Origin of the sequence: Pantoea sp. Ft-CA_14, from assembly GCF_024520875.1 — a bacterium.
GTDB lineage: Bacteria > Pseudomonadota > Gammaproteobacteria > Enterobacterales > Enterobacteriaceae > Pantoea > Pantoea agglomerans.
The window spans coordinates 173,015-214,580 of sequence record NZ_JALNPM010000008.1 but is presented as its reverse complement, the minus strand read 5'-3'; the positions used below and the strand labels follow the sequence as shown (position 1 = coordinate 214,580).

The following is a 41,566-nucleotide window of genomic DNA, read 5'->3' as shown; positions in this document are numbered from 1 at the left end:
GTGGTGGGTGATGACGGGTTCGAACCGCCGACCCCCTCCTTGTAAGGGAGATGCTCTACCAACTGAGCTAATCACCCCCGCTGTGTGGAGTCGCATTATAGGGATAGTTGATTTTGAGTCAACGCTTTTTAAAACATAAATGTGCGTTCGGTTTATTTTTAAACACCCTGTCGCGCTTTTAGCCAATGTGCTGGTTTTACTGGCAGAAAAGCCCCTTTTCCCGGGCGGCAACCGGCGGGCATGCATTGAGGATTCACCGTCAGATGCTAGAATGTGCCCACTGTTTTTTCGCGTCTAACCTGTTTTTTGTCATCCAGACAGAGAACCCGCGCATCTAAGGCAATACTCAATGAAAATCAAAACACGCTTCGCGCCCAGCCCGACTGGCTATCTGCATGTAGGTGGCGCCCGTACCGCACTTTACTCCTGGCTCTTTGCCCGTCACAACCAGGGCGAGTTCGTGCTGCGCATTGAAGATACCGATCTGGAGCGCTCCACGCCGGAAGCTATCGAAGCCATCATGGATGGCATGAACTGGCTGAGCCTCGACTGGAATGAAGGCCCTTACTACCAGACAAAACGTTTTGATCGTTACAACGCGGTCATTGATGAAATGCTGGAAGCGGGTACCGCCTATAAATGCTACTGCTCTAAAGAACGTCTGGAAGCGCTGCGTGAAGAGCAGATGGCCAACAACGAAAAGCCGCGTTACGACGGCCGCTGCCGTGACAGCCATGAACATCATGCAGATGATGAGCCGTGCGTTGTGCGTTTCCGCAATCCGCAGGAAGGTTCGGTCATCTTTGACGACCAGATCCGTGGCCCGATTGAGTTCAGCAACCAGGAGCTGGATGATCTGATCATCCGCCGCACCGATGGTTCGCCAACCTACAACTTCTGCGTCGTCGTGGATGACTGGGATATGGGCATCACCCATGTGATTCGCGGTGAAGACCACATTAACAACACGCCACGTCAGATCAACATCCTCAAAGCAATTGGCGCGCAGGTTCCGGTGTATGCCCACGTCTCAATGATCCTGGGCGATGACGGCAAAAAGCTCTCCAAGCGTCATGGCGCGGTAGGGGTGATGCAGTATCGTGATGATGGCTACCTGCCAGAAGCGCTGCTCAACTACCTGGTTCGTCTGGGCTGGTCACATGGCGATCAGGAAATCTTCAGCGTGGCCGAAATGGCTGAGCTCTTTACCCTGGATGCGGTCAGTAAGTCTGCCAGTGCGTTCAACACTGAGAAACTGCAGTGGCTGAACCATCACTACATCAATACGCTGCCGCCAGAATATGTGGCGACACATCTGCAGTGGCATATTGAAGAGCAGAAAATTGATACCCGCACGGGCCCGGAACTGGCGAAGCTGGTTGGTCTGTTAGGCGAGCGCTGCAAAACGCTGAAAGAGATGGCTGCATCCTGCCGCTACTTCTATGAAGACTTTGCAGAATTTGATGCCGATGCCGCGAAGAAACATCTTCGTCCGGTAGCTCGTCAGCCGCTGGAAGTGGTACGCGATAAGCTGGCCGCGATCGAAGAGTGGACGGCTGAAAACGTACATCAGGCTATTCAGAGCACCGCAGATGAGCTGGAAGTCGGGATGGGGAAAGTGGGCATGCCGCTGCGCGTGGCCGTAACCGGTGCCGGTCAGTCACCCGGACTGGATGTCACCGTGGAAGCGATAGGCCGCAGCCGCAGCGTTGCACGTATTGAGCAGGCGCTGGCCTTTATCAGTGAGCGGGAAGCGCAGGCTTAATAAACAGAACCGGAAGCTTCGCGCTTCCGGTTTTTACTCTTCAGTAATATCCAGACGCTGCAACATGCCTTTAATTCCTATCCGTAATATCAGCGCTGACAGCTGCTCCTGTTCAGCCTGACTCATTTGTGGAACCGCATTCACCAACAGTGCCGTCAGTGAATCTGCCGGAACCCTATACATTGCGGCGGGTTCGTGCAGGCTACGCGTCGAATGGATAAATTTTTCTACGCGATCATCGACATGAATCAATCGCGCCTTGCCGCCCTGAATACCGGGTCTGGGCAGGGTGGTCCAGTTTTCGCGCTTAATCCATTTGTTCACTGTCTGTCGGCTCAGGCCCGTCTCTGAGGCGAGTTCTTCGGGTGTTAACCATTCCTTTTTCATCATACCTTCCCTGATAAATACACCTTACTCTTCGCTGATTCCCAGTCGCTGCAAAACGCCCTTGATACCTTCGCGTAAGATTAGTGCAGTGAATTGATCCTGCTCGTCCTGAGTCATTTGCTGGACGGAACTTATTAATAACGCAGGTAATGAATTAGACGGAGTGCCATAAGTTGCCGTCGGCTCGTTAAGGTTACGGGTCGACTGAATAAAACTTTTCACGCGCTCATCAATGTGAATCAATCGGGCTTTACCGCCTTGCACACCGGGCTTCGGCGTGGTCGTCCAGTTTTCCCGCTTGATCCATTTATTCACCGTTTGCCGACTGTAACCCGTCTCTGCAGCCAGCTCTTCGGGGGTAAGCCATTCCTTTTTCACGATGCAGTCCCTGATTAATACATTAGCAGGACATATTACAGCAAAACGTAACGGGTGAAAGTAACTGAAGCTGAAATTGCCTTTTGTCTCTCGACAAAAGGCAAAACATCATTACTGAGGATTACTGGCGGGTTCAGCGGCAGGGCGGAATGCAAGGAAATAGGCCAGACCAACGAACACGGCACCACCCACGGCATTGCCTGAGAAGACGGCAATAAAATTAGGGAAGTACTCTGCCCAGCTCATCTGACCGGCAAAAATGGCGGCCGGAATAATAAACATGTTAGCGACAACGTGCTGGAAGCCAATGGCCACAAATGCCATCACCGGGAACCACATGCCGAAGATCTTGCCGACCACATCTTTACTGGCAAAGGCCAGCCATACCGCCAGGCAAACCAGCCAGTTACAGCCGATACCGGAAATAAAGGCGTGCAGGAAATCAGCGTGGACTTTTGCAGAAGCGATAGCAACGGTCTTCTTCAGGTAATCGCCCTCGGTCATACCCAGCATGTGACCAAAGAACCAGGCGACAGCCACGCTGCCGAGAAAGTTAGCCAGGGTAACCCAGAACCAGTTGCGCGCCACGCTCATAAAGCTGATGCGACGGGCGAACCAGGCCACCGGTAAGGTCATCATATTACCGGTCAGCAGTTCACCACCCGCCAGCACGGTCATGATGATCCCCACCGGGAAGACCGCGGCACCTAACAGGCCACCAAAAGAGCCCCATTCAGCGGGAAGGGTGTTGATCACGTGAAGATCCAGCAGGAAGCCGGTCGCAATAAATGCGCCCGCCATAAAGCCGAGAATCAGAAGGATGCTGACAGGTGCACGGCTTTTAGCCACGCCTGACTGGATCGCCAGTTGTGCGATTTCTTTAGGTGTATGCAGCGACATAGTATCTCAGTAGTTTTTTTATGATTAATGGGACGATAACGCCTGGTGGACGCGTGGTGCGCGGGAGAGGGTCCCGGGTACCACTAAATTAGCGGGCTAAGTTTTGCATGCGAAAAAGCCGAAGACAAGAAAATTCCTATAACATATTTAACCGTGAATTAACCTGACGGCAGACTGAATAACAGTTAAAAAACGGTCCTGTGTGAACAGACACGATTTTCCCCTGCAGCATGCTGCTGAAACTTCGCAGGTTGCCGCCTTTTTCAGCGATCAAACAGAGAATGTCATTTTGCCGTTGACACCCCGGAGGGGGTTTCATATTATGCCGTCCGTCGCTTAACGCGACAGTTTTTCGGTTCGGGGCTATAGCTCAGCTGGGAGAGCGCCTGCATGGCATGCAGGAGGTCAGCGGTTCGATCCCGCTTAGCTCCACCAAACTTCTTCCCAAAAGTTTGGCACTGAAAAACGATTCCAGATGTGGGGGTATAGCTCAGCTGGGAGAGCGCTTGCATGGCATGCAAGAGGTCAGCGGTTCGATCCCGCTTATCTCCACCATTTTCTGACACGCCGTTGTCAAAATCCTTTCTGATTAATCTCTTATTCGCCAGTTGCTGCGGATCCCAACGCTATTGCTTTGCCATTCACGCTGCTGCGCACGCTTAATTGCGTTATTAACCGGCATAACCTGTCATGACATCCGATGCTGTTTGCAGGACGTTGTGTCGCCTCTCGTGCACGATCTGAATGCAGATGTGACATGTGCAATGAAAGAGTTAACGCGGGAAAGGGGAATCAGCGGGAAGCAGAGCAAGGATAGAGCAGAAAGAGAAGGGCGAGACCTGCTCGCCCTTTGATGCTTAGAGTAGTGCGCAGAACCGTGCTTAGAACGCCAGAACCAGACCGGCGATAGCAGCGGAAAGCACGCTGACCAGCGTAGAGCCGTACAGCAGCTTCAGACCAAAGCGGGAAACCACGTTGCCCTGTTCTTCGTTCAGACCTTTAATCGCACCGGCCACGATGCCGATAGAAGAGAAGTTGGCGAACGAAACCAGGAACACAGAAAGAATACCTTCTGAATGTGGCGACAGCTGACCCGCGATTTTCTGCAGATCCATCATGGCAACAAACTCATTCGACACCAGCTTGGTCGCCATAATACTGCCGACCTGCAACGCTTCGCCAGCAGGCACGCCCATCACCCAGGCAAACGGATAGAAGACAAAGCCGAGAACGCCCTGGAAGGAGATGCCGAAGATCAGATCAAACAGCGCATTCAGACCTGAAATCAGCGCGATAAAACCAATCAGCATGGCGGCAACGATAATCGCGACGCGGAAACCGGCCAGGATATACTCGCCCAGCATCTCAAAGAAGCTCTGGCCTTTGTGCAGATCCTGCAACTGCAGATCTTCTTCGTTCTCAACGCGATAAGGGTTGATCAGCGACAGCACGATAAAGGTGCTGAACATGTTGAGCACCAGCGCGGCGACCACATACTTCGGCTGCAGCATGGTCATGTAGGCGCCGACAATCGACATCGATACGGTCGACATCGCGGTCGCGGCCATGGTGTACATGCGGCGCTGTGACATTTGGCCCAGGATATCTTTATAGGCGATGAAGTTTTCTGATTGTCCCAGTATCAGAGAACTCACGGCGTTGAAAGATTCCAGTTTTCCCATGCCATTCACTTTCGACAGTACGGTACCAATACCGCGAATCACCCATGGCAGGATACGGAAATGCTGCAGAATACCGATCAGCGCAGAGATAAAGACGATAGGGCACAATACGTTAAGGAAGAAGAAGGCCAGGCCTTTGTCGCTCATGTTGCCGAAGACGAAGTTGGTACCCTCAGCGGCATACTTCAGCAGATGGTCAAAGAAGCCCGCGAATCCTTTGACGAAACCGAGTCCCGCTTCTGAGTTCAAGAAGAACCAGGCGAGCACAATTTCAATCACCAGTAGCTGTATAATGTAGCGAATGCGAATGCTTTTACGATCGTGACTGACCAGCAAGGCGAGTATCCCGACCACCACCAGTGCTAAAAGAAATTGCAAAATATGGGACATGGTTGCTCCAAATTTGAGGAGGGTTGTATTTTGTTGCGTATTCTATGTAACGCGTTACTTAAAAACGAGATCTGAACCACAATATAAGTATTCGCTATCGTTATATTTTCCAGAAAAGTTCCAGAGATCACGTCCTGTTTACAAATACTTCACTTCAGATAACCACATAATTATTGTCTGAATTTTACACCGGGCGTAAAGTGACACTATTGCTCACATTTTTAGCAATCACATCCTTTACTGTAATGTATAGCAATGGCTATACTTTATAGCAGCATCTATTACACCGATAACAATAAACGAATTTCACTTGCACCTGCTAACCCCTAAGCTGCCGGGGCAGGCAAATGTTCAGACAGGGTACCGGATATGTTTGAAAGTCGTACCGCCGAGCGCGCCGCTCGCGGAGTCAGAAAAGTCAAACTCGCACTACTGGGGCCCGCTTTTATCGCCGCTATCGGCTATATCGATCCGGGCAACTTTGCGACCAACATTCAGGCGGGCGCTGCTTACGGCTACAAATTGCTGTGGGTGGTGGTATGGGCCAACATCATGGCCATGCTGATTCAGCTGATGTCAGCCAAGCTGGGTATCGCTACCGGCAAAAACCTCGCTGAACACATCCGCGATCGTTTTCCCCGGCCTGCCGTCTGGTTTTACTGGGTGCAGGCGGAAATTATCGCCATGGCCACTGACCTGGCGGAATTTATCGGTGCCGCGCTGGGGTTCAAACTGCTGCTCGGCATTTCTTTGATGCAGGGCGCGGTGCTGACAGGCATCGCCACGTTCCTGATATTGATGTTACAGAGCCGTGGGCAAAAGCCGCTGGAGCTGGTGATTGGCGGACTGCTGCTGTTTGTGGCGGCGGCCTATATCGTCGAACTCTTCTTCTCTCAGCCCAGTGTCAAAGAGCTGGTGATCGGTATGGCGCTGCCCGCGTTACCAACGTCGGATGCCGTATTCCTGGCGGCGGGTGTGCTGGGTGCGACCATTATGCCGCACGTGATTTACCTGCACTCCGCGCTGACGCAGGGCAAAAGTGAGGACAGCAAAGGTCAGCGGTACTCCTCAACTAAACTGGATGTGGCGATTGCCATGACCATCGCCGGATTTGTTAACCTGGCGATGATGGCGACCGCCGCAGCGGCGTTTCACTTCAGCGGGCACAGTAAAATCGCTGAACTCGATCAGGCCTATCTGACGCTGCAACCGCTGTTAGGTCAGGCAGCGGCGACGGTGTTTGGTCTGAGCCTGGTGGCCGCCGGATTATCTTCAACGGTGGTCGGTACGCTGGCGGGGCAGGTGGTGATGCAGGGCTTTATCCACTTCCATATTCCCCTGTGGGTGCGCCGAACCGTCACCATGCTGCCCTCCTTTATTGTCATCTGGGCAGGCTGGGACCCGACAAGGGTGCTGGTGATGAGTCAGGTGCTGCTGAGTTTTGGTATTGCGCTGGCGTTGATTCCGCTGCTCTCCTTTACCGGCAACCGCGAGCTGATGGGCGAAGATATGGTTAACTCGCGTCTGATGCAGAATACCGGGCGACTGATCGTGCTGCTGGTGATTACGCTGAATCTTTACCTGCTGGTGGGTGAAGCGCTGGGGCTGTAGCGGTTATGGTAAACAAGAAAACGCCCGGCTATGCCGGGCATTTTCTTGTTGGCAACGTCTGGCCAGGTTCGCAGTGATACCGAGCCAGCGCAGGAAACACGGTCAGATCGGAAAGACGCAAAATCCGTCATCCATGACATGCTCGGCCCGCGCGATTACGCACCTCATCCTTGAGGTGCGCCCGTAGCCGGGCCAACGCGTTGCGTTGTTCAAAAACGCTCCCGGCGTTTTTGTCCATGGCGCGGGACGCTTTCCTCTTCTGACCGTGTTCCCTGCGCGTTGAGTTTATGCGTTGCGGCCAGAATCACACTGATTGAAGTCTTTGTGTTGTCTGAAACGCCCGGTTCTGCCGGGCGTTTTTATTAATGGCGATCGTGTCCGTGATGGTCAGGCCCACGACGGTCATGATGATCCCAGCCACGATCACGATCGCGGCGATACTGATGTTCCCAGCGACGCTCACGGTCGCGCTCATGCCAGCGGCGTTCGCGCTCCCACTGCTGCTGACGACGCCACTCTTCGTGTCGCCACCAGCGGCGTTCGTTGTAAGAATAGCGGTCGTTCCACCAGCGCGGTTCACGCCAGCGGCCACCATCCCAGTAATAGCCACGGCGATCGCGATCGCCAAGATTCAGGGTGACGCCGGGGGCCAGAGTAATAGAGGCACTGGAGGCCTGGGCTGTGTGGTGTGCCAGCGGCGACAACAGGGCCAGCAGGGCAGCAAAAATAAGGGCTCTTTTCATTTTCTTCTCCTCATCAACAGTCTGACGCTGTTGCGGCGCAGCGATTATGCCTGCGTATTGCTGTTGTTACCGCATCATTGTGTCGGAAGATTGTGAGGAAATTGGGGAGAGAAAGGGGTTTGAGACTATTCTGGCGCAGAAAACGCCCGGCGTCAGCCGGGCGCTAAAATCGTTACAGCAGCGCCGCGTCAATCGCAGCTAACTCGCTGTCGCTGAACTGACGGCGAGCGAGCATCGCCACCGCGTCATCGATCTGGGCTGTTTTGCTGGCTCCGATCAGTACTGAAGTCACACGCTCATCGCGCAGCACCCACGCCAGCGCCATCTGCGCCAGCTTCTGTTCGCGCTGCTGCGCAATAGCATTAAGCTTGCGGACCTTCTCCATCTTCTCATCCGTCAGCTGGTTCTCATTCAGGAACTTGCTGCCGCTGGCCGCGCGCGAATCTTCCGGAATGCCCTGCAGATAGCGATCGGTGAGCACGCCGCCTGCCAGCGGAGAGAAGGCGATACAGCCGACGCCCGCATCGCCCAGCGTCTGAATCAATCCTTGCTCAGGTGTGCGTTCAAACATCGAATAGCGCGGCTGGTGAATCAGACAAGGGGTGCCGAGATCGCGCAGGATAGCTATCGCTTCGGCGGCGAGATCGGCCGGATAGTTTGAAAGGGCAGCGTAAAGCGCTTTGCCCTGGCGCACCACATGATCCAGCGCGCGCATCGTCTCTTCCAGCGGGGTTTCCGGATCGGGACGGTGATGATAGAAAATATCCACATACTCCAGCCCCATTCGCTTCAGGCTCTGATCCAGACTGGCGACCAGATATTTACGCGAACCCCAATCCCCATAAGGCCCCTGCCACATGGTATAGCCCGCTTTAGTGGAGATGATCAGCTCATCACGATGGGCACGAAAATCTTCCCGCAGAATACGCCCGAAGTTCTCTTCGGCTGAGCCAGGGGGGGGGCCGTAATTGTTGGCTAAGTCGAAGTGCGTGATGCCAAGGTCAAACGCATGACGCAGCAGCTCACGGCTGTTATCGACCCGGGTACTGTCACCAAAGTTATGCCACAGTCCCAGCGAAATGGCGGGCAGTTTAATGCCGCTGCGGCCGCTGCGGCGATATTCCATCTGTTGATAGCGATCGGGGTGAGGGAAAAGGGACATTCAGCGCTCCTGGGTAAAAACGGGGATATGTGCCAAAAGTCTATCAGTGTATACGGTTACACTTAGTGACAGCGCGCTGCAATTCGCATTTTTACAGAATATTCCGCCAGCGTAACGTCGCCTTTCCAGCCATTGCGGCTGGCTAAAATAGCGGCACGCCTCGCTAATTTCATCCTCTGTCAGATACTTAACCCGACTCTTCCCTGAAAGGAATGCGCGATGTCCACGTTCACTGTTGGAGATTACCTGCTGACCCGTCTGCAGGAGATTGGTGTAAAGCATCTGTTTGGCGTGCCGGGCGACTATAACCTGCAATTTCTTGACCACGTCATCGCCCATCCGGCCATCAGCTGGGTAGGCTGCGCTAATGAGCTTAACGCAGCCTATGCGGCAGACGGTTATGCACGCTGCAACGGCGCAGGAGCGCTATTGACCACGTTTGGTGTGGGCGAGCTCAGCGCGATTAATGGCATTGCAGGCAGTTATGCCGAGTATCTGCCGGTGATCCATATCGTTGGCGCGCCTGCGACGCAGGCCCAGTTGCAGGGGGATTGTGTTCATCATTCGCTGGGCGATGGCGATTTCCAGCATTTTATTCGCATGGCCGCAGAAGTCAGTGCGGCAACGGCACAGCTTACCGCCGACAACGCCACGGCTGAGATTGATCGGGTGATCGTCTGTGCGCTGCAGGCCCGCCGTCCCGGCTATTTATCGCTGGCCGTCGACGTGGCGGCCATGGAGGTGCAGCCACCCGCGCAGCCCCTGAACAGTCATCAATCCTCTTCGCCCGCTGCGCGTCGCGCTTTCAGCGACGCGGCGGAACGTTTGCTGGCACCGGCGCAGCGGGTTTCACTGCTGGCCGATTTTCTTGCGCTGCGCTGGCAGCAGCAGTCCGCACTGGCCGCGCTGCGTGAACAGTGTGCGATTCCCTGTGCCAGCCTGCTGATGGGCAAGGGGGTTCTGGATGAACAGCAGCCGGGTTACGTCGGTACCTATGCCGGTGAGGCCAGCGCAGGTCAGGTGTGCGAACAGATCGAGCAGGTGGATGTGGCGATCTGCGTCGGGGTGCGATTTACCGACACCATTACTGCAGGCTTCACGCAGCAGTTTAACCCTGAGCGACTGATTGATCTGCAGCCCTCCAGCGCCAGCGTGGGCGGTGAAAATTTTGCGCCGCTATCGATGGCGGATGCGCTGAGCGAACTGCTGCCGCTGTTTAAACGCTATGGCCAGCAGTGGCAACCCGCCGCCGCACCGCCCGCCGCGCAATCTGCAGAACCGGCGGCGGTGATCAGCCAGCAGGCGTTCTGGCAGGCGATGCAGGCATTCCTGCAACCCGGCGACCTTATTCTGGCCGAGCAGGGGACAGCCGCCTTTGGGGCCGCCGCATTAAGATTGCCCTCGCAGGCGCAGCTGGTGGTTCAGCCATTATGGGGATCAATCGGCTATACTCTTCCGGCAGCGTTTGGCGCGCAGACTGCCGATCCTGATCGCCGGGTTATCCTGATCATCGGAGACGGTTCGGCGCAGCTGACAATTCAGGAACTGGGTTCGATGCTGCGCGACCAGCAGCGGCTGGTGATCTTTTTGCTGAATAATGAAGGCTATACCGTCGAACGGGCGATTCATGGCGCAACACAACGTTACAATGATATTGCCCAGTGGAACTGGACGGCCTTACCGCACGCCCTTAGCCTGCAGGGCCAGGCGCAGAGCTGGCGTATCAGTGAAACGGTGCAGTTAGAGGAAGTGATGGCGCGACTCTCAGAGCCGAAGTGGCTCTCTCTGGTTGAAGTCGTCATGCAGAAAGAGGATTTGCCGCCACTGCTACGAAAAGTCACCGCCTGCCTGAATCAACGCAACGGCGGCTAAGATTCAGATAGTTGCCGCTGTGCAGGGTGGACTATCGCGGTTAGGCTGTAGCACACCTGAGTAAGACGCTCACCAATCGCACCGGTGAGCGTTGTTGTTTTATGGGCAGAATTTTATAGTGTCCTCCAACTCTTAAGACCCCAAGCGGAGCAACAGAAGAATGACAACCTATGCCTTGGTCGGCGATGTCGGCGGTACTAACGCACGCCTCGCCCTGTGTGAGGTGGAAAGCGGCAGCATCACCCAGGCCAAAACATTCTCAACATCAGAATACGACAGCCTCGAAGCCGTCATCCGCCACTATCTTGATGAACAACAGCAGGACGTTAAAGATGGCTGTATTGCCATTGCCTGCCCGATTACCGATGACTGGGTTGAAATGACCAACCATGACTGGGCGTTTTCCACGCGCAAGCTCAAAGAGAACATCGGTTTTGAACACCTGGAAATCATTAACGACTTCACTGCGGTATCCATGGCGATCCCGATGCTGACCGCCGAAAACGTGATTCAGTTTGGCGGTACAGAGCCAGTCAAAGATAAGCCTATCGCGATTTATGGTGCCGGCACCGGATTAGGCGTCAGCCATCTGGTGCATGTGGACAAGCGCTGGGTCAGCCTGCCAGGTGAGGGCGGTCATGTCGACTTCGCTGCCAACAGCGAAGAAGAAGATCAGATCCTGGAAGTGCTGCGTGAAGAACTGGGCCATGTTTCAGCGGAACGTGTGCTGTCAGGTGCCGGTCTGGTTAACCTCTATCGTGCGATTGTTAAAGTGGATAATCGCGTGCCGGAAAACCTGAAGCCGAAAGATGTCAGCCAGCGTGCGCTGGATGACAGCTGCACCGACTGCCGTCGCGCGCTGTCAATGTTCTGCGTCATCATGGGCCGTTTCGGCGGCAACCTGGCGCTGAATCTTGGCACCTTTGGTGGTGTCTATATTGCCGGTGGCATCGTGCCACGCTTCCTGGAGTTCTTTAAGTCGTCGGGTTTCCGTGCGGCGTTTGAAGATAAAGGCCGCTTCCGCGACTATGTTGCCAGCATCCCGGTTTATATGATTACGCACGACCAGCCTGGCCTGCTGGGCGCGGGCGCGCATCTGCGCCAGACGCTGGGTCGCGAAATCTGATTCTGCTTTACCTCGCGCGCACTGCCATTCTGCGCGCGAGCGATTTTCCCGATCGGCCTGCTTCAGCGGGGCAGGATCGGGAAATCCCCCCGGACTTTTTGCTGCTCTCCTGCTTCGCCACCCCCCTTTCTGAACAGGCCTTTAGCCCTCCTGCGCTACAGGCGCATCAGCTGTCGAAACTGCTTCACCTTACTGCGGCTGACCGGCACCTGAAACTCCAGATCGCGCAGCTTCAGCAGATAGGTATTGTTAAACCACGGCTCGATTTCACGAATCTTGCTGAGGCTGACGCAGTAAGAGCGGTGGCAGCGGAAAAATTGCTGTTCCGGCAGGCGTGAACAGAACTCGGTAATATTCATCGACATCACGTAGGATTCGCGCCGGGTATAAACAAACGTCAGCTTCTCATGCGCCTCAACGTAGTAAATATCATTCACGTCAGTGACGATAATGCGCTCATCTTTGATCAGGTTGACCGTCTGCGGCGCGGGCGTGGCGCTGAGATGGCTGACCGCCTGCTGCGCCTGCGCTGTGGCTTCGAGCTTGTTCAGCATGGTAACAATCCGCGACTCCTGATAGGGCTTGAGAATGTAGTCAAACGCCTCCAGCTCAAACGCTTCTACCGCATGCTCTTTCCACGCGGTAATAAAGACAATCAGTGGCTTGTGGGCAAACTGATGGATATTCTGTGCCAGCAGCATGCCATCCAGTGAGGGGATGTTGATATCGAGGAAAATCACATCAACCCGATGCTGTTGCAGGTACTTCAGCACGTCCAGACCATCGTCAAAACAGGCTTCGATCTCGATTTTGCTGTGATGCTGAATCATCCAGCTCAGCTCCTGCTGCGCCAGGAATTCATCTTCCACAATAATGGCTTTCATAACAGATTCTCCGCCAGGCGCTGGCCATTCTTACTCAGCGTAAAGGAAATCTCGGTGCCCGGCTGATGCCGCACGATATTCAATCCCTGACCCGACAAAAGTTTTACCCGATGATGCACATTGAGCAGGCCGATTTTATTACCGGGCATCTCGTTGCGCGCCACCCGTGCTATCACTTCGTCACTGATGCCCTGGCCGGTGTCCCGCACCGAGATCCGCACCTGATCGCCCAGATCCCGGACGCTCAGCGTCACCACGCCTTTGCCTTTACAGGGCTGGATGCCATGGACAATGGCATTCTCCACCAGAGGCTGGATCAGCAGACTCGGCAGCAGAAAATGGAGATCCTCATCGACGTCATAGATCATCGTCAGCTTATCGCCAAACCGGGCCTGCTCGATGGCGATGTAATCTTTCACCTGCCACAGCTCTTTACGGATGTCGATTAGCTCATCGTCGTTCAGTTCCAGGTTGTAGCGCAGATAGCGTGACAGATTTATCACCAGCTGACGGGCGGTATCGGGATTGAGCCGGATAGAAGAGGAGATAGCATTCAGGGCGTTGAACAGGAAATGAGGATTTATTTTACTTTGCAGCGCACGTAGTTCCGCTTTATTCGCCATCTCGCGCAGCTGCTCGGCACGCGACACTTCAAGCTGGGTTGATATGATTTGTGACAGGCCAATCGCCATCTCCTTCAGCGAGCCGGTAATACGGTGTGCGCGGCGATAGTAGATTTTCAGCGTGCCGGTGACTTTGCCTTTCTCCCACAGCGGGATCACGATCATGGAGTGAATATCTTTGGTGCGATGCGCTTCATCGTTGTTCTTAATGATAATTTTACCGCTGGCGATCGACTGCGCCGTGGTGGGGCTGATGCCATCATCCCCATGTTTATAATTATGTTCGCCATAGCCGACGTAGGCCAGAATCTGTTTTTTATCGGTCATCGCCACCGCATCGGCTTTGATCTCCCGTCGGATAATGTCACAGATGTTGCGCAGCGAGTCGCTGTTCACCTGACGGAACAGCGGCAGGGTTTTATTGGCGATCTCCAGCGCCAGCTTGGCCTGGCGGGCGGCAATCGCCTCTTTTTCCCCCTCGACGCTCTGCACCAGCAGCACAATAATGCCGATACTGGAGGCACCGAGGATCATCGGCAGAGCAATTTCTGACACAATCGCCAGCCCGAGTGAGGTGGGGCGCGCCCACACAACAATCAACAACATCGTCAGGGCTTCACAGAGCATGCCGCCGACGATACCGGCACGCCAGCGGTGCTCTTTCAGTACCCGGCGATTAATACCGCCCGCGACGATACCGGCAATGATGCTGGTAATCAGGCAGGGCACGGAGGTTACGCCGTGAATATCGATCAGAAAACGGTGCAGACCGGCAATAACCCCGGTGGCGATCCCGACCCAGGGACCAAACAGAATGCCACCCGCCATCACGGCGATGACCCGCACATTCAGCAGTGAACCATCGACATCGACACCCGACCAGGTACTGAACAGCGCAAACAGGGAAAAGATGGCAGTAACGGCTACTTTCTCCGCACGGGTGTGTTCATCTTTTTGCAGCAGCTGACGAAACGGGCGGGTGCGTGTCAGAAAGAACAGGCAGATCAGCATCAGGGCGGCGCGGTCAAATACTGCCAGTAACATCGTGAAGTGGGAGGACACAGGCGACTCGTCGGCAATGGAAAGTGCCTCTATGATAAAAAATGTGATCGCGAACCGCTAGCGTCCCGATCAATCACGGCGGGAGTTAGTGTTTCAGATCAATTTTTACGGCATATGGGCAAAAAGAGGAAAGGTTGAGTGCATTAAAGGGGAACAGTTTTTTCGCCCTGCAGAGGCTGGTCGCTAAGGTGCCGTTTTGCTATGTTGCGCGATGAGGTGCGCCAGTGACCGCTGGAAAACCGCGCCCATCGGGAGCAGCAGATGCAACTTGTCACCGCCAGATTAACCCTGAGTAAATTACAGCCAGAAGACTGGCAACTGTTTCGTGCCGTCCATGAAGATCGCAACACCATGACCTGGGTGAGCGAAATCCCCGATGAAGCGGATATCCGCCAGCGCTTCACCGAGCGTCTGGCCCCCTGGCAGGCGAGCAGTTTTCATATGCTCTGCCTGGTTGCGCGACGTCGTGACAACGGTGAGCCGATTGGCCTGTTTGGCTGCAGCCCCGAATGGGAGCCATACCGTCAGGCGGAGGTGGGCTATATGCTGCTGCATCGCCACTGCGGTCAGGGATATGGCAGCGAAGCCCTGGCGGCGCTGTGTCAGTTTTTGCTTGAAGCCGATTTCCACAAACTCAAAGCGATGGTGATTGAAGGGAACTGGGCGTCACGCCGTATTCTGGAGAAAAACGGCTTTCAGCTGGAGGGCACGCTACGGGATAATTATCTGCTGAACGGCTGCTGGGTGAACGATTGGCTGCTGGGGCGGCTGAATCCGCAAAAATAAAAATATTTTCCGCCACCCTCGACAAAATGATCCTCGCCACGTTATGTTCGTAACGGGTCACCACAGTGACCCGCGTCGCTCGGACGGTCCGGGCGCTTACGTAATCCAGAGGACATCATGGCTGATAACAGCACACCCCGTCGTTTCTCGCGTATCGAACGTTTACCCCCTTACGTTTTCAACATCACCGCTGAACTGAAGATGGCTGCGCGTCGGCGCGGCGAAGATATCATCGACTTTTCAATGGGCAACCCGGATGGTCCGACTCCGCCACACATCGTCGAAAAGTTATGCCAGGTGGCGCAGCGTGACGATACCCACGGTTATTCCACTTCTCGCGGTATTCCGCGTCTGCGCCGGGCAATCTCGCGCTGGTACGCCGATCGCTATCAGGTTGAGATCGATCCTGAATCAGAGGCGATTGTCACCATCGGTTCCAAAGAGGGGCTGGCGCACCTGATGCTGGCGACGCTGGATCACGGTGATACCGTGCTGGTGCCCAATCCCAGCTATCCGATCCATATCTACGGTGCGGTGATTGCCGGGGCGCAGGTACGCTCGGTGCCGCTGGTGGCGGGTGTCGACTTCTTCAATGAGCTGGAACGCGCCATTCGCGAGAGCTATCCCAAGCCAAAAATGATGATCCTTGGCTTCCCGTCCAACCCCACCGCACAGTGTGTGGAGCTCGACTTTTTCGAACGGGTGATTGCGCTGGCGAAGCAGTACAACGTGCTGGTGATCCACGATCTGGCCTATGCCGATATCGTCTACGATGGCTGGAAAGCACCATCGATTATGCAGGTGCCGGGCGCGCGTGATGTCGCCGTCGAATTCTTTACCCTGTCAAAAAGCTACAACATGGCGGGCTGGCGTATCGGTTTCATGGTGGGCAACAAAGAGCTGGTCGCCGCGCTGGCGCGAATCAAAAGTTATCATGACTACGGCACTTTTACGCCACTGCAGGTGGCGGCGATTGCGGCGCTGGAAGGGGATCAACAGTGCGTGCGCAACATCGCAGAGCAGTACAAACGCCGCCGTGATGTGCTGGTCAAAGGATTGCATGAAGCGGGCTGGATGGTGGATAACCCGAAAGCCTCAATGTACGTCTGGGCAAAAATACCGGACCATTACGCACATCTGGGGTCGCTGGAGTTTGCCAAGAAACTGCTGCAGGAGGCGAAAGTCTGTGTCTCGCCCGGTATCGGGTTTGGCGACTATGGCGACACGCACGTGCGTTTTGCGCTGATAGAGAATAGCGATCGTATTCGTCAGGCGGTACGGGGAATTAAAGCGATGTTTCGTGCCGATGGCATATTGCCAGGCAGCATAAAAATGGAAGAAGAACGCTGACAGCCAGCAGGGGCGACTCAGGGGTCGCCCCGTGGCGGCACTGTCACGCCATTACTTCAGCAGCAGAACAAAGGTTCCGAACCAAAGTAACGCGAAAAAAGATATTCCCATCAAGGCATATTTCACAAAGCAACTCCTCTGAGCGGTTACGATGATGGCGATCCCAAACCAGTGCAACGCGAACAGATGTGGAAAAGAGATCGCCATTTACAGTCATGGTCTGCTCTCTTCCGGGTTGATCTGAATAACTCAGAACAGGATCGAGCGCTAATTTACGCGTAATCCTCCCCAAATGAAATAGGTCCGTTCTGAGATATTGCTCACAATTTTACGGCACTTCGATTTCAGGGATCGCCGACATGCCTACACGTAACTGAGCCAGATGCTGTTGGTCGCCATCCAGCACAATTTTCACCGGCAGACGTTGAACGACTTTAGTGTAGTTGCCGGTGGCGTTATCGGGAGAGATCGCCGAAAAAGTTGCGCCGGTGGCCGGTGCGATGCTGTCCACATGACCGGTAAAGGTCTCGCCCGGCAGGGCGTCCACCCGGATCCGCACCCGCTGGCCGGGACGCACATCGCTTAACTGCGTCTCAAGATAGTTAGCGGTTATGTAGGTTTGCTGCAGTGGCACCACCGCCAGCAGACGGGTGCCGGCTGATACGTACGCGCCGGTCCGCACCGAGCGCTGACCTACCATGCCGTCAACGGGCGCAGTAATGCGGGTGTAGGAGAGATTCAGCCTGGCCTGATCGACGCTGGCCTTCGCCGCTGCAACGTCCGCTTCTGCTGAACGCACCGCCGCCTGTAGCACTCCCACCTGTTTTACTGCCGACGCCAGCGCGGCCTGACTCTGATGCACGGCTGCCAGCGCCGAGCGCTGGTTTGAGCTGGCTTTCTGCTGATCGTCGGCTGCCACGGTACCGCTTTTATAGAGGCGGTTATAACGATCGGCGCTCTGACCGGCATACTGCGCAGAGGCTTCGCTGGCCGCGACGCTGGCTTTCTGCTGATCAATCACCGACTGCTGCTGCTCCAGCTGTGCCTGACTGCTCAGCAGTTTCGCCTGGCTCACCTGCAGGTCAGCCTCCGCACTCTCCAGCGCCACACGATAGTCACGATCGTCCAGCGTCGCCAGCAGCTGACCCGCTTTGACCTGCTGATTATCCTGCACCTGCACGTGGCTGATGTAGCCCGAGACTTTCGGTGCCACCAGGGTGTAGTCCGCATTGACGTACGCGTCGTTGGTGCGGTGATCGTTGCCGGTCATCAGTGACCAGACCACAAAAGCGATGGCCAGTAACACCAGCAGCAACAGACTCAGCAGCAGGGTTCTTTTCATTTCGAAAGCACGCATATTCAGTTATTCCGGGAAGGGTTTTGAATCAAAGTTTGAGGCGGCCACACCCGTTTTGGCAGGATGGCGGTAAGCAATAACAGGCAGGCGGCAAAGCCGGTCAGCATCAGCCAGCTGTCGCTCAGACCAAGGATCGTGGCCTGATGCCTGACCAGGGTGGCGAATCCGCTGAGATTATCGGCGGCGCTGATGCTGCCATCCGGCAACAGCGGCAAGCTGCTGCTGGCCTGACTGGCCGTCGGCGCTGTCATCAGCCAGCTGCGACTGGCCGCCTGATTAATCAGCACACTGGAGTGAAACTGCTCACGATGCGAAAGGAAAACCTCAACCAGCGTAGAGGCAGCGATGCTGGAAAAGCCGCGCACCGTATTAAACATCGCCGAGGCAAACGGGCCTTCTGGCGGGGCCACAACGCTGGTGGCGCTCATCAGTATCGGCAAAATGATCATCGGTTGTCCGAACGCCTGCAGGATCTGCAGCAGCCAGAAATTCTGTCTTGCCCAGTCACTGGTGATCTGTGTGCCCAGCAGACAGGAGGTCACCAGCAAGCCGACGCCCGCCGTCAGCATCCAGCGGCAGTCGATCCAGCGGATATTCAGCAGGGCTGCAATCAGCGGTGCGATCAGCAGTTGCGGCAGACCCACCGCCAGCGCCAGCGGGGCAAACTCAAGGGTGCGAAAGCCGCTGACCTGAGCAAAATAGGCCGAAGGCAGCGCGGAGCCAGAAAGCCCAAGGATGAGCACGCAGGCCAGGCCCAGCAAGCCATGCGCCAGATTTGGCCGTCGGAGCATCTGCAATTTAAACAGCGGCAGCGGGTGAAACCACTCATTAATCAGGAAAACCAGCAGCAGCGGCAGCGCGGTGAGCAACATACCGGTAATCAGTGGCGAGTTCAGCCAGTCGAGGCGCTCACCCTGGGTCAGCACCAGAATCAGCAGCGCAACACCACTGCAGCCGGTCACCATGCCGAACAGATCGATCTGCTGAAAGCGTTCCGGTCGCAGCGGATCCTGGGGCAATCCCCATCCTGTCAGCAGCATAGCGATCAGCATCAACGGCACGACCTGCCAGAACACCATCATCCAGCTGACGTGATCGGTCCACAACGAGGCCAGCGAGGCCGCCATATTGGGACCAAACGTTGCGGTCAGGGCATAGCCCGCCAGGCCAAAAAGTTTAAAGGGCGGCGGCAGAAAGCGCAGGGCGACCGTCATCAGCATTGGCGGTAAGGCGCCGCCAAACAGGCCCTGCAATACGCGCAGGCTGATAAATAGCGTCGGATCCCGCACCAGCGGCAGCAGAATGCCAGTCAGCATAAATCCCGCCGACACGCCTAACGTAAAACGCCGCAGCGACAGGGTGACGGCAAACCAGGGCGCAATCATCATGGCGGCCACTTCTGCCGCCTGATAGCCAGAGATAATCCAGCTACCCTGATCGTAACTGATGCCGATCGCGGCACGGATATCGGCCAGCGCGATATCACTGACGCGATCGTTCAGCCCGGAGGTCAGGGCGGCGATGAGCACGCCGACTAATCCCAGTGCCAGTTGCAGTGTAAAAGGATGAGGGGCCGGCGCGGCGGCAGGCTTAGCGTTCATTGCAGGCGATCTCGTTATTATGATGCAGTGTACTGCGATGTGATACAGGTCGTAATATTACATCCCGGTATACTGTATTGCAATGTGGTACAGGCTGTAAAAAGTGCGGCATTCGCGCTACAGTAAGGCAGCTCAAACAGGACGACGCTATGGCACATCAACCCTCCAGCCGCGAGGATGAAAAAACGGGCGGTATACAGGTCATCGCCCGTGCGGCAAAAATTCTTAATGCGCTTGGCGAACAGCCCGGCGGCATGAGCCTCGGTGAGATCGCTCAGGCGGTCGAACTGCCGCGCTCAACGGTGCAGCGTATTGTTGCCGCGCTCGACAGTGCAGAGCTGGTGCGCAGCAGCGGGGCGGGCGGACTGCGTCTGGGGCCAGCGCTGTTAAAACTGATCTCCAGCGTACATACCGATGTGGTTGATCTGGTCAGTCCGCTGCTGGAAAAACTCTCTTCCGACACCAATGAAACCGTCTCGCTGGCGCGCGCCAGCGGCAGTCAGCTGGCGATTATTCACCACGTGGTGGCGTCGCGTGAGCTTCGGGTGGTTCCGCATATGGGACTGAATCTGCCGCTCTACAGCACCTCCGGTGGACGGGCGTTGCTGGCGCTGGAGTGTGAAAAAGATGTACGGACGATCGTTGGCGACGCCTGGCAGGAGTTAACCGATATGACGGTGAAAACGCTGCCTCAGTTGCTGCAACTTATCAGGGAAGTGCGCGAAACCGGTATCGCCGTGGATCGCGGTGAAACGCTGGAAGGTATCTCTACCATGGCGTTTGCGCTGGATACGCTGTTTGGTCGCTTTTCTGTCTCTTTGCTGGTGCCTTCTGCACGTTTTCTGCGACACGAAGCCCGTTTTCGTGACGAGATGCTGAAGTGTAAAGAGGCACTGGTGCGTGAAATCGGCAAAGTCGCCGCGATAGAAGGATAAGCATTCGATGAAAACCCTGCTGATGGCCATTGATCACTCTCCGGTAGCGGAAAAAGTGGTCGCCTTAACCATTGAAGAAGCGCTGGCGCATCGCGCCGATGTGGTCGTGCTGTGCTGCGTCGATCCCGCTTACTCCTCCTGTAATCAGCCAATGGAAATCGATGCGGGTGAAGATCCGGCCGATTTTGTGGCTGCGCAGGATGAGCAGAATACGGCAGAAATGGTGGTGCGCCATGCACTGGCTCCGTTACTGCGCGCGGGCATTAATGCGCGAGGCATGATTCTGGCGGGTGACGCGGCAGATACTATCGTTGCCCAGTCGCAACAGCTTAAGGCCAGCATGATTATCATGGGACGTCGCCATCTCTCCTCTTTGAATCGGCTGTTAAAAGGCTCAGTCAGCGCATCGGTTATTGAGCGCGCTCACTGTCCTGTGCTGATCGATGTGCGTAAGGATTAATCCCGCCGCATGAATGCTCTGCTTTTTATTACGCTGGCCGCGTTTGCGTTGCTGGCGCTGATTGTTATTGTGCTGATCAAAACCACCCGGCTGCGTTTGTGGCAGGGGCTGATCATCTTTCTGCTGCCCCTGATACTGGCGAATCTGCTCTGGTTCAGCTGGGTTGCGCCGCATCAGTTGCAGGCCAGTCAGCGTGAGCAGGCGGTAAATCAACTGGCAAAGATGCCCGGTTATCGGGTGCTGCAGACTCAGGAACCGGCGTTATGGCTGTTGCTGACCCAGGAGCTGACCCGGCGCATCCGGGCGGGGGAGCCAGCTGAGAAGGCGACGGGCGAGCTACGTGGCTGGCTGATTGAGGTGATTAATCAGCGGCTGATGCGCGGAACTGACGCGGCGGTGGTCAACTATATCAGCGTCTCAGTTGAAGAGATGCGGGCGCTGAACCAAATCGATCCGGGCCTCTGCTTCCGTTATCTCTATCCGCAGGTGAGTGGCGGCATCAATCTGCTGACCACGCTGCCGCCGTCACTGAATCGCAAAGAGGCGGATGCCATGGAGCAGCTGCTGCTGAACAGTCCACTTCCCGAGCAACCGCTGGATAAGACGCAGGCGCAGGATGATCTGCAAAAAATTGTCGCCCGGCTCTATCAGCAGTGGGGGGATAAGCTGCAGCAGCTGAATATGCCTGCCGACACGGCGGTTGATCGCTCATCGCTGTGTGCCATGTCGATTGATCTCTACAGCGCGATTCTGGCATTACCTGACAAGCGCGCCGCTAACCTGTTACGTAGAATGATTGCATTAACTGGCCAGTAAGCGGCAGCGGAGCAGCGGAATGGCGGGCGAAAAAAAGCCCGCTAAGCGCGGGCAGGGAAGAGAGGAACAGATTTTTATTTTTGGCATTTCCTGGTGTGGTGCAGTCTTCGTTTTGTCTGAATGCATCTTGTCATGCCGTTCATGATAGTGATAGCCGTTTAATCGTATTACATTAATCGGTAAAAGCTTCTCAAGTTTTGAACTTTCGCGCATTAATCCTATGGATGCGCGGCATGCTGCGTCATAAACTGCGCGGCAACGTGAGGATAACTAAATGAAAAAACTAATAACCGGCGCACTGGCGCTGATTTTGTTGAGTGGATGTACTGCCAGCAAACCCGGGGCATTTGAACGTGTAGATGAAGATCCAGGCTCAAATACCGTGCAGTACCGTTTTGACCCGGTAAAGGTCAATCGTGATGCAATGAATATTGATCTGGCGAATTACTGCAGTAATAAAGGCTTTGATAAAGTCGAGGCGTTACCTGCGCAGGAGAGTCATATTCCGGGACTGCAGAAAGCGTGGTTCCAGTGTAATTATGCTGTGAAAAGCTAAATAAAACGGGCGGGATAATTATCCCGCCCTTAAAGTTTAATGCTTTTATTTTATGCTGTGTGACATCTTTGCCCGTTAGCGGCGATGGTGACCGCCATGATACCCACCGTGATAACCTCCATAGTAGCCTCCATGATATCCGCCGCCACCCCCGCGGTGCCAGCCATTGTCGTGTCTGGGGCTGATGATACAACCACTTAATAAGGTCATCAGCGCAACCACCGAAGCGACTTTAATTAATCTCTTCATCGGAAGCTTCTCCTCTTTTCCAATGACTATGACACTACGCTGGAAAAGTGGAGTGAAGATGCAGGCTTTGTAGAGTTATTTAAGAAGGTATGACGGAATATTTCAGAGTGCTGCGTTTTGCAGCGGAGAATAATAAAGAAATAAGAATGAACTGAATAGTAAATACTATCAAAGAGAATAGTCTCAAAATCAAGCGAAAATAATTCTCATTTGAAAGTTTTTACAACTACATTATTAGCATGTCAGTTCAATGGGAGAGAAACATGGCGCATGACGTTAAAAATATTCTGGCTTTACAGGCTGAACTGGGCGAATGCCCGCTCTGGTCCGTCAAGGAACAGGTGCTGTACTGTGTCGATATTCTGGCACCCGCCATTCACCGTTTTAATCCGGTCAGCGGTGAACTGCAAACTTTCCCGCAGGCGGAAGAGGTGGGATGCATCGGTCTGCGTGAGCAGGGCGGTCTGATAGCTGCATTGCGTGGCGGTGTCTGGCTGCTGGATGCGCAGGGTAAGCCAGAGAAAAAGATCGCAGAAAATCCCGGTGAGGCTGCGCAAAGCCGATTTAATGATGGCCGCGTTGATCCCTGGGGGAATTTCTGGTGCGGCAGCCTGTGGGAACCGCAGGACAAAAATGGCGGGCTGCTGTGCCGCGTGACGCCTGACCTGAAGCTGGAGGTCAAAGCGCGTGACATTAAAATTTCCAACGGGCTGGCCTTCTCTCCCGACCGGCGCTGGATGTATCACAGTGACACGCCGAATGAAGCGCTCTATCGCTATCCATTAAATGCGCAGGGCGAACCGGGCGAACGCACTCTGTTCCGCCGTTTCGACGCGAAAGGTGGATTGCCGGATGGTGCCGCAGTGGATAGCGAAGGATTTTACTGGTCCGCACAGTTTGATGGCGGACGCGTAGTACGCATCGATCCCCGGAGCAGCGAAATCGTCGATGAGATCCTGCTGCCGGTGAAGTGGCCAACCATGGTGGCCTTTGGTGGCGCCGATCTTAAAACGCTGTTTATTACCAGTTCACGGGAAGATCGCACCGAAGAGGAGCTGGCGCGCTATCCGCAGTCAGGCAATATCTTTGCGGTGGACGTCTCGGTGGCGGGCATGGCAGAGCCGCGATTCCGCGGCTAAACGTGAACGGGCCGCTCTGGCGCGGCCCGTCGTGATGGTTAATGACGTTGCAATACAGGTGTTGCTGTAACAGAACTCTGTGGTAAGCGGATGGTGAGTGACAGGAACAGGGAGATGACCAGCAGTGTCATAATCAGGCTGAAGGTGACGGTGAACCCGCCAAACAGCGAGGCGACCAGTGAGCCCAGCACGCTTCCGATACCAAATCCGAGATAGAGCAGACCATAGTTTTTTGTCAGGTTGTTGAGGCCGAAAAAGTCACTGACCAGCGACGGGAATACCGTGATGGTACCGCCAAAGCTGAAGGCTACACAGGCGAGTGACAGGAAGAAGGTGATCTCATTCATTCTGGTAAACAGCAGCACGCTCATCCCGATCAGCGACACGATTTGCGCCAGTGAAATAACCCGGATGCGCATCATTTTGTCAGACAGTATGCCCAGCACCAGACGGCCACTCAGGTTGGCAATCGCAATCACCGTTACCGCACTGGCAGCGGTCTGCGTAGTCAGATGCACCAGCCCTTCGCCGATATCTTTGGCAACGCCTATCACATAGAGACCGCTCATGCAGGCTGTCAGGAACATCAGCGCCAGCATCCAGTACTGAGGCAGACGCACCGACTGTGCCAGTGTGTAATCCCGCGCATGTTGCTGACCATTCGTGCTGCTCCCGGTATCCTGAAGGGGGGCATCACGCATCAGCAGTGCACCGAGGATAATCATCGACATCGCGAGCACGCCCCAGATCATAAAGGTCTGCTCCAGACCCACCGTTGCCAGCAACGCCCCGCAGATAAATTTGAATCCCAGACTGCCAAGACCGTAAGCGCCAATCGCACAGGCAGAGATCATCCCTTTGCGCTCCGGAAACCACTTCACGCAGTTTGAGAGCGTCATCAGGTAACCTGCGCCATCGGCCAGGCCCACCAGCAGTCCGGCGCTGAAATAGAGCATCATCAGGTTATTAGCATGCGCGGTAAGCCAGAAACCCAGCGCCATCAGCACACCCGCCCCGATAGTGACGCGGCGTACGCCAAAACGTTCCTGTAATTTACCGGCCAGCGAGGAGGCAATAGCCAGCCCCAGGCTCAGCAGACCAAATGAAAAAGCGACCTGACTGACCGTCGCATCCAGCTTCTGTGACAGCTGGCCGTTAAACAAACTCCACGTGTAGACTGACCCCAGCGCGAACTGAGTGATTACCGTTCCGAACAATGTAAGCCAGCGAGCACGCTGGTAAGAAGCCTGTTGAGTCTGGTTCATAATTTTTCTCTCCCATCCGGGAATCTGGAAACTGCGGTCAGAATAAAGCAGTGATTCGCGCGCGTGAGCAGTAAAGGCATGAACGGAACGGATCGGGGAATGAAATGCCATTCAGGCGGTATGAATGGCATCGGGAGGGGTTGGCAACGTCGCGTCAAAAGTAAGCAAAACGGCAGCTTAATGATTAAGCGTAATTAGCCGTAAGATAATGTTTCAATCAGATGATTCTGTGAGCAGGTTTACAGATTATTTGCCAGGCTAACAGTTCACTTATCAGGAGGAAATATGAAAGACCGGACATATGAATCCAGCACCAGTGAGGATGAAGTTTGCTGCATCATCGGTCAGGCGGTGATTGAACTCAGTACAGAACAACAGCCTGTGACCAAATCGACGCTGGCATTAAAACTGCTGTCGATGGCCGATCGTGATAGTGACGATGAGCGTGTTCTGCTCTACTGGATTGCGCGTAAAGCGATCAATAAACCACAGAAACTCCTTCAGCAGCAGTGGGCATAACGCCCATCCGGACGCGGGCCTCAGCCCGCCTCCGCGTCAGATGATTATCCGGCGAAGACTTGCCGGCCAACGGGCAAACATCACGATATTGCCCAGTAAAATCATGACAAGGCCAGGGATGGCGCTGGCATGCCACTCATATCCTTCATAACGGGTAGAGAGTGCCAGCGCCACCAGCGGAAACAGCACCGTTGTATAGGCAGCCCGACTGGGTCCGATACGTCCCACCAGCGTAAAATAGGCTCCGAATCCCATCACCGATCCCACGATAGCCAGATAGATCAATGCCCCAAACCACTGAGTGTTCCATGTCGGCTGCAGCGAAACACCCTGCAGCAGCGAGACCAGTGCCATGATCAGCGCACCGTATAACATGCCGTAACTGTTGGTTGTCAACACGTCACGTTGCAGACGCTGATGCCGCTGACTGATCATATTGCCGAATGAAAATCCCAGGGTGCCCAGCGCACTTAACCCAATGCCCCACATCAAGCCGGCCGAGGCCTGAGTGCTGCGCAGATCGTGCCAGAACAACGCAACAATACCCGCCATGCCGAGCACTATCGCCGGAATCAGACGTGCGGAAGGGCGCTGACGGAAAAATATCCAGCTGTTAATGGCGTTATACATCACAGCCATAGAGAAAATGACCGACTCCAGTCCGCTGCTGATATAGCCAGAGGCGTAATAGAAGCAGACAAAGTTAAAGCCAAAAACGCAACAGCCCTGCAGTAAACAGAAAAGGTGATCCTGCAGCGTCAGCCTGTGCAGACGCTTTATCAGCTTTAGCAGCAATAACATGACCAGTGAGGCCAGCAAAAAACGCCAGAAGACAGCGACGGTTACGGCGCTGATGCCTGCAGACTGTTGCGCATAAATCGCAATCCAGGTCGTGCCCCAGATCAGCACGACTGAGAGATACAAAAACAGGTTCATTGCCAGATTCTCCACCGCAAAACGCCGAGTCTGCACCCGCAACGCTCCCTGATCTTGCAGCGGATTGCGCAGGGTTTGCAAAATCTTGCGCATTTTTACTCTCTGTCCCGATGTGCTCTGTTTTCTGTCCCGCACAATCCGTAAACTGGCACTCTGTTTATCTGAACTGATACCCGATGAGTCGCTTCCAGACCTTTGACATGCTGCAACGCCACAAAGCACAACTGCGCGATCAGGTGCAACTTAACAGCGGCATTCAGCTGGCAGCCTGGTTTAATAGTGGCGATCGCGTGACAAACCTCAGCGACCATCACACGCTAAGCCTTTACGTGGAGGGCGGCTACGATACCTGGCATAAAACCCCGCATGGCTGGCGTAACGGTGGCGCACCGGACCGCTTCTGTCTGATGCCGGCAGGCACGGAATCAACCTGGGATCTGCGTGCCGATCTCGCCTTTGTTCATCTCTATTGCAGCGAGAACCAGCTGCGGCAACTGGCCGAACGGGTCTGGGACCGCAGTCCGGCGCAGTTAAACCTGCATGAGAAAATCTTTTCTGTTGATGACCGCATTACCCAGCTCTATCGACACTTTCTGCTGAGCAGCGACTGGCAACAGCCCGCCAGCCAGCTGACGCTGAGCAGCGCATCAACACTCTTGCTGACCCATCTGCTGCAGCACTACAGCGAAGTTAAGTGGCAACTGCCCCAGGTACGGGGTGGACTGGCTCCAGTGGTATTACGGCGGGTTCTGGAATTTATTGAAACCCATCTCGATCAGCCTTTAACCCTGGCTGTGCTGGCGCAGGAAGCGGCATTGAGTGAGTTTCACTTTGCCCGCATGTTCCGTCACACCACTGGCGAGGCACCACACCAGTTCGTGATGCGCCGTCGTATGGATCGTGCAAGGATATTGCTTGAACGGCCCGAGCTGACGCTGACCGATATTGCCCTTCAGTGTGGTTACCACTCTTCAGCCCACTTCAGCCATCGTTTCCGGCAGGTTTATGGCATGACGCCCTCAGCGTGTCGTCGGGAAAGTCGATGAACTTCTTAGCGGCAACAGGCACATTAGCAGCGTATAACAGTGCCACAAATCATTAACATAACTTATCATGCAAACTAACCTGTTTGGTCTGATTCTCGTTTTTACTTTCTGCCGCTATCCTGTAAAAAAAGCATGAACCGCACTTTTTAGCATTGGGTAATTTTTCTGTTCAATCCCGCAATGAACTATTCACTGAAACATTTTTTAGTCCCAGCCATCATGCGCCCCACAGCCGCAATCTTAAGAAAAATCTTATATATCAGATCAGTATCAGATTTTTGCTGGCAAGTTTATCCTGTTACATATGGTTACATATTATCATTTCCTTTGGTTGACCCACTATTTCTAAACTCGCGCCATGGGTGTTTATCTGAAAAATAAATTCAGGATTTACGCTCTTTCATCACGTCATATCGCCAGTAAATGGAATGAACTCGCTTCTGACCGCAGGTCCTGCTTTTCATTGAATGTTTAATAGCAGGAATGTTTTATGGCAGGGTAAGCCATTCTTAATATTTGACACTGGCTGTGGCGGTTTCTATCACTCCATAGAACAGGGACAGCCATGTCTAACTCTTCCTTTCAGTCCGAAATACCCAAGGCACGTATCAATTTAAAACTTGATTTGCATACGGGCGGGGCGAGCAAGAAAACCGAACTCCCCCTGAAATTACTGGTGGCGGGCGACTTCAGTAATGGTCAGGAGTCCGCGCCACTCTCTGAACGCAAAAAAGTTAATCTGAACAAAAATAACTTTGACTCAGTACTTTCCGAATATTCCCCAAAAGTAAATCTCACCGTTAAAAACACGCTTGCCGGTGACGGTAGCGAAGACAATATCAATCTGACATTCCAGAGCATGAAGGATTTCACCCCTGAGCAGGTTTCCCGGCAGATCCCTCAGCTGAAGGCGATGCTTTCCATGCGTAATCTGCTTCGCGATTTAAAAGCTAACCTGCTGGACAATCAGGCTTTCCGGAAAGAGCTTGAAAAAATTCTGCTCGACCCGGCATTAAGCGCAGAACTCAGATCTGAGTTGTCTGCTCTGGCCCCTAAACAGCCATAACGGTCAGGATGTTTTAACGGATTAATAAGGAAGATGTTGATGTCTGTAAAAAATGAGAATGCCGCGGGTGGCGAGAGTGTGGTGCTGGAACGTCCGGCCGCTGGTGGGGTTTATGCGTCTCTGTTTAAAAAAATCAATCTGAACCCGGTCTCCGAACTCAGTGCACTGGATATCTGGCAGGATGCGCAGGCGATGTCGGATGCGACTGCGGATGAACGTTTAACGGCCGGGATGCAGGTGTTCCTGGAGTGCCTGACAAAAGCGGGCTCAAAAGTTGAAAAACTCGACAAAAACCTGATTGACCATCATATCGCTGAGCTGGACTACCAGATTAGTCGTCAGCTTGATGCTGTCATGCACCATGAGGACTTCCAGGCGGTAGAAAGTCTGTGGCGCGGCGTGAAATCGCTTGTCGACAAAACCGATTTCCGTCAGAACGTGAAGGTTGAACTGCTGGATATGTCCAAAGAAGACCTGCGACAGGACTTCGAAGACTGCCCGGAAATTATCCAGAGCGGACTGTATAAGCATACCTATATTGATGAGTATGACACCCCCGGTGGAGAGCCGATTGCCGCGCTGATTTCCGCCTACGAGTTTGATGCTTCCGCTCAGGATGTAACGCTTCTGCGCAACATCTCTAAAGTCTCTGCTGCTGCGCATATGCCGTTTATCGGCTCCGCTGGCCCTAAATTTTTCCTCAAGGATTCGATGGAGGAAGTGGCGGCTATAAAAGATATCGGTAACTACTTTGACCGTGCCGAGTACATCAAGTGGAAATCGTTTCGTGAGACGGATGATTCCCGCTATATCGGTCTGGTGATGCCGCGTGTGCTGGGCCGCCTGCCGTATGGCCCGGATACCGTACCCGTGCGCAGCTTCAACTATGTTGAAGAAGTGAAAGGCCCGGATCACGACAAATACCTCTGGGCCAACGCATCCTTCGCCTTTGCATCCAATATGGTGCGCAGCTTTATCAATAACGGCTGGTGTGTGCAAATCCGTGGCCCGCAGGCCGGTGGTGCCGTTCAGGATCTGCCTATCCACCTGTATGACCTCGGCACCGGCAATCAGGTGAAAATTCCCTCTGAAGTGATGATCCCGGAAACCCGCGAATTTGAGTTCGCCAATCTCGGCTTTATTCCGCTCTCCTACTACAAGAACCGCGACTACGCGTGCTTCTTCTCGGCGAACTCGACCCAGAAACCAGCCCTGTATGACACCGCGGATGCGACAGCCAACAGCCGCATCAATGCGCGTCTGCCGTACATCTTCCTGCTGTCGCGTATTGCCCACTACCTGAAGCTTATTCAGCGTGAAAACATCGGTACCACTAAGGACCGTCGTCTGTTGGAGCTTGAGCTGAACACCTGGGTTCGTAGTCTGGTGACTGAAATGACCGATCCGGGCGACGAGCTGCAGGCTTCTCACCCGCTGCGCGACGCGAAAGTGACGGTGGAGGATATTGAGGATAACCCGGGTTTCTTCCGTGTGAAGCTCTATGCCGTGCCGCACTTCCAGGTGGAAGGGATGGACGTCAATCTGTCGCTGGTTTCCCAGATGCCGAAAGCGAAATCCTGAGGCGAGGGAGAGCAGGGATGAAAATTTACCGCCCACTTTGGGAAGATGGGGCCGCTCTGGCCCCGCAACAGTTCCAGCAGCAGGCCCGTTGGAATGAACGTGTTGCAGACATGGTCGCCCGGATGGGTATTTCTCATCCCTGGGGCGTGGTTGCGGCAGAATTTGATGATGCAGTGCTTGCGCTCTCGCGCCTGAATGCAACACGTCTGGTGGTGCGCTTTCAGGACGGGACCCTTGTTGATACCGACCTGGCAGACACGCTTCCTCCGGTCTGTGATTTGTCTGTTGCCGCCGGCAGTGAGGCTGTTGACGTGGTTGTCGCGCTGCCACTGCTGAGTGCCGGCGGTGGCAACCTCGATAACGGTCAGGACAGTGAGCGGCCGCGCCGCTGGAAAGCGGAGCGTGTCGTCGTGCAGGAACTGGCCGGCCATGAAAGCGGGGAACTCGCGATCCTCCGTCATGCGCTGACCCTGCGTCTGTCCAGCCAGGAAAACACGGCATACCTGACCTGTCCGGTAGCCCGTCTGGTGCGTAATGCGCAGGGGCAGTGGAGCCGGGACCCGGCTTTTATCCCGCCGATGATGTCCGTTGCGGCCAGTCCGTGGCTTACTACCGAACTGAATGACCTGCTGGTGCGCCTGCAGGCACGCAGGAAGCGTTTGATGGCCATGCGCCGTGAAAGCAATGAGCGGATGGCCGACTTTGCGGTCGCCGATGTCTCCCTGTTCTGGCTGCTCAATGCCCTGAACAGCGCTGAACCCGTACTGACGGAATTGTTGCAGACCCCGTCTCGTCACCCGGAACTGCTGTACCGCGAACTGACCCGCCTGGCCGGCAGCCTGCTGACTTTCTCACTTGAGCACGACGCCGGGGATATTCCTGCTTATCAGCACGATGCACCGGAACGGGTATTTCCGCCGCTGCTGGCACTGCTCGACAAGCTTCTGGAAGCGAGCCTGCCGTCGCGGGTGGTGAGTATCCACCTGGAGCATCAGGATCAGATCTGGAAAGGTGCCCTGCACGATGCGCGCCTGCGCGAAGGGGCAGACTTCTATCTCTCCGTTCGATCCTCCATGCCGAATCATGAACTACAGACGAAATTCCCGCAGCTGTGTAAAGCGGGCAGCTTTGACGATGTGTCGGATGTGGTTAATGTGGCCCTGAGCGGGATGGTTATCAAGCCGCTGGCCCATGTTCCGGCCGCTATCCCTTTACGTCTTGAGAACCAGTATTTCTCGCTGGATCTGAGTACGGAGGCGGCACGGGCAATGCTTGAGATGGGCAGCTGCACCTTCTACACCCCACGCTCACTGGGGGATGTAAATCTGGAACTCTTTGCGGTCCTGCGCTCATGAATAAATCCGAACTCAGCCAGATAGAACGTATTTTCTACCCGGGCTGGCTGATGGCCAGCCAGCTGCGGGGCGGTCAGGAAGTCCGGGACGGGGAAGGGCTTTATCGCCGTGCCTGCCGTCTGGTGCAGGAGGCGAAAACGGCGCTCACGGAGGCAGGTTACAGCGACATCAGCCGTGACCATATGGTGTATGCCCTGTGTGCATTGCTTGATGAGAGTGTGATGAATCGCGGAACCACTGATGATGGTTACCTGACGTGGCGTCGTGATCCGCTGCAGGCCCACTTCTTTGGTACCCTCAATGCCGGTGAGGAGCTGTGGGAACGGATCCGCAACCTGCTGAAAGAAACCGCCCCTGACGCCGCCGTTCTGACCTGCATGTACCGCACTTTGCAGCTGGGCTTTGTCGGTCAGTATCGCGCCCAGGATGATGAGCGTCGGGAAGATATCGTTCGTGCGCTCGCGGAACGGGTGCCGGCCTTCACGCTGACACAGGACGCCCCCATTGTTGCCCGGGTATCACGCCTGCGAAGCGGTCGTCGCTGGTACTGGATGACCTTGGTTGTGGCCGCTGTCGCCCTGGTGGCGCTGTGGTTCTTCCTTTCGTCTTCGCTTACCGAGCTGGTGAGCCAGACTGTCAGGCCGGGGTAAGCGATGCGGGATGCGTACCGAAGTCTGTTAACTGCCCTGGGTGCCGTACTGGCGCTGTGGCTCATTCTGGGATTCTGGCCACTGTCCACGGGCAGCCGCGCGGCGCTCAGTCTGCTGGTTGTTCTGGTGTCCGGGGTGATGTTCTGGCGTCAGCGTCGGGCCTCCGGGGCGCGGGCGACCGCTGTCCGGGAGATTGTGGATGAAAACCTGCCGCCGGAAGATTTTCAGGGGGCGGTGATCCTCGTCTGCGGCGACAACACCCCGCTGTTTGTGTCCGGTTTCCGTCACCGGGAAACCCGGCAGGGCTGGTATCTGTGGGTGAAGGATGCAGAACAGCTGCCACTCCTGGCACAGCACCTGAGCCTGGTGCGCCCGGCCCTGGCGTCGCAAATTTCCGTCATGCTGGCGGTGGTACCTGAACAGCACACCTCCGGTGATGATTTTACCCAGAATCTTCGGGGCTGGCAGCGGGCTGTCGTCCAGTGCCGTGAGGCATTTGGCACGATCCCCCCGCTGTGGACCGTGACCTGGGTATCGCCCCCAGTGGTCTGCGCGGAGGCCGAACCCGTCTGGTTTACCACAGTAAGCCAGCGAAGCGGTATTCAGGTGTATCAGCCCGGTCAGGGCAATGTGTCATTGACGGAGTGGACCCGGGAGAGTGGATCTGACGGGAGACTTTCTCGTCTGAGTCAGGGTCTGTGGCTGGACAGCCTGCTTGCCTGGCAGAACAGCGCGGTGAATGACCTGCTGTCGGTACGCCAGGGCGAGCTGCCGGTGATGAAGCCTTGCGTACAGGGCATGTGCATGGTGCCGGTGAGCGGTATCGCGGGGAATCTCTGGCAACAGCACATTACTTCCGTGACGGCGCTGCCACCGGATGCCGTTGTGACGACAGAGCCACTGCCGCTGCCTGAGCTGCTGCTGCCAGCGTTACCGCGCCGACGCGGTGTCAGTCGCAGAATGGTGTTCTGGCGCTATGTCGGATTACTGGGCGGGATTTTCCTGGCCCTTGCCATGCTGGCGTCCTGGATGAACAACCAGCGTCTCATTCGTAATGTGGGCGATCACCTTGCGTTATATCACCAACTGGCGGATAAGCCTGCTGCCCCGAAACTGCGTGCGCAGCAGCGCCTGCGAGCCGATGGCGCATTGCTGGACGACTGGCAGCGTCGCGGGGAGCCACTGCGTTATCGCCTGGGGCTGTATCAGGGGCTGCGCCTGGTGCCGCCTGTTGAGGCTGCCATCAGTGACTGGGCCCCGCCGCCACCGCCTCCACCGGTTATCAAGAAAATCATTCAGGGTCCGAAAACCATTCGTCTTGACAGCATGTCGCTGTTCGATTCCGGCAAATCCGTGCTGAAGGCTGGCTCCACCAAAATGCTGGTCAACTCCCTGGTCGGTATCAAGGCGAAGCCAGGCTGGCTGATTGTGGTGAGTGGGCATACCGATAACACCGGTAATGCACAACTGAACCAGACGCTCTCTCAGAAACGTGCCGAAGCGGTACGCGACTGGATGCGTGATACCGGTGATGTACCGGAAAGCTGTTTTGCGGTGCAGGGCTATGGCGCAAGCCGTCCTGTCGCAACCAATGACACTACGGAGGGCCGTGCGCTCAACCGCCGTGTCGAAATCAGTCTGGTACCGCAGGCGAATGCCTGCCAGATACCGGGCCAACCCTCAGCGTCATCGCAGGATGATGGCGCATCACAACACAATGGAGAGTAATTCCATGGCAATTCCTGTTTATCTTTGGCTGAAAGACGACGGCGGCGCGGACATTAAAGGGTCTGTGGACGTTCAGGATCGTGAAGGCAGCATCGAAGTGGTGGCTCAGGAGCATAACCTGTACATCCCGACTGACAACAACACCGGCAAGCTGACCGGTACCCGTATCCACACCCCGTTCCTGTTCACCAAGGAAATCGACTCGTCCAGCCCGTACCTGTACAAGGCTGTGACCACTGGTCAGACCCTCAAGTCTGCGGAATTCAGGTGGTACAAAATCAACGACGCGGGCCAGGAAGTGGAGTACTTCAACACCAAACTGGAAAACGTGAAAGTGGTGAAAGTGAATCCTGAAATGTATGACATCAAGGATCCTTCCAAAGAGAAGCACAACCACCTTGAGCGCATTGAACTGCGTTACGAAAAAATCACCTGGACCTACAAAGACGGCAACATCATTCATTCCGATTCCTGGAACGAACGCGCCACCGCCTGATTACGCGTCATATTTCGCGCCACAGGTGCGTTGGCTGCGTTCGCTCGCTCCGGTCACATAGTTATCTATGTTCCCGGAGACTTACGAACTTGCCGCCTTCCTGCGACACGAACTCTTAAGCGTAATCCTCGTTTTTAAGCGGAGGGGGATGACCTTTCCGCTGTTTTGCTGAACGTCTGCAGCTCGCGGGCTTTCAGCAAAGAAAATCACAAACTGCCAGCCTGACCGTATGCGCTTTGGCCCCCTTAACGGGAACAGCGATGGGCGGTAGCGTGTCCAGGAACCGACAAAGAGAGAGATTCATGGAAAATCCAGCCATCCTGTTGCGACGTCTGAACCCTTACTGTGCCCGTGCGATGGAAGGTGCGGCTTCGCTCTGCCAGACCCGTGCCCATGCGGAAATTTTGCCGGAGCACTGGCTGCTGAAGCTGCTCGAACAGGGGGAAGGTGACCTGACGGTGCTGGCCCGCCGCTATGAGTGGGATATGGACCAGCTTTGGCAGGATTTGCTTGCCTGGCTGGATAAACAACCGCGTTCAGTACGTCAACGTCCACAGTTGTCTGATGCCATTCAGACGCTGATGCAAGAAGCCTGGCTGATTGCTTCCCTTAACGGCGAGGAACAAATCCGCAGCATCCATCTACTGATGGCGCTGGTTTACAAACAGAAACTGGTTCGCTGTGACGGGCTGTGGCCGCTGCTGACGCTGGGCCAGAGTCAGCTGGAACGTTTGCGTCCGCTGCTTGATGGGCAGTCGGATGAACGTCCGGAAGTGCAGCAGGAAGCCGGACTGGCGCAGAACCACGGTGGTGACGTGGAATTTGTCGGCCGTCCGGTCGATGCAGAGCTGAAAGAGGGCGAACTGAAACCGGCGCTACAGAACGCGCTGGATAAATTCACCCTCGATGTCACCGCCAAAGCGAAAGAGGGCAAGATTGACCCCGTGTTCGGCCGTGATACCGAAATCCGCCAGATGGTCGACATTCTTTCCCGCCGTCGCAAAAACAACCCGATCCTGGTCGGTGAACCGGGCGTCGGTAAAACCGCGCTGGTCGAAGGCCTGGCGCTGCGTATTGCTGAAGGCAACGTACCGGAATCCCTTAAACCGGTGATTCTGCGCACCCTTGACCTCGGTCTGTTGCAGGCGGGCGCAGGCGTGAAAGGTGAATTTGAACAACGCCTGAAAAACGTCATCGATGCGGTTCAGCAGTCGCCGGTGCCGGTTCTGCTGTTTATCGACGAAGCGCATACCATCATTGGTGCCGGTAACCAGGCGGGCGGAGCCGATGCGGCCAACCTGCTGAAGCCAGCGCTGGCTCGCGGCGAACTGCGCACCATTGCTGCGACAACCTGGTCCGAATACAAGCAGTACTTCGAGCGCGATGCCGCGCTGGAGCGCCGATTCCAGCGGGTGTTGGTGGACGAGCCGGACGATGAGACGGCGTGTCTGATGCTGCGTGGCCTCAAATCCCGCTATGCCGAACACCACAATGTACACATCACTGACGATGCGGTGCGCGCTGCGGTCACGCTGTCCCGTCGCTACCTGACAGGTCGCCAGCTGCCGGACAAGGCCGTTGACCTGCTGGATACCGCCGCTGCGCGCGTGCGCATGAGCCTCGACACCGTGCCGGAACAGCTGACCCGCATTCGCTCGCAGATTACCTCTCTTGAAATGGAGAAGCAGGCGCTGCAGGAAGATATCGCCGTCGGCACTCAGAGTCATGGTGAACGCCTGACCGCCATTGAGCAGGAAGAGAACGATCTCATCGTTGCACTCGACGAGCTTCAAACCCAGTACGGTCAGGAACTGAAACTCACCGGACAACTGCTGGAAAGCCGGCAGGACATCTCCCGTCGTAGCGAGACGCACACGCTGCAACAGGAGCTGAAGGGCATGCAGCACAGCAACCCGCTGCTTTCCGTTGATGTGGACGTGCGCACCGTTGCCACCGTGATTGCCGACTGGACCGGCGTGCCGCTGTCTTCCCTGATGAAAGACGAACAGACCGAGCTGCTGACGCTGGAAAACGAAATTGGCCAGCGAGTGGTAGGCCAGAATGTTCCTCTGGCCGCCATCGCTCAGCGCCTGCGTGCTGCGAAAACAGGCCTCACCTCAGAAAATGGTCCGCAGGGTGTCTTTCTGCTGGTCGGCCCGAGCGGCGTCGGTAAGACCGAAACCGCGCTGGCGCTGGCGGATGTGCTGTACGGTGGCGAGAAGTCACTCATCACCATCAACCTGTCCGAGTACCAGGAGTCGCACACGGTTTCACAGCTGAAAGGCTCACCGCCGGGATACGTGGGCTACGGTCAGGGTGGCATCCTCACCGAAGCCGTGCGCAAGCGTCCGTACAGCGTGGTACTGCTCGATGAGGTGGAAAAGGCGCACCGTGACGTGATGAACCTGTTCTATCAGGTGTTTGACCGTGGCTTTATGCGCGACGGTGAAGGGCGTGAAATCGACTTCCGCAACACCGTCATCCTGATGACCTCCAATCTCGGCAGCGACCACATCATGCAGCTGCTGGATGAACAGCCGGACGCCACCGAAGGCGACCTGCACGAACTGCTGCGCCCGATCCTGCGCGACCACTTCCAGCCCGCACTGCTGGCCCGTTTCCAGACCGTGATTTACCGCCCGCTGAGTGAGCCTGCCATGCGCACCATCGTGGAAATGAAGCTCGCACAGGTCAGCAAGCGCTTACATCGTCACTACGGCCTGACCACGCAGATTGAGGAGAGCCTGTATGACGCGCTGGTCGCCGCCTGCCTGCTGCCGGACACCGGTGCACGTAACGTCGACAGTCTGCTCAACCAGCAAATCCTGCCGGTGCTGAGTCAGCAGTTGCTGACCCACATAGCAGCGAAACAGAAACCGCAGTCGCTGCGGCTTGGATGGGATGATGAAGAAGGGATTGTACTGGAATTTACACATGACTGATGAAACGCAGGATGAGTACAGGATTAAAGAAGGTGGTGTCAGGCTACTTACGACGGGTGAGATACAGATGGCACACTCTGTATTTTTATCCACCATTGATTATTCGAAAGTATGGATCCACAGAGAGAGTTATCTCCCTTTCAATCTACAGGATAAGAATACGGCTATGACCCCAAATGGGGAGATTTATTTTCGTGACCAATACTGCGACGATTTCTCCCAGACAACTGACGATCTTCAACATATGTTCATCCATGAAATGGGGCATGTCTGGCAACGAATGAAAGGCATGAATATTATTATGAGAGGATTGGTCAGTTGGATGGTGAGTTATCGTTACACTCTTGATGGTCGCCTGTTAAGTGAATATCCGATGGAGCAGCAGGCGCAGATTATTGCAGATAATTTTACACTAGAGGCTCATGGCTATGATGGTTGGTTGCGTCTCAGGGGCTGGGAGATCGTTACTCTTGATGGTGATGCATCTGAATCAATCATCCGAGAAATGTATAGAAATTCATTGAGAGGGTTTCCATGGTAAAAATAAAGTGGTGGCATTCAGTACTGTTTCTTATTTTAGCTGTCACTTCTGCATTTACATTAACCGGATGCCCGTGGGGTGGGATGAAATATTACCCAGCTGAAACAGCCAGCGTCTGGATGAAGAATAATGCAGTTTGTTATTACGTCCCAGATAGTAAGGATTATCAGCCTGTTTTCATCTCTATCAACCTCAGGAATAAATCGTTTAAAGAAAGGCAGTTTACCGAAAACCCGAATTTACGAATTATTGATGGTCAATTATGTATTAGTCCTTCGTTTTACCATTTTCCTGATACGTCAAAAGCCCCATTTATTGTTGAGGTTGTATTGCAGTCTAAGAGTAAAAGTAACCATCCAAGGAGCTTTGTCACCGGATTTGAAATGATCAACGGTAAGGCCCGGGATGTATCGTTGACGACACGGGAATACCATGTGCCAGCGACGGCACGCTAAACACTATACTGAATAGTAACATTCGGTTTCTATATGATGATAATCCGATGCTTTGATTTATGTCTGAAAGGAATATTCACCTTCTTTTTCCTTTCCGTGCTGACAGGATGTCCTGGCCCGGGAGACAGGATGATTCCTCATGAAACCACATCTGTCAGCAAGCAGGGGGAAAATGTATGTTTAGATATTCCAGATGCTCAGGATTATCAACCTGCTGACATGGGGATAAATCCACGAGGAACACCTTCGAAGGAGAAGGATTTTAATTTCTCTCCAGGTCTCACGATCGTTAATGGAAAATTATGCATTCCACCTTCTTTTTATCATTTCCCGGATAAGGGGAAGCTTATTTTTGAGTATGTATTGATTTCATAGAAACATGAAGATGAGCCACGGAAATTTGTCGTTGGCGTGGGGGTGAATAATGGGCAGGTATACAATTTTCCTCTGACCGATCGAGAAATAGCAAGGCCATATGGATCAATTCAAGTTTCCGAGTAGCTGGTCAATATAAGATAATGAGAACATTCACCTTTATTGCGTTGGTCGTGATAAGCGTACTCTTTCTTCCGGATGCTTTTATTTACACGTTTGTTAAGCGCTTTATCCCCATTAGTGGCGATGGCGAATACGGCATAAACAATTTTGAAATGACCGTGTTGCTGATTAAAACCTTCGCCAGTGCCCTCGGGGCCGGAGCCATAATCACGCTTTTTCGTACTCGCTGAGTACCCCGATTAAACCTGCAATTTGCCCGCCGGCAAGAAAGTCATGGACTGCAGGTTATCCCATGGAGTCAATATCATGAGTCTGACAGATACGCTCAAGAACACCCTGTCTGCATTAACTGAAAGCGGGCTGAACCGCTACCGCCTGGATATTCCATCCTGTACAGCATCACTGGATGTGGAAAGTTTCAGCGGTAAGGAGTTCATGAGTGAGCTTTACTACTATCAGGTTATCTTTACCAGCAGTGACCAGAATATCAGCTCAGCGCAACTGCTGACTAAGCCTGCCACGCTGACCATGGGAACCGGGTCTCTGATGGGGTTGACCGGGCTGAAAGTGGTGCATGGTGTGGTGACGCAATTTAAGCGTATCAGTGGTTCACGTGACCAGGCAACGTACCAGATTATTATTGAGCCGTTCTTGTCTTTGCTGCGCAAGCAATTCCGTACCCACCGCTTTTTTGTCAATAAGTCGGTACCGGAAGTTGTCGCCGAAGTATTGCAGGAGCATGGCCTGAAAGGCTGGGAGTATGAGTTCACCCTAAAAGCCGACTATCCGAAGCGTGAACAGATTAACCAGTACAAGGAAAATGACCTCGCGTTCATTGAGCGTCTGCTGGCCGAAGTGGGGATTTTCTACTTCTTTACCCTGCAACCCGATACCCAGACCGAAGTGGTGCATTTCGCAGACAAGCAGAGCGCATGGACGTTCGGTAAGTCTCTGCCGCTCAGCAGCCCATCGGGAATGAGTGACAGTGCAGCGGACTCGATCTGGGGGGTTAACGTCCGACAGAACGTGGTTGAGCGCTCTGTCACCGCCAGTGATTACAATCACCGTGAAGCCCAGAATGTCCTGACCTCTGTACCGGCGGACATGACCTGCGGCGACGGTGACGGTGTTACCTACGGTGAGGTTTATCACTATCTACCGCGTCATCTTGAACGTGGCGACAAAATCACACCTTCAGCGGAAACCGGCAATTTCTGGGCACGCCTTGAGCATGAGCGTTTTCTTTCCGGACAGACGATTATCAGCGGGTGCAGCAATGATGCCCTGCTTTCTCCGGCCCAGGTGCTGACCATCAGTGAAAGTGTGGTACCACCGACACTGCCATCAGAAACGGACAACGGCATAATCATCACCCGAACGGGCTATATAGCCAGCCGTAAAGATGCCCTGATCGTGATGTGGGAAGGGATGCCGTATTACGAGAACCGCTGCTGGCGTCCTGCTGCTAAAAAGCGCCCGGTGGTCAGCGGCACCCTGACGGCACGAGTGACCAGCGCTAAAGATAACGACATCTACGCCTGGCAGGATGCATCCGGCATGTACCGGGTGAAGTTTGATGCCGACCGTGATGATAAAAAACAGGGCATGGAAAGCATGCCGGTGCGTTTTGCCAGGCCTTACGGTGGTGATAAGTACGGCTTCCACTTCCCGCTGATACAGGGCACTGAAGTCGCCATTGCGTTTCATGAAGGCGACCCGGACCGTCCGTATATCGCCCATGCCATGCACGACTCCCGCCACGTCGACCACGTCACTGAGGCCAACAGCACGCGCAATGTTATCCGCACAGCTGGCCTGAACAAGCTGCGGATGGAGGATAAGCGCGGCGAGGAACACATCAAGCTCAGTACAGAGTACGGGGGTAAGACGCAGCTTAATTTAGGTCACAACGTGGATGCTTCCCGCGAACTGCGCGGTGAAGGTGCGGAGTTGCGTACCGATCGGTATGTGTCCATCCGGGGTGGTGCCGGGGTGTTTATCACTGCAGATAAACAGCCGTTTGCCGGGGACAATATGCTCTCTATGCAGGAGGCGATTGCCCAGCTCGAGAATGCACTGAGTATTGCGCGAAGCATGTCAGACGCAGCTGAAACTGCGCAGGCGCTACCCGCGGATATTCAGAGCCAGGTGAAGTTGACTAATGCCCTCAAAGATCTTGTGCAGCCAGGAATGGTGTTGAATGCACCAGAAGGCGTGAGCATCACCAGCCCACAGGCGGTTCGCATGGCGTCGGGCAGTGCCAGCGTTGGGATCATGTCGCAACAGAATACAGACATTAGCGCTCTTAAACGATTTACCGTAGCAGCAGGTGAAGCCGTGAGTATGCTGGCCCGTAAGGCCGGGATGAAACTCTTTGCGACTAAGGGAAAAGTAGAAATCCAGGCTCAGGATGATGCGCTTGAGGCGATAGCCAAAAAGGATGTGACCGTAACCAGCACAGATGGGCGGGTAGAAATCACGGCTGCGAAAGATGTCGTGCTTAAAAATCTGGAGGGTTCGTTCATCCAGTTGCAGGGTAAGAATATTATTCTGGGCTGTGAAGGTAATATCCTGTGGAAATGTGCCAATGCGCAGAAAATGGGCAGTGTAAGCATGAGTAGTGTTATGCCCCAGTTTCCATCGGGATATAGTGG

At 54.8% G+C, this 41,566-nt stretch carries 37 protein-coding genes and 3 tRNA genes (1 of these 40 only partly in view); 26 read left to right on the top strand and 14 right to left on the bottom strand.

The window, feature by feature from the left end; translation table 11 throughout:
* Position 1 precedes the first annotated feature (1 nt).
* Positions 2 to 77: transfer RNA gene (locus tag NR195_RS14195), tRNA-Val, on the bottom strand.
* 272 nt (positions 78 to 349) lie between these two features.
* Between NR195_RS14195 and gltX the strand changes: the two genes are divergently transcribed.
* Positions 350 to 1,765: a glutamate--tRNA ligase gene (gene gltX, locus NR195_RS14190; protein ID WP_010257834.1), complete on the top strand. Its 1,416-nt coding sequence runs from the start codon at positions 350 to 352 to the stop codon at positions 1,763 to 1,765.
* 33 nt (positions 1,766 to 1,798) lie between these two features.
* Here the strand turns inward: gltX and NR195_RS14185 are convergent, their stop codons facing one another.
* From NR195_RS14185 to NR195_RS14175, 3 genes are all read right to left on the bottom strand, one after another.
* Positions 1,799 to 2,155 carry a YfeC-like transcriptional regulator gene (locus tag NR195_RS14185; RefSeq protein WP_250488662.1) on the bottom strand — a complete coding sequence of 119 codons (357 nt, stop codon included), beginning with the start codon at positions 2,153 to 2,155 and terminating at the stop codon, positions 1,799 to 1,801.
* A gap of 21 nt (positions 2,156 to 2,176) precedes the next feature.
* Complete coding sequence (locus NR195_RS14180) at positions 2,177 to 2,530, bottom strand: YfeC-like transcriptional regulator (protein ID WP_010257838.1); 354 nt, start codon at positions 2,528 to 2,530, stop codon at positions 2,177 to 2,179.
* Positions 2,531 to 2,641: 111 nt separating this feature from the next.
* Positions 2,642 to 3,430, bottom strand: a complete 789-nt coding sequence (locus tag NR195_RS14175; RefSeq protein WP_010257841.1) for a formate/nitrite transporter family protein — start codon at positions 3,428 to 3,430, stop codon at positions 2,642 to 2,644.
* A 359-nt stretch (positions 3,431 to 3,789) separates the two neighbouring features.
* Between NR195_RS14175 and NR195_RS14170 the strand changes: the two genes are divergently transcribed.
* Positions 3,790 to 3,865, top strand: a tRNA-Ala gene (locus tag NR195_RS14170).
* Between the two features lie 44 nt (positions 3,866 to 3,909).
* Positions 3,910 to 3,985 (top strand) — tRNA-Ala (locus tag NR195_RS14165).
* A gap of 326 nt (positions 3,986 to 4,311) precedes the next feature.
* Here NR195_RS14165 and NR195_RS14160 read toward each other — a convergent pair.
* Positions 4,312 to 5,502 (bottom strand): NupC/NupG family nucleoside CNT transporter, encoded by a 1,191-nt coding sequence (locus tag NR195_RS14160; protein ID WP_010671371.1) that lies wholly within the window; start codon positions 5,500 to 5,502, stop codon positions 4,312 to 4,314.
* A 369-nt stretch (positions 5,503 to 5,871) separates the two neighbouring features.
* On the opposite strand from NR195_RS14160, the gene NR195_RS14155 reads away from it, so the two are divergent.
* Positions 5,872 to 7,113 (top strand): Nramp family divalent metal transporter, encoded by a 1,242-nt coding sequence (locus NR195_RS14155; RefSeq protein ID WP_191919991.1) that lies wholly within the window; start codon positions 5,872 to 5,874, stop codon positions 7,111 to 7,113.
* A gap of 362 nt (positions 7,114 to 7,475) precedes the next feature.
* Here NR195_RS14155 and NR195_RS14150 read toward each other — a convergent pair whose 3' ends face one another.
* The gene (locus NR195_RS14150; RefSeq protein ID WP_132499577.1) at positions 7,476 to 7,856 is read right to left on the bottom strand and encodes a DUF2502 domain-containing protein; all 381 of its coding nucleotides are present in this window, start codon (positions 7,854 to 7,856) and stop codon (positions 7,476 to 7,478) included.
* A gap of 172 nt (positions 7,857 to 8,028) precedes the next feature.
* Positions 8,029 to 9,018 (bottom strand): L-glyceraldehyde 3-phosphate reductase, encoded by a 990-nt coding sequence (mgrA, locus tag NR195_RS14145; RefSeq protein WP_010257851.1) that lies wholly within the window; start codon positions 9,016 to 9,018, stop codon positions 8,029 to 8,031.
* A gap of 219 nt (positions 9,019 to 9,237) precedes the next feature.
* Between mgrA and ipdC the strand changes: the two genes are divergently transcribed.
* Both ipdC and glk read left to right on the top strand, forming a co-directional pair.
* Complete coding sequence (gene ipdC / locus NR195_RS14140; RefSeq protein ID WP_256844638.1) at positions 9,238 to 10,890, top strand: indolepyruvate decarboxylase; 1,653 nt, start codon at positions 9,238 to 9,240, stop codon at positions 10,888 to 10,890.
* Between the two features lie 160 nt (positions 10,891 to 11,050).
* Positions 11,051 to 12,016 (top strand): glucokinase, encoded by a 966-nt coding sequence (gene glk / locus NR195_RS14135; protein ID WP_010257856.1) that lies wholly within the window; start codon positions 11,051 to 11,053, stop codon positions 12,014 to 12,016.
* A gap of 155 nt (positions 12,017 to 12,171) precedes the next feature.
* Here the strand turns inward: glk and NR195_RS14130 are convergent, their stop codons facing one another.
* Complete coding sequence (locus NR195_RS14130) at positions 12,172 to 12,900, bottom strand: LytTR family DNA-binding domain-containing protein (RefSeq protein WP_003848909.1); 729 nt, start codon at positions 12,898 to 12,900, stop codon at positions 12,172 to 12,174.
* Positions 12,897 to 14,567 carry a sensor histidine kinase gene (locus NR195_RS14125; protein WP_010257859.1) on the bottom strand — a complete coding sequence of 557 codons (1,671 nt, stop codon included), beginning with the start codon at positions 14,565 to 14,567 and terminating at the stop codon, positions 12,897 to 12,899. The genes NR195_RS14130 and NR195_RS14125 overlap by 4 nt, the downstream gene beginning before the upstream one ends.
* A gap of 279 nt (positions 14,568 to 14,846) precedes the next feature.
* On the opposite strand from NR195_RS14125, the gene NR195_RS14120 reads away from it, so the two are divergent.
* Both NR195_RS14120 and alaC read left to right on the top strand, forming a co-directional pair.
* The gene (locus NR195_RS14120) at positions 14,847 to 15,371 is read left to right on the top strand and encodes a GNAT family N-acetyltransferase (RefSeq protein WP_010671373.1); all 525 of its coding nucleotides are present in this window, start codon (positions 14,847 to 14,849) and stop codon (positions 15,369 to 15,371) included.
* A gap of 117 nt (positions 15,372 to 15,488) precedes the next feature.
* Positions 15,489 to 16,721: an alanine transaminase gene (gene alaC / locus NR195_RS14115; RefSeq protein WP_256844637.1), complete on the top strand. Its 1,233-nt coding sequence runs from the start codon at positions 15,489 to 15,491 to the stop codon at positions 16,719 to 16,721.
* A 51-nt stretch (positions 16,722 to 16,772) separates the two neighbouring features.
* Here alaC and ypdK read toward each other — a convergent pair whose 3' ends face one another.
* From ypdK to NR195_RS14100, 3 genes are all read right to left on the bottom strand, one after another.
* Positions 16,773 to 16,847 (bottom strand): membrane protein YpdK, encoded by a 75-nt coding sequence (gene ypdK / locus NR195_RS14110; RefSeq protein WP_099257831.1) that lies wholly within the window; start codon positions 16,845 to 16,847, stop codon positions 16,773 to 16,775.
* A gap of 202 nt (positions 16,848 to 17,049) precedes the next feature.
* Positions 17,050 to 18,078, bottom strand: a complete 1,029-nt coding sequence (locus tag NR195_RS14105) for an HlyD family secretion protein (RefSeq protein ID WP_010257869.1) — start codon at positions 18,076 to 18,078, stop codon at positions 17,050 to 17,052.
* A 2-nt stretch (positions 18,079 to 18,080) separates the two neighbouring features.
* Complete coding sequence (locus tag NR195_RS14100) at positions 18,081 to 19,679, bottom strand: MFS transporter (protein ID WP_033788121.1); 1,599 nt, start codon at positions 19,677 to 19,679, stop codon at positions 18,081 to 18,083.
* A 149-nt stretch (positions 19,680 to 19,828) separates the two neighbouring features.
* On the opposite strand from NR195_RS14100, the gene NR195_RS14095 reads away from it, so the two are divergent.
* From NR195_RS14095 to NR195_RS14075, 5 genes are all read left to right on the top strand, one after another.
* Positions 19,829 to 20,614 carry an IclR family transcriptional regulator gene (locus tag NR195_RS14095; RefSeq protein ID WP_010257875.1) on the top strand — a complete coding sequence of 262 codons (786 nt, stop codon included), beginning with the start codon at positions 19,829 to 19,831 and terminating at the stop codon, positions 20,612 to 20,614.
* 7 nt (positions 20,615 to 20,621) lie between these two features.
* Entirely contained in the window at positions 20,622 to 21,074 is a 453-nt protein-coding gene (locus NR195_RS14090) for a universal stress protein (RefSeq protein WP_033769738.1), read from the top strand.
* A 9-nt stretch (positions 21,075 to 21,083) separates the two neighbouring features.
* Positions 21,084 to 21,890 (top strand): hypothetical protein, encoded by an 807-nt coding sequence (locus tag NR195_RS14085; protein ID WP_052272199.1) that lies wholly within the window; start codon positions 21,084 to 21,086, stop codon positions 21,888 to 21,890.
* Positions 21,891 to 22,164: 274 nt separating this feature from the next.
* Positions 22,165 to 22,446: a lipoprotein gene (locus NR195_RS14080; protein WP_033758553.1), complete on the top strand. Its 282-nt coding sequence runs from the start codon at positions 22,165 to 22,167 to the stop codon at positions 22,444 to 22,446.
* A gap of 512 nt (positions 22,447 to 22,958) precedes the next feature.
* Complete coding sequence (locus NR195_RS14075; RefSeq protein ID WP_256844636.1) at positions 22,959 to 23,834, top strand: SMP-30/gluconolactonase/LRE family protein; 876 nt, start codon at positions 22,959 to 22,961, stop codon at positions 23,832 to 23,834.
* A gap of 38 nt (positions 23,835 to 23,872) precedes the next feature.
* On the opposite strand, the gene NR195_RS14070 is transcribed toward NR195_RS14075, so the two are convergent.
* Positions 23,873 to 25,099, bottom strand: a complete 1,227-nt coding sequence (locus NR195_RS14070; protein ID WP_022624176.1) for an OFA family MFS transporter — start codon at positions 25,097 to 25,099, stop codon at positions 23,873 to 23,875.
* Positions 25,100 to 25,384: 285 nt separating this feature from the next.
* Here NR195_RS14070 and NR195_RS14065 point away from each other — a divergent pair, with 285 nt between their 5' ends.
* Entirely contained in the window at positions 25,385 to 25,618 is a 234-nt protein-coding gene (locus tag NR195_RS14065; protein ID WP_010257893.1) for a hypothetical protein, read from the top strand.
* Between the two features lie 36 nt (positions 25,619 to 25,654).
* Here the strand turns inward: NR195_RS14065 and NR195_RS14060 are convergent, their stop codons facing one another.
* Positions 25,655 to 26,554: a DMT family transporter gene (locus NR195_RS14060; RefSeq protein ID WP_256844640.1), complete on the bottom strand. Its 900-nt coding sequence runs from the start codon at positions 26,552 to 26,554 to the stop codon at positions 25,655 to 25,657.
* A gap of 176 nt (positions 26,555 to 26,730) precedes the next feature.
* Between NR195_RS14060 and NR195_RS14055 the strand changes: the two genes are divergently transcribed.
* The 12 genes from NR195_RS14055 to NR195_RS14000 form a co-directional block, all read left to right on the top strand.
* Positions 26,731 to 27,600, top strand: coding sequence for a helix-turn-helix domain-containing protein (locus NR195_RS14055; RefSeq protein ID WP_256844635.1), 870 nt, complete (start codon positions 26,731 to 26,733; stop codon positions 27,598 to 27,600).
* Positions 27,601 to 28,165: 565 nt separating this feature from the next.
* Positions 28,166 to 28,666 (top strand): type VI secretion system contractile sheath small subunit, encoded by a 501-nt coding sequence (tssB, locus tag NR195_RS14050; RefSeq protein ID WP_010671384.1) that lies wholly within the window; start codon positions 28,166 to 28,168, stop codon positions 28,664 to 28,666.
* Between the two features lie 33 nt (positions 28,667 to 28,699).
* Positions 28,700 to 30,247: a type VI secretion system contractile sheath large subunit gene (gene tssC, locus NR195_RS14045; RefSeq protein ID WP_010671385.1), complete on the top strand. Its 1,548-nt coding sequence runs from the start codon at positions 28,700 to 28,702 to the stop codon at positions 30,245 to 30,247.
* A gap of 17 nt (positions 30,248 to 30,264) precedes the next feature.
* A complete protein-coding gene (gene tssK, locus NR195_RS14040) occupies positions 30,265 to 31,602 on the top strand; it encodes a type VI secretion system baseplate subunit TssK (protein ID WP_157352711.1) in 1,338 nt (445 codons plus the stop codon).
* Positions 31,599 to 32,252 (top strand): type VI secretion system protein TssL, short form, encoded by a 654-nt coding sequence (gene tssL, locus NR195_RS14035; protein WP_223566161.1) that lies wholly within the window; start codon positions 31,599 to 31,601, stop codon positions 32,250 to 32,252. The genes tssK and tssL overlap by 4 nt, the downstream gene beginning before the upstream one ends.
* Positions 32,253 to 32,255: 3 nt before the next feature.
* Complete coding sequence (locus NR195_RS14030; RefSeq protein WP_256844634.1) at positions 32,256 to 33,980, top strand: OmpA family protein; 1,725 nt, start codon at positions 32,256 to 32,258, stop codon at positions 33,978 to 33,980.
* Positions 33,981 to 33,984: 4 nt separating this feature from the next.
* Positions 33,985 to 34,476: a type VI secretion system effector Hcp gene (gene hcp, locus NR195_RS14025; RefSeq protein ID WP_033758542.1), complete on the top strand. Its 492-nt coding sequence runs from the start codon at positions 33,985 to 33,987 to the stop codon at positions 34,474 to 34,476.
* 302 nt (positions 34,477 to 34,778) lie between these two features.
* Positions 34,779 to 37,418, top strand: coding sequence for a type VI secretion system ATPase TssH (gene tssH / locus NR195_RS14020; RefSeq protein WP_256844633.1), 2,640 nt, complete (start codon positions 34,779 to 34,781; stop codon positions 37,416 to 37,418).
* Positions 37,411 to 37,959, top strand: coding sequence for a hypothetical protein (locus NR195_RS14015; RefSeq protein WP_033772344.1), 549 nt, complete (start codon positions 37,411 to 37,413; stop codon positions 37,957 to 37,959). The genes tssH and NR195_RS14015 overlap by 8 nt, the downstream gene beginning before the upstream one ends.
* Positions 37,953 to 38,414, top strand: a complete 462-nt coding sequence (locus tag NR195_RS14010) for a putative T6SS immunity periplasmic lipoprotein (protein WP_235194782.1) — start codon at positions 37,953 to 37,955, stop codon at positions 38,412 to 38,414. Before NR195_RS14015 ends, NR195_RS14010 begins: the two co-directional genes overlap by 7 nt.
* 33 nt (positions 38,415 to 38,447) lie before the next feature.
* Positions 38,448 to 38,789: a putative T6SS immunity periplasmic lipoprotein gene (locus NR195_RS14005; protein WP_331842727.1), complete on the top strand. Its 342-nt coding sequence runs from the start codon at positions 38,448 to 38,450 to the stop codon at positions 38,787 to 38,789.
* Between the two features lie 429 nt (positions 38,790 to 39,218).
* Positions 39,219 to 41,566, top strand: partial view of a type VI secretion system Vgr family protein gene (locus NR195_RS14000; RefSeq protein WP_256844631.1) — the 5' portion only. The gene runs 289 nt beyond the window's last position; the window shows 2,348 of its 2,637 coding nt (coding positions 1-2,348); it begins with the start codon at positions 39,219 to 39,221; the stop codon falls past the right edge of the window.

What these genes read in the sequence shown, in the direction of transcription:
- NR195_RS14120 (WP_010671373.1), top strand. Translation starts at nt 14,847, where the DNA reads ATGCAACTTGTCACCGCCAGATTAACCCTGAGTAAATTACAGCCAGAA.
- NR195_RS14185 (WP_250488662.1), bottom strand. Translation starts at nt 2,155, where the DNA reads ATGATGAAAAAGGAATGGTTAACACCCGAAGAACTCGCCTCAGAGACG.
- gltX (WP_010257834.1), top strand. Translation starts at nt 350, where the DNA reads ATGAAAATCAAAACACGCTTCGCGCCCAGCCCGACTGGCTATCTGCAT.
- NR195_RS14075 (WP_256844636.1), top strand. Translation starts at nt 22,959, where the DNA reads ATGGCGCATGACGTTAAAAATATTCTGGCTTTACAGGCTGAACTGGGC.
- tssH (WP_256844633.1), top strand. Translation starts at nt 34,779, where the DNA reads ATGGAAAATCCAGCCATCCTGTTGCGACGTCTGAACCCTTACTGTGCC.
- tssC (WP_010671385.1), top strand. Translation starts at nt 28,700, where the DNA reads ATGTTGATGTCTGTAAAAAATGAGAATGCCGCGGGTGGCGAGAGTGTG.
- mgrA (WP_010257851.1), bottom strand. Translation starts at nt 9,018, where the DNA reads ATGTCCCTTTTCCCTCACCCCGATCGCTATCAACAGATGGAATATCGC.
- NR195_RS14030 (WP_256844634.1), top strand. Translation starts at nt 32,256, where the DNA reads ATGCGGGATGCGTACCGAAGTCTGTTAACTGCCCTGGGTGCCGTACTG.
- NR195_RS14175 (WP_010257841.1), bottom strand. Translation starts at nt 3,430, where the DNA reads ATGTCGCTGCATACACCTAAAGAAATCGCACAACTGGCGATCCAGTCA.
- NR195_RS14010 (WP_235194782.1), top strand. Translation starts at nt 37,953, where the DNA reads ATGGTAAAAATAAAGTGGTGGCATTCAGTACTGTTTCTTATTTTAGCT.
- ipdC (WP_256844638.1), top strand. Translation starts at nt 9,238, where the DNA reads ATGTCCACGTTCACTGTTGGAGATTACCTGCTGACCCGTCTGCAGGAG.
- hcp (WP_033758542.1), top strand. Translation starts at nt 33,985, where the DNA reads ATGGCAATTCCTGTTTATCTTTGGCTGAAAGACGACGGCGGCGCGGAC.
- NR195_RS14105 (WP_010257869.1), bottom strand. Translation starts at nt 18,078, where the DNA reads ATGCGTGCTTTCGAAATGAAAAGAACCCTGCTGCTGAGTCTGTTGCTG.
- NR195_RS14055 (WP_256844635.1), top strand. Translation starts at nt 26,731, where the DNA reads ATGAGTCGCTTCCAGACCTTTGACATGCTGCAACGCCACAAAGCACAA.
- NR195_RS14090 (WP_033769738.1), top strand. Translation starts at nt 20,622, where the DNA reads ATGAAAACCCTGCTGATGGCCATTGATCACTCTCCGGTAGCGGAAAAA.
- tssL (WP_223566161.1), top strand. Translation starts at nt 31,599, where the DNA reads ATGAATAAATCCGAACTCAGCCAGATAGAACGTATTTTCTACCCGGGC.
- tssB (WP_010671384.1), top strand. Translation starts at nt 28,166, where the DNA reads ATGTCTAACTCTTCCTTTCAGTCCGAAATACCCAAGGCACGTATCAAT.
- NR195_RS14130 (WP_003848909.1), bottom strand. Translation starts at nt 12,900, where the DNA reads ATGAAAGCCATTATTGTGGAAGATGAATTCCTGGCGCAGCAGGAGCTG.
- tssK (WP_157352711.1), top strand. Translation starts at nt 30,265, where the DNA reads ATGAAAATTTACCGCCCACTTTGGGAAGATGGGGCCGCTCTGGCCCCG.
- NR195_RS14160 (WP_010671371.1), bottom strand. Translation starts at nt 5,502, where the DNA reads ATGTCCCATATTTTGCAATTTCTTTTAGCACTGGTGGTGGTCGGGATA.
- NR195_RS14080 (WP_033758553.1), top strand. Translation starts at nt 22,165, where the DNA reads ATGAAAAAACTAATAACCGGCGCACTGGCGCTGATTTTGTTGAGTGGA.
- NR195_RS14065 (WP_010257893.1), top strand. Translation starts at nt 25,385, where the DNA reads ATGAAAGACCGGACATATGAATCCAGCACCAGTGAGGATGAAGTTTGC.
- NR195_RS14060 (WP_256844640.1), bottom strand. Translation starts at nt 26,554, where the DNA reads ATGAACCTGTTTTTGTATCTCTCAGTCGTGCTGATCTGGGGCACGACC.
- NR195_RS14015 (WP_033772344.1), top strand. Translation starts at nt 37,411, where the DNA reads ATGACTGATGAAACGCAGGATGAGTACAGGATTAAAGAAGGTGGTGTC.
- NR195_RS14005 (WP_331842727.1), top strand. Translation starts at nt 38,448, where the DNA reads ATGATGATAATCCGATGCTTTGATTTATGTCTGAAAGGAATATTCACC.
- NR195_RS14125 (WP_010257859.1), bottom strand. Translation starts at nt 14,567, where the DNA reads ATGTTACTGGCAGTATTTGACCGCGCCGCCCTGATGCTGATCTGCCTG.
- alaC (WP_256844637.1), top strand. Translation starts at nt 15,489, where the DNA reads ATGGCTGATAACAGCACACCCCGTCGTTTCTCGCGTATCGAACGTTTA.
- NR195_RS14155 (WP_191919991.1), top strand. Translation starts at nt 5,872, where the DNA reads ATGTTTGAAAGTCGTACCGCCGAGCGCGCCGCTCGCGGAGTCAGAAAA.
- glk (WP_010257856.1), top strand. Translation starts at nt 11,051, where the DNA reads ATGACAACCTATGCCTTGGTCGGCGATGTCGGCGGTACTAACGCACGC.
- NR195_RS14085 (WP_052272199.1), top strand. Translation starts at nt 21,084, where the DNA reads ATGAATGCTCTGCTTTTTATTACGCTGGCCGCGTTTGCGTTGCTGGCG.
- NR195_RS14100 (WP_033788121.1), bottom strand. Translation starts at nt 19,679, where the DNA reads ATGAACGCTAAGCCTGCCGCCGCGCCGGCCCCTCATCCTTTTACACTG.
- NR195_RS14095 (WP_010257875.1), top strand. Translation starts at nt 19,829, where the DNA reads ATGGCACATCAACCCTCCAGCCGCGAGGATGAAAAAACGGGCGGTATA.
- NR195_RS14150 (WP_132499577.1), bottom strand. Translation starts at nt 7,856, where the DNA reads ATGAAAAGAGCCCTTATTTTTGCTGCCCTGCTGGCCCTGTTGTCGCCG.
- NR195_RS14070 (WP_022624176.1), bottom strand. Translation starts at nt 25,099, where the DNA reads ATGAACCAGACTCAACAGGCTTCTTACCAGCGTGCTCGCTGGCTTACA.